This window comes from Streptomyces sp. NPDC003393, assembly GCF_053589015.1.
Genome location: NZ_JBSFRB010000030.1, coordinates 56,466 through 105,277, shown reverse-complemented (window position 1 = coordinate 105,277; position 48,812 = coordinate 56,466). Strand labels below are relative to the sequence as shown.

The window sequence follows — 48,812 nt, the reverse complement described above, 5'->3', positions numbered from 1 at the left end:
TTTTCTGGCGGGGGGACGGGGGCGGGCCCCCCGGGGGGGCCCACCGCCCACCGGGCGGGGCCCCCCCCCCCCGCCCCCCCCGGAACGGGCGCCGGTGGACCCCGCTCGGGTCCACGGCCACCGGCCGGGAGCCGTCCCTCCCGGCCGGAGCTCTTCGGCTGCTCAGCCCTCCGCCGCGAGCCGCGCGAGCCGCCGCGCCTCCGCGCGGGTGGAGCGGGCGATCGCGTCCTCGTCCACGGTGAGCAGGCGGTTGTCCTCGACGATCTGCCGGCCGTTCACGAAGGAGGCGGTGACCGGGGCGGCCGCGCCGAGGACCAGTGCGGTCACCGGGTCGGCGATCGAGGCGTGGGCGAGGGTGTCCAGCTTCCACAGCACCAGGTCGGCGAGCTTGCCGGGCTCCAGGGAGCCGATCTGCTCGGCGCGGCCGAGGACCCGCGCGCCGCCGTAGGTGCCCAGGCGCAGCGCCTGGCGCGCGGTGAGGGCGGCCTCGCGGTGCGGGCCCAGGCGGTTGATGAGCAGCGCGTTGCGCAGTTCGGTGTGGAGTTCGCCGGACTCGTTGGAGGCGGTGCCGTCGACGCCGAGTCCGACCGGTACGCCGGCCTTCAGCATGTCGGGGACCCGGGCGATGCCCGCCGCGAGCCGGGCGTTGGAGGAGGGGCAGTGGGCCACCCCCGTCCTCGTGCGGGCGAAGGCCTCGATGTCGGAGTCGGTCATGTGGACGCAGTGCGCCATCCACACGTCCTCGCCCAGCCAGCCCGTGGACTCGAAGTAGTCGGTCGGGCCCATCCCGAACAGCTCGTGGCAGAACTTCTCCTCCTCCACGGTCTCCGAGCCGTGGGTGTGCAGCCGTACGCCGAGCCTGCGGGCCAGTTCGGCGCCCTCGCGCAGCAGTTCGGTGGAGACGGAGAACGGGGAGCAGGGGGCCACGGCCACCTGGGTCATGGCGTCGAAGGAGGCGTCGTGGTGCTTCCTGACGGTCTCCTCGGTGGCGGCGAGCGCGCCCTGGAGCGTCTCGACGGCGAAGTCCGGCGGCAGGCCGCCGTCCTTCTCACTGCGGTCCATCGAGCCGCGGGCCAAGGTGAACCGGACGCCCATCTCGGAGGCGGCCCTGATGATCGCTCCGGACAGGTCTCCGGAGCCGCGCGGGTAGACGTAGTGGTGGTCCACGGCGGTGGTGACGCCGCCGCGGGCCATCATGCCGAGAGACCCCTGCGCCGCCGAATAGCACATCTGCTCGTCGATGCGCGCCCAGGTCGGGTACAGCGCCACCAGCCAGTCGAACAGGTTGTGGTCGGTGGCCAGGCCCCGGGTGATCCACTGGTAGAAGTGGTGGTGGGTGTTGACCAGACCGGGCGTGGCCAGGTGGCCGCTCGCGTCGATGCGGCGTACGACGTTCTCCAGGCCCTCGGGGGCCCGGCCGGCGCCGACCGACTCGATCCGGTTGCCGGCGATGACGACGTGCCCGGAGGCGTGCTCGGTGCCGTCCGCGTCCACGGTCGCGATCGCGCAGTTCTCGACGACGATGCGCTGGGCTGCCGATGATGCCATGGCGCTTCCTCTTGTCTTTCGGTGACGGCCCGTGGACGGAGGTCCACGGGGAGGGCACGGCAGGACCCTAGGAGGATTTGAGTGCCGGGGCCGTGCGGCTCCGGGTGCCGAGATGGTGGAAGAACAGGTTCAGCAGGACCGCGACGAGTACGCCGGCGCTGATGCCGGAGCCCGAGGACGGTCTGTGCCCAGGCCGGGAACCCGGCGTGGAAGGTCGGTGCCGACAGGGGACTGTCGCCGGCCCCTTTGCAGGCTGTGCCATGGTGTTCCCTCCGGTGTGGCGTGCCCCGGCCCGGTCGTGCGGGTCCGGGGACACGCGTCCCGCGTCAGAGGTTGGTCATGTCGACCGGGATGAGCTGCTCGGCGCCGTCCCGCAGGATGGTGGCCTCGATCAGGCCGTAGGGGCGGTCGGCGGCGAAGTAGACCGCGCCGTCCTTGGCGTCGTTGTCGATCCCGAAGGGCGACAGGTCCGAGCGGAAGTGGTGCTTGTTGGGCATCGAGAAGCGGATCTCGTCGACCTCGTCGCGGGAGTTCAGTACCCGCACCCCCATCTCGAAGAGGGTCTGCTGGAGCGAGTACGAGTAGGTCTCGGCGAACGCCTGGAGCGCGTGCTTGCGCACTCCGCTGTAGGAGCGGTCCCAGTCCGGGGCGTGCGAGTCGACGCCGTCCCAGTTGTGCCGCCACCAGGTGGCGACGGTGGTGGCGAGGATCCGGTCGTGGTCCTCCTGGAGGGTGGTGTACTTGTCCTTCAGAAAGCCCCAGAACTCGGAGTTGGTCGAGTTCAGGACGGTCAGGTCCTTGAAGCCGGAGAGCACCTGGATGCCGTGGCCGTCGTAGGTGATCTGCGCGACGCGGGTCTCCTGGCCCTTGCGGACGAAGGAGTGGGCGATCTCGTCCGCGCCGACGAAGCGGGCGCCGCCCTTGGAGGTCTCGATCCGCTCCCAGGCGTACTCCTCGACGCGGATGCGGGCCCGGTGGATGGGCTCGTTGTCGTCGACGAAATGGCGGGCGAGCTTGACGGCGAAGTCCTCGGCGCTCTGGATGCCGTACTCCTTGGCGAAGGCGTACACCGTGTTCTTGGTGGTGTCGGTCGGCAGGACGTTGGCGTTGGAACCGCTGCGGTGGACCTCCTCCATGTCGCCGGAGAGGGCGACGGAGACGTTCAGGTCCTTGATGTGGTGCGTGTCGCCGTCACGCGTGATCTTGACAACGCGGTTCTCGGACTTTCCGTACTGGTTCTGTCCCAGGACGAAGCGGGTCATGGTGTCGGTCAGCTCCCTCGGTAAACGGAGTAGCCGAACGGGTTGAGCAGCAGCGGAACGTGGTAGTGCTCACCGGGCACCACCGCGAAGGCGATGGTGACCTCGGGGAAGAACACCGGCCGGCCGTTCTCGCTGTCCCGTAGCGCGGGGGCGTCCTGCTGGGCCGCGGCTTGTTTCTTGGCGAAGTACGGCTCGACCTCGAACTGGAGCCGTACGTGGGTGGTCCCCTCCGGCAGGGCCGGCAGGTCCTTGCACCGCCCGTCCGCGTCGGTCGCGGAGCCGCCGAGCGCCTGCCAGTCCGCGTCGTGGCCCGTGCGGGCGAAGAGGTGGACGGCGACGCCCTCGGCGGGGCGGCCCACGCTGGTGTCCAGGATGTGCGTGGACACGGAGGCGGTGGTCTCGGTGCTCATGGTTTCCTCTTCGGGCGTCTTCGAGCCGTGGGGCTCAGGCGTCGTCGAGCAGTCGGGCGAGCCGGATACGGTTGATCTTGCCCAGCTCGGCGCGGACGATCTCACGCTCCTGCCCCGGCGCGTTGCCGATCCGCTCCTTGACCGCGTCCCGCATCTGCTCGCCGGTCCTGCCGGTGGCGCAGATGAGGAAGACATGGCCGAACTTCTCCTGGTAGGCCAGGTTCAGTTCGAGCATCTCGGCCTTGAGGTCCGCGGAGGCACCGGCCATGCCGCTCTGTTCGCGGGCTGAGGTCGGGTCCCCGGACCTGGGGCGGCCGATCGGCGGATGGCCGGCCATCGCCTCCTCCAGATCCGCCGTGGTCAGTTCGGCCATGGCGGCGTCACTGGCGGCGTAGAGGTCCTCGGGACCGGCGCAGGGGCGGGCGGCGAGCAGCCGCTCGGCCCACGCCGTGGAGACACACACCTTGAGAAGCGCGGCGCGCGCCGCGTCCACGGGGAGGGCGTTGAAGCGGGCGAGGCCCGACGGCGTGGAACTCGTAGTCACGGGAGCCTCCGTGGCCGCGAACGGCCTGTGTGCTGAACGGGCTGCGGATAGCTAACGCCCTCCGCAACAACACGTCAACACTTTGTTGAAAATCCGTGGGAAACCCGGCTGCCCAAGGGTGATCCCGCCTCGATGCCTCCGCTCGGCCGCCCGCACACCCCCGCCCACGGCCCGGCCACCCACCTCGCGCTCAGGCCCCTTTCTCCCGGTTGAGGTAGTTGTAGACGGTGAAGCGGCTGACGCCCAGCGCGCTCGCCACGGTCTCCACGCCGTGCCGCACGGAGAAGGCGCCGCGCGCCTCGAGGACCCGCACGACCTCCTGCTTGGCCCTGCGGTCCAGGTCCGCGAGCGGCATGCCCCGGCGGCGCTCCATGGCGGCCAGGATGTGATCGAGGGAGTCGGCGAGCTGCGGCAGGCGCACGGCGACGGCGTCCGTGCCCTCCCAGGCGAGCACGACATCGTCCGGACCGGCCTCGTCGGGTGGGAGCAGCTCGCCGCCGATCGCGTCGACCAGCGGTTTCACGGCCGCGATGAAGGGCTCCTCCCCGGTCACCGCCCGCCCTCCCCGATCACGTTGACCTGGAGCGAGATCCGGGTGGCGCCGGCCTTCAGGCTCTTGCGCAGCAGGGCGTCCACGGCGGTCAGCACGGCGTCGGCGCCCCCCTCCGCGGTGTTGCCGAACGGGCCGACGTCCACGGCGTCCAGCTCGGCGGCCTCGACGACCTCGCGCGCCACCACCGCGTGCGCGGGCGCCTCGTCCAGGTCGAAGGGTTCGGTCGTGAACTCCACTCTCAATCGCACGCGCTCAACCTAACGCGCAGGGCCGGTCTCCGGGCAGCCTCGGCCGGGCCCGGAGACCGCCGGCCACGGCCCCCTCTTGACAAGCCCGGACACCCGACGGCACTCTTCCGTTAAGCAGAAATGAACTTCCGTAATGCGGAATATGAGAACGGAAGGGAGCGCGGCCCTGATGCCGGCTTTTGAATCGAGCACAGCCGCAGACCAGCGCTTCGACGTCAACCTGTCGATCCTCTTCACCGAACTCCCGCTCCTGGAGCGCCCCGCGGCCGCCGCCGCGGCCGGCTTCACCGCGGTCGAGCTGTGGTGGCCTTGGATCGACACCCCCACCCCGGAGCGCTCCGAGCTCGACGCCGTGAAGAAGGCGATCGAGGACGCCGGCGTCCGGCTCACGGGCCTGAACTTCTACGCCGGGCGGCTGCCCGGCCCGGACCGCGGCGCCCTGTCCGTCCCCGGCGAGGAGTCCGAGCGGTTCCGCGCCAACATCGACGTGGCCGCCGACTTCGCCCGGTCCCTGGGCTGCACGGCGCTCAACGCGCTGTACGGCAACCGCGTGGCGGGCGTCGACCCGGCCGAACAGGACGCGCTCGCCCTGGAGAACCTGGCGCTCGCGGCCCGCGCCGCCGACCGGATCGGCGCGATCCTGCTGATCGAGGCGCTGAACCAGCCCGAGTCGCCGCTGTACCCGCTGGTCAGCGCACCGGCCGCGCTCGGCGTCGTGGACTGCGTCAACCAGGCGACCGGGCTCGGGAACGCGAAGTTCCTGATGGACCTGTACCACCTGGCCATGAACGGCGAGGACCTGCCGTCGGTCATCGAGCGGTACGCCGCGAAGACCGGCCACGTGCAGATCGCCGACAACCCCGGCCGCGGCGCCCCCGGGACGGGTTCGCTCCCGCTGGAGGAGCTGCTCGGCCTGCTGCGGAAGGCCGGATACGACGGCTGGGTGGGCCTGGAGTACAAGCCGGGAGACCGTCCGAGCGCGGAGGCCTTCGAGTGGCTGCCGCGCGAAGCGCGCGCGGCGCGCTGAACACCCCTGACTTCGCACGGCAGCTGAGAGAGGCACCCTCACATGAGCAACCTGGCAGATTCCTCCCGCCCGACCCGCCCGGCGATCGCCTGGATCGGCCTCGGCATCATGGGCTCCCCGATGTCCGAGAACCTGATCAAGGCGGGTTATCAGGTCACCGGTCACACCCTGGAGCAGGAGAAGCTGGACCGCCTGAGCGCCGCCGGCGGCACCGCGGCCGGCTCGATCGCCGAGGCCGTCCGGGACGCCGACGTGGTCATCACGATGGTGCCCGCCTCCCCGCAGGTCGAGGCCATCGCCTACGGCTCGGACGGCATCCTGGAGAACGCGCGGTCCGGCGCCCTGCTGATCGACATGTCCTCGATCACCCCGCAGACCTCCGTGGACCTGGCCGAGGCCGCGAAGGACAAGGGCATCCGCGTGCTCGACGCCCCGGTCTCCGGTGGTGAGGCCGGCGCCGTCGAGGCCGTACTGTCGATCATGGTCGGTGGCGAGCAGGCCGACTTCGACGAGGCCAAGCCGATTTTCGAGGCCCTGGGCAGGACCATCGTGCTGTGCGGCCCGCACGGCTCGGGTCAGACCGTGAAGGCCGCCAACCAGCTGATCGTGGCCGTGAACATCCAGGCGTGCGCCGAGGCCGTGGTCTTCCTGGAGAAGTCCGGCGTGGACCTGACGGCCGCGCTCGACGTCCTGGGCGGCGGCCTGGCCGGCTCGACCGTGCTGACCCGCAAGAAGGACAACTTCCTGGGCCGGGACTTCACGCCGGGATTCCGCATCGACCTGCATCACAAGGACATGGGCATCGTCACCGACGCCGCCCGCAACGTCGGCGCGGCCCTGCCGGTCGGCGCGGTGGTCGCCCAGCTGATCGCCTCGCTGCGCGCCCAGGGCGACGGCGGGCTGGACCACTCGGCCCTGCTGCGGGCGGTCGAGCGCCTCTCGGGCGCTCGGCTGTAGAGAGCTCCGGGCCGTGGCGCCGCCGACACCTGTTCTGTCGCGCCCGGGCGGCGCCGCGGCCCGGAACCCACTTCAACAAACTGTTGACGCACCGATCGCCCCCTCCTAGGCTCCGCGAAGCGGAAACACGTTTCCGCTGCCCCTCGTACGGAAGGTCCTCGATGTCGCAGCGCGTGCTCACGACAGAGTCCGGCGCCCCGATCGCCGACAACCAGAATTCCGCCTCCGCCGGCATCGGCGGCCCGCTCCTCCTCCAGGACCAGCACCTGCTGGAGAAGCTGGCACGCTTCAACCGCGAGCGCATCCCGGAGCGTGTGGTGCACGCCCGCGGCTCGGGCGCCTTCGGCCGCTTCGAGGTGACCGACGACGTCACGGGCTACACCCACGCCGACTTCCTCGGCGAGATCGGCAGACGCACCGAGGTGTTCGTGCGCTTCTCCACCGTGGCCGACTCCCTCGGCGGCGCGGACGCGGTGCGCGACCCGCGCGGCTTCGCGGTGAAGTTCTACACCGAGGAGGGCAACTACGACCTCGTCGGCAACAACACCCCGGTGTTCTTCATCAAGGACCCCCTCAAATTCCCCGACTTCATCCACTCGCAGAAGCGCGACCCCTTCACCGGTCGCACCGAGCCGGACAACGTCTGGGACTTCTGGGCGCACTCCCCCGAGGCCACCCACCAGGTGACCTGGCTGATGGGCGACCGCGGCATCCCGGCGTCGTACCGCCACATGAACGGCTACGGCTCGCACACCTACCAGTGGACGAACGGCGAGGGCGAGGCGTTCTTCGTCAAGTACCACTTCAAGACGGACCAGGGCATCCGCTGCCTCACCGGCGAGCAGGCCGCGGAGCTCACCGGCAAGGACCCGAACTCGCACCAGACCGACCTGCTCCAGGCCATCGAGCGAGGTGTCCACCCGTCCTGGACCCTGTACGTCCAGATCATGCCGGTGGCCGAGGCGGCGGACTACCGCTTCAACCCGTTCGACCTGACCAAGATCTGGTCGCACCGGGACCACCCGCTCCAGCGGGTCGGCCGCCTGGTCCTGGACCGCAACCCGGACAACGTGTTCGCCGAGGTCGAGCAGGCCGCGTTCGCCCCGAACAACTTCGTGCCGGGCATCGGCCCGTCGCCGGACAAGATGCTTCAGGGCCGGCTGTTCGCCTACGCCGACGCCCACCGCTACCGTCTGGGCGTCAACCACACCCAGCTCGCGGTGAACACCCCGAAGGCCGTGCCCGGCGGTGCGAACAACTACGGCCGCGACGGTCTCATGGCGTCCAACCCCCAGGGCAGGCACGCCAGGAACTACGAGCCCAACTCCTACGACGGCCCGGTCGAGACCGGCCGCCCGCTCTCCGCCCCGCTGGCCGTCACCGGCCACACGGGCACCCACGAGGCCGTGCGGCACACCAAGGACGACGACTTCTTCCAGGCCGGCGAGCTGTACCGGCTGATGGCCGAGGAGGAGAAGCAGCGGCTCGTCGCGAACATCGCCGGCGGCCTGTCCCAGGTCTCCCGCAACGACGTGATCGAGAAGAACCTCGCGCACTTCCACGCCGCCGACCCCCGAGTACGGCAAGCGGGTGGAGGAGGCGGTACGCGCCCTGCGCGAGGACTGAACCCCCATGAGCCGCGTCCGGCGCCCTGACGGGGAGGTCGGGCCCCGGACGCGTACGCCCCGCGCGGGCGCCGGCCGACCCGGAGGAGGGGTGGCCGGCCGGCGACGCGCGGTCAGGTGGGGACCGCGGCGGCGTGCGAGCCAGTGCGGTGGTGAAGGTCCCGGGACGCCTTCCCGGCCAGAGGGAAGGCGTCCACGGCACCGTCGCACCCGCCGCGGTCCCGGCCGAACCGCCTCGCGCGGCGAGGCTCCTCTCCCCCGGCTCCGTCCGGCGGCGCGAACGTCCTGTCGCGCCCAGCCTCGCGCCGTCGGACGGTCACCACCGCATGCCCCACCGGGCCGAGGGCGCCGGACGCGGACGGTCCCCGCGTCCGGCGCCCTTCGGCGCGCCACCGCGACGCGTCCCGCCCCCGGGTGCGGAGCGGCCCCCCGCGCAGGACGCTGAAGGCATGGACCACCTCACGCAGCATCCGCACATCGTGGTGCATCCGCCGGCCCTGGACGGCTCCCGGCGGGTCACCGAGGGCGACGTGACCCTCGGGCTCGCGTCCCACCTGGACGACGTCATCGAGATTCTCCGGCTGGCCGACCTGGACCGTATCGAGGTCGAGGAGAGCGACCTCATCGACTGGCAGGGCGGCGGCCCCGACGACTGGCCGGGCCTGTCGGAGCACGAGGACCTCTGAGTCCGCACGGCCCGTCCCGGTCGCGTACGGCAGGGGACGTAGGCCCACTACGGCATGCTCAAATCAACCTCTGAAACCGGCTCGGAAGGTATCGGGCGGCCCCGCGTGCGGGCAGATTTCCTCACACGGGGCCCGCCGGCACGGGGGCGGCGGGCCCCGTCCTACGGCGGGGGCTCGCTCATGGACAATGCCGACAGCGCCGCGACGGACCGGCCGGCGCCGCATGAGATCGCCTTTCTGCGCGGAGGCCGCCGCGCCGCCCTCACCGTCGCCGTCACCACCCTGCAACTGAGCGGCAGCGTCCGCCCCGGACGCGGGGGCACGCTGCGCGTCAGGAGACCGCTCGACGACACGGAGGCTGATCTCCCCGCCCTGACCCGGGCGGTGCACGCCTGCCTTCTGCACCGTCCCGCGAATCTGCGGGAGTTGCTGGTCCAGGAGGCCGTCGCCCTCGCGCTCGTCGATCTGCGGTACGACCTCGCGGCCGCCGGACTGGCGCCCGTCCTCCTGCCCGGCAGCACCCGGGCCGGCCGGCGGCTCCTGAGGACCTTGCGGGCCCGGCACCCGCTGCCCGCGAGCCGCGCGGGCCTGTCGCCCGAGGACCGGCTGCTCGCCGTCGCCCTGTACGGCGACCGGGCGCTGACCATGCTCATGCCCCGCTTCGCACAGGAGGGCGGGTTCGCCCGGCGGCGCGCGAAGGCCGCCGAGCGCAAGCGGGAGTACGGGCAGTCCTGGGGCAGCGGCGGGGGCTTCGGCTGCGGCGCCGTGTGAAGGCCCCGCGGACCGTCGAAGCGGGGTGGCGGCGCGACGAGAGGCGACACGGCAAGGGGTGGGCCGTCGGAGGGACGGCCCACCCCTTGCCGGTGTTCCGGTGCGTCAGGCCTTCAGCGTCCTGATCGCCGTCGGCGCGTGGCCGGGCTCGGTGGCGAGCTCCTCGAACTCGACGACGTCGCGGATGTCGTTGGTGCCCGACATGGAGATGTTGGTGACCCGCTCCAGGATCGCCTCCACGACCACCGGCACCCGGAACTCGGCGGCGAGCTTCTTGGCCTCCTCGAAGGCGGCGCCCAGTTCGTTCGGGTCGGTCACCCGGATCGCCTTGCAGCCCAGGCCCTCGGCGACCTTGACGTGGTCGACGCCGTAGATGCCGAGCTCCGGCGAGTTGATGTTCTCGAACTCCAGCTTGACCTGGAAGTCGATGTCGAACGCCCGCTGCGCCTGACGGATCAGGCCCAGGTAGGAGTTGTTGACGAGGACGTGGACGTAGGGGATGTTGTGCTGCGCGCCGACGGCCAGCTCCTCCAGCATGAACTGGAAGTCGTAGTCGCCGGAGAGCGCGACCACCGGGGACTCCGGGTCGGCCTTGGCGACGCCCAGGGCGGCCGGGACGGTCCAGCCGAGCGGGCCGGCCTGACCGCAGTTGATCCAGTGCCGCGGCCGGTAGACGTGCAGCATCTGGGCGCCGGCGATCTGCGAGAGACCGATGGTGGAGACATAGCGGGTCTCGGGGCCGAAGGCCTTGTTCATCTCCTCGTAGACACGCTGCGGCTTGATCGGGATGTCGTCGAAGTGCGTACGGCGCAGAAGGGTGGCCTTCCTCTCCTGCGCGGCGGCGGCCCAGGCGGAGCGGTCGGGCAGCCGGCCCGCCGCCTTCAGCTCCCTGGCCACCTCGACGAACAGCGCCAGCGCGGCCCCGGCGTCGGAGGCGAGGCCGTAGTCGGGGGCGAAGATCCTGCCGATCTGGGTGGGTTCGATGTCGACGTGGACGAACGTCCGGCCGGCGGTGTAGACGTCGAGCCTGCCGGTGTGGCGGTTGGCCCAGCGGTTGCCGATGCCGAGGACGAAGTCGGACTCCAGGAAGGTCGCGTTGCCGTAGCGGTGCGAGGTCTGCAGGCCCACCATGCCGGCGTTCAGCTCGTGGTCGTCGGGCAGGACGCCCCAGCCCATCAGGGTCGGCACGACCGGGGTGCCGGTCAGCTCGGCGAACTCCACGAGAAGGTCGGCGGCGTCGGCGTTGATGACGCCGCCGCCGGCCACGATCAGCGGCCGCTCGGAGGCGTTGAGCAGGGCGACGGCCTTCTCGATCTGGACGCGGGTCGCGGCCGGCCGGTAGACGGGCAGCGGCTCGTAGGTCTCGGGGTCGAACTCGATCTCCGTCGTCTGGACGTCGATCGGCAGGTCGATCAGGACCGGGCCGGGGCGGCCGGAGCGCATCAGGTGGAAGGCCTGCTGGAAGACGCCGGGGACCTGCGCGGCCTCCAGGACGGTGACCGCCATCTTGGTCACCGGCTTGGCGATGGAGGCGATGTCGACCGCCTGGAAGTCCTCCTTGTGGATCACGGCGGTCGGGGCCTGGCCGGTGATGCACAGGATCGGGACGGAGTCACCGATGGCCGAGTACAGACCCGTGATCATGTCGGTGCCGGCCGGGCCGGAGGTACCGATGCAGACACCGATGTTTCCGGGGTGCGTACGGGTGTAGCCCTCGGCCATGTGCGAGGCGCCCTCGACGTGGCGGGCGAGGGTGTGGGTGATGCCGCCGGAGGCCTTGAGCGCCGCGTAGAAGGGGTTGATCGCCGCGCCCGGCACACCGAACGCGTCGGTGACGCCCTCGCGCTTGAGGATCTCAACTGCCGCTCGGGCAGCGGTCATACGAGCCATCGAGTACTCCTGCTTCGGCTGTCTTGTGCTGTCTCGGCTGCCGGATTCGCACTCCCGTCGCGCCCTGCGGTGAGCTCTTCCGTACTTCCGTATAGCGGAAAGTAGTTTCTACGATCTGGAAGCAATGTAGGGGGGTGCGTGAAACGCGTCAAGAGAGAGCAAGAAGGAGCCCGCCACAGTGCGAACCGCCGGACAGCCGGGGGCCGGCCGGAGCACCATGGGACGGCTTCCTCGACGGCCGGCCTCGGGGCGGACTCGCGGACGGCCTCGAACGCGACCTCGATGCGACGCCTTGGAGTTGGGTCATGCCCGAGAGCGTGCCGGTGCGCTGCCCGGCCTGCCGGCGCGAACACGTCCGCCGCGGCCACGACCGGTGGCCCCCGCCCGAACTGGCCTGCCCCTGTGGCACGACCCTGCGCATCCCGCCGGGCGGAGCCGGTACGGAAGGGACCGGGGACCGAGCGGGGATGGGGAGCGGGGCGCGCTCCGGGGACCAGGCCGCCCCGGGTCACGGCGAGCGCGCGCGGCAGCGAGGAGAGCGGGCGGAGCGCGGCGACAGCGCCACGCGCGAGCCCGGGACGGCGCACCGCTCCGGCGCCGGACGCCGCGACACGGCCGGGCGGCGCCCTGCCACCGGGAGGCGCGGGGTGTTCCGGCCCGTGAGGATCCGTACCGCGCGGGACGCGGTGACCGATGCCGCGCTGTATCTGCGGTGGCTGGGCTACGAGGGCGTCCGGCGTGCGGACCAGCGGCCCCCGTCCGGGGTCGGGCTGGCCGCCCGGGGGCTGGTGGCCCATGTGGACCCCGCTGTGCGGCCGGCCTCGCTGCGGGATGTGGAGTGCCTGTGGCTGACGGCCATGACGGAGTCCGCCGGCGGCGTGTACTTCTCGCTCACCGGCTACAGCGAGCAGGCCCGCGCCCGCGCGGACGAGCTGGGCGTCGCGTTGTTCGTCCTGGCGCGGGACGGCGTCCCACGGCCGCTGAACGACCCGGCCGACGCGCTCGGCGGCGGTCCCGGTGCCTGAGGCCTGTCCGGGTGGCCGCCGCCCGCACGCGGGTTCACGTCCCGTCAGGCGCCGTAGGCGTCCCGCAGTTCCACCTTGCGGACCTTCCCGGACACCGTCATCGGGAAGGAGTCCAGGATCTGCAGCCGGCTCGGGATCTTGTAGTGGGCCAGCCGGCCCGCGCAGAAGGCCCGCAGCTCCTGGAGTGTCGGCGGTTCCTCCGCGTCGAGCGGGATGACGCAGGCGAGCACCTCCTCGCCGTACGTCTCGTGCGGTACGCCGACGACCTGGACGTCGCGGATCTTCGGGTGGCCGTAGAGGAACTCCTCTATCTCGCGGGGATAGATGTTCTCGCCCCCGCGGATGATCATGTCCTTGATGCGGCCGACGATCTCGACGTACCCGTCCTCGCGCATCGTCGCGAGGTCCCCGGTGTGCATCCAGCGGCCCGGGTCGATGGCCTCGGCGGTCTTCGCGGGCTCCTCCCAGTAGCCGAGCATCACGCTGTAGCCACGGGTGCACAACTCGCCCGCCGTGCCGCGGGGCTGGGTCGTCCCGGTGGCCGGGTCGACCACCTTGACCTCGATGTGCGGCAGTACCCGGCCGACGGTGCCGGTGCGGTGTTCGAGGTCGTCGTCCATGCGGGTCTGGAGGGAGACCGGGGAGGTCTCGGTCATGCCGTAGCAGATGGAGACCTGCTCCATGTGCATCTCGGCGACCACCCGCTTCATCACCTCCACCGGGCAGGGCGAGCCCGCCATGATGCCGGTGCGCAGGCTGGACAGGTCGTAGGCCGCGAAGTCGGGGAGGCCCAGCTCGGCGATGAACATCGTCGGGACGCCGTACAGCGACGTGCACCGCTCCTGCTGGACGGCGTCCAGGGTGGCCTTCGCGTCGAAGGACGGCGCCGGGATGACCATGCACGCGCCGTGCGAGGTGGCCGCCAGGTTGCCCATCACCATGCCGAAGCAGTGGTAGAAGGGCACCGGGATGCAGATCCGGTCCTGCTCGGTGTAGGCGATCGCCTCACCCACGAAATAGCCGTTGTTGAGAATGTTGTGGTGGGAGAGGGTGGCCCCTTTCGGGAAGCCCGTCGTGCCCGAGGTGTACTGGATGTTGATGGGGTCGTCGCAGGACAGGGCCTCGTGGGAGACGTCCGTGGTGGCGCGGGAGAGGAGTGCCTGCCAGCTCGGGTCGCCGATGTACACGACCTCGCGCAGCGCGGGGCACCTCCCGCGGACCTCGTCGACCATCGCCCGGTAGTCGCTCGTCCTGTGGCTGACGGAGGCGAAGAGGAGCGAGATGCCGGACTGGTTGAGGACGTACTCGACCTCATGGGTGCGGTAGGCCGGGTTGATGTTGACCATGATCGCGCCGATGCGGGCGGTGGCGTACTGGACCAGCACCCACTCCGGGCAGTTGACCGCCCAGATGCCGACCCGGTCCCCCTTGCGAACGCCGCTCGCGGCCAGCGCCCGCGCCAGTTCCTCGACGTCCGCCCCGAACCGTGCGTACGTCCAGCGTCTGCCGGACGCCACGTCGACCAGCGCCTCACGGTCCGGCCAGGTCGCGACGGCCCGGTCGAGGTTGGCGCCGATGGTGTCCCCGAGCAGGACGGTCTCGCTCGTTCCGTGGGTGTACGACAGCTCGGCGCTCACCGGAAGTCCTCCTCGCGGTACTCGTTGTCCGAACCCTTGGCGGTGGCCTCGCGCAACTCGATGCGGCGGATCTTGCCGGAGACGGTCTTCGGAAGGTCGCCGAACTCCAGGCGGCGGAGGCGCTTGTAGGGGGCCAGGACCTGCCGGGAGTGCTCGAAGAGCACCTTCGCGGTGTCGGGGCCGGGCTGCCAGCCCTCCGCCAGCACGATGTAGGCCTTGGGCACGGCCAGACGCAGCGCGTCGGGCGCGGGCACGACCGCGGCCTCGGCGACCGCCTCGTGCTCCAGCAGCGCGCTCTCCAGCTCGAACGGGCTGATCTTGTAGTCGGAGGCCTTGAAGACGTCGTCGGAGCGTCCGATGTACGTCAGATACCCGTCCTCGTCCCGCGAGGCGACGTCTCCGGTGCGGTAGTAGCCGCCCGCCATCGCCTCGGCCGTGCGGTCGGCGTCGCCGTGGTAGCCGGCCATCAGGCCGACGGGCCGTACGGACAGATCGAGCGCGATCTCGCCCTCCGTCGCCCCCGGGGCGCCGGTCACCGGGTCGAGCAGTTCCACCCGGAAGCCGGGGCTGGGCCGTCCCATGGAGCCCGTCTTGAGCGGCTGGCCGGGGCTGTTGGAGACCTGTACGGCCGTCTCGGTCTGCCCGAAGCCGTCCCGGATGGTCACCCCCCAGGCCCGGCGGACCTGCTCGATGACCTCCGGGTTGAGCGGCTCGCCGGCGGCCACCGCCTCGCGCGGCGGGGTGGCGAGCCGGCTCAGGTCGGACTGGATGAGCATGCGCCACACCGTCGGCGGGGCGCAGAAGGTGGTGACGCCGGCGCGGTCCATCTCGGCCATCAGCCGGGTCGCGTCGAAGCGGGTGTAGTTGTGGATGAAGACGGTCGCCTCCCCGTTCCACGGGGCGAACAGGTTGGACCAGGCGTGCTTGGCCCAGCCCGGCGAGGAGATGTTCAGGTGCACGTCGCCCGGCTTCAGGCCGACCCAGTACATGGTCGCCAGGTGCCCGACCGGGTACGAGGTGTGGGTGTGCTCGACCAGTTTGGGGCGGGCGGTGGTGCCCGACGTGAAGTAGAGCATCAGCGGGTCGTCGGCGAGGGTGGGGCCGTCGGGCACGAACGCGGCCGGGGCGGCGTAGGCGTCCTCGTACGGCTCCCAGCCCGGCCGGGGCGTGCCGCCGACCGAGATCCGGGTGTAGGAGCCGGGCACGTCCGCGAACTTGGCGGTGTCCTCGGCGCGTACGATCACGTGCCCGACCCGGCCGCGCTCGACGCGGTCGCGCAGGTCGGCGGGGCCGAGCAGCGGGGTGGCGGGGATGACGACGGCCCGCAGCTTCATCGCGGCGAGGGCGGTCTCCCACAGCTCCGCCTGGTTGCCGAGCATGACGAGGATGCGGTCCTCGGCGGCGACGCCGCGTGCGCGCAACCAGTTCGCGGCCCGGTCGGAGCGCTCGGACATCTCGGCGAAGGAGAGCCGGGTCTCGGTGCCGTCCTCCTCGACGATGTGCAGGGCGGTGCGGTCGTTCCCGTCGGCGACGACGTCGAACCAGTCCAGCGCCCAGTTGAAGTGCTCCGGGCGGGGCCACTCGAAGCCGGCGCAGGCGGTGGCGTAGTCCTCGCGGTGTTCCAGCAGGAAGTCCCGGGCCCTGCGGAAGGTCTCCGTCGCCGTCGTCATCTGTCCTCCATGGGTGGTCCCGGGTTGGCTCCGGACCATTGCGGGGCGGCTCTGTCACATCGTGTAATCCGTGATGCGGGTCTCACCACCCCCGAACGGGGGTGTGGTGGGCACAGGTCCGTGACGAAAGGGCGAGCAGGTGACGGCGAACGCGTCCGGGGCGGCGGAGATACGGGGTGCGCTGGTGCGGCTGCGGCGCACGACGGGCCTTCCGGTCGCCTTCGGCGGCCTGGTCGAGCCGGGCCGGCCGCGGATACGGATCAGCGAGCTGACCGGCACGGCGACGCTCGCGCTCAGCGCGCTGGCGGTGACCTCCGGCAACGGGCTCGGCGGCAAGGCGGTCGCGCTGGCCCGGCCGTGCGCGGTGACGGACTACTCGCTGTCCCGGCAGATCAGTCACGAGTACGACGCGGCGGTGGCGACGGAGGGGCTGCGCTCGGTGCTGGCGGTGCCGGTGGTGGTACGGCGCCGGGTGCGCGGTGTGCTGTACGGCGCCCTGCGCACGGCTCAGCCGCTCGGCGACCGGACGCTCGGCGCGGCGGTGGCGGTGGCGCGGGACGTGGAGCAGGCGCTGGTGGTGCGGGAGGAGGCGCGGGACCTGCTGGCGGCGGTGCGCCCGGATCCGGCGGACGGGGATGCGGCGGGCGGCGCGGCCTGGGAGCAGGTCCGCGAGGCCCACGCGGCGCTGCGCGCCCTGGCCCCGAGGATCACGGACCCGGCGCTGCGCGCGGAGCTCCTCGACGCCTGCGGCCTGCTCACCTCCGCCGCGGCGCCGGCTTCGGCCCGGGCTCCCGTCCCACCGGAGGGCGTGATGCTGGCCCCTCGGGAACTGGACGTTCTGACGTGCGTGGCCGCGGGCGCCACGAACGCCACGGCCGCCGCCCGCCTGGGACTCGGCCCGGAGACGGTGAAGAGCTACCTGCGCTCGGCCATGCGCAAGCTCGGCGCCCACACCCGCGGCGAGGCCGTGGCCAGGGCGCGCCGGGCGGGCGTGCTGCCGTAGGGCCCGGGCCGTGCGGCGTGCCGCCGTCGTGCCCGGGGCCGTCTGCCGCGCCGGGCGGCTTCCGTGACCGGCCGGCGGGAGAGGTCCGGCGGGAGACCTCCCGAGCGCCGTGAGCGCGGTACCTTCGAGGGGGCGCGCCCACGGGTCGGGTATTCAATCGAGTGCGGTTTGAATTCGGTTCTGCCAGGAGTGCTGTTATTTCCCTCACCATGCCGGGACTCCGAAATTCAACGGTGGGTTGCCTAGTATTTGGCCCGGACACGACACGAGGGGAGCGGTGACCGTGCGACGGGACTTCAAGGGCCCTGCGGGCTGCCGCTCAGAGCTGGTCATCGGCCAGGAGGAGCCGTCCGCGGCGGCGCGCGAGCAGCTCGGGCGCGGTGGCAGTGTGCTGCTGCACGGGCCGGCCGGAATAGGAAAGTCGACCGTGCTGCGGGCATTGGCCACCGAATATGCCCCGCCGGCCCGCACCGTGTTGCGCTGCTCCGCCACCGAGTCCGAATCGCACCTGCCGTTCCTGGCGCTGGCCGACCTCTTCGGACTGGTCCTGGACGAGGTGGCCGGCAGCATGCCCGCCGCGCAGCGCACCGCGCTGGAGTCGGCGCTCACCGGCCGCGGCGAGTCCACCCTCCAGCGCGACGGACTCGCCCTGCGTTTGGCGGTGCTGTCCGTGCTGCGCGCGCTCGCCGCGAAGGGCCCCGTCCTGATCGTCGCCGACGACCTCCAGTGGCTGGACTCGGCCAGCTCGGAGCTGCTCGGCTTCGCCGCCCGCCGGCTGGGCGAGGCCCCGGTGCAGATGCTGTGCGCGGTGCGCACCGAGGACGAGGAGTACGACCGCCACCTGCGCACCTGCCCACCGGACACCCTCTCGGTGCGCCTCGGCCCGCTCTCGCGCGGGCAGGTCTCCGCCCTGCTCGACCAGCGCGGCTACACCGGCCTGCCGCGTTCCACGGTCCGTGAGATCCACCGCACCAGCGGCGGCAACCCCCTGTTCGCCCAGGAACTGGGCCGTGCCCTGGCCGAGAACCCCACGCCGCCCCGGCCGGGCGAGCCGCTGCCGGTGCCCACCTCGCTGCGCGCCCTGGTGCTCAGCCGCCTGGAGATGCTCTCCGCCGACGCCCGCCGCACCCTCCTCGTGGCCAGCGCCGGCGCGCGTCCCACCCCGGCGCTGCTGCACGCGGCCGGCCGGGAGAACGCCGAGGCCGAGTGCGCCCAGGCCGCCGAACTGGGGCTGCTGGCCACCGAGCCGGAGGGCCCGGCCGTACGCTTCGCGCACCCGCTGATATCGGCCGCGCTGTACGCGGAGGCGCCTGCACAGGAACGCCGCGCCGCGCACGCCGCCCTGTCCACCGCCGCCTCCGACCCCATCGAGCGCGCCCGCCATCTGGCCCTGGCCACCACGGGCACCGACCCGGACGTGGCCGCCCGGCTCGCCGGGGCCGCCGTGCTGGCCCGGGACCGCGGTGCCCCGTCGGTGGCGGCCTCGCTGGGGCTGCTGGCCGCCCGGCACACCCCTGCCGACGGCACCCCGGGTCCGGACGAGCGCCGACTCAGGGCGGCCGAGGACGCCATCACGGCCGGCGAGGTGGACCTCGCCCGGGACACCGCCCGCGAGGTGCTGGCCCGGGCCACCGTGCCCGCCCAGCGGGTGCGGGCCTGGATGGTCGTGATCGAGTCGGCCGGGCAGGCACTCGGCGACGTGGACGCCGCCTTCCCGCAGGCGCTGGCCGATGCCGGGGACGACCCGGGGCTGCTCGCCCTGGTCCGCTACCAGTTGGCCTGGCGCGCCCTGGTCGTGGAGGGCGACTTCGCGGAGGCTCGCCAGGAGGCCGCGCACGCCGCCGAACTGGCCTCGCGCGGCCGGGACCGGCGCACCGAACTGATGGCACTGGCCTTCCAGGCCTCCACCGAGACCCTGATGGGGCACCCGGACGCCCCGGCCACCATCGGGCGCGCGCTGAAGGAGCCTCAGGACCCTTACGTCGCCTGCCACCACAACGGCGTCGGCGCCGCCCGGTTCCGCTGGCTGCTGATGAGTGACCAGCTGGCCGAGGCGCGGGCGACCATCAGCGCCCTGCTGCGCGAGGTGCGGCGGCGCGGCATGGTCGAGAGCGAGGTGCACTTCCTGCGTCTGCTCGCCGAGACCGAACTGCGCGCCGGGCACTGCGGCCGGGCCCTGGACCTGGCCCGGGAGAGCCTGCGGCTGGCCCGGGACACCGGCATCGGCGAGGGCCCCACCGCGATGCTGGCCTGCTTCGCCGAGGCCTCCGGCGGCGACACGGGCCGGGCCCTGGCACTGGCCCGGGAGGCGGTCCGGCACGCCGAGGAGGACGGCGACCAGATGTACCTCTCGCGCGCCCTGGCCGCCCTGGGCCACGCCCAGTTCGTCGCCGGGGACCCCCAGGCCGCCGTGGCGTCGCTGAGCCGGGTGCGGGAGCTGGAGCAAGGGCTCGGCGTCACCGACCCAGCGCGCGGCCGCTGGCACGGCGACCTCGCCGAGGCACTGGTGCTGGTCGGCCGTCCGGACGAGGCGCAGCAGGTCGTCGACGTCGCGCGCAAGCAGGCGCGGCGGCTGGGCCGGGAGAGCGTGCTGGCCGTCCTGGACCGGTCCGAGGCGCTGGTGCGCGCGGCCCGGGGCGAGACCGAGGCCGCCGCCACCCAGCTGACGTCCGCGCAGGACCGGCTGGCGAAGCTGGGCACCGGCCTGGAGGAGGCGCGGGCCGCCTTCGCGCTGGCCCGGCTGCGCACCCGGCGGCCGGACCCGACGTCGTACGAGGAGGCGGCGCGGCTGTTCCGGCGCTGCCGCGCGCTGCCCTGGCTGCGCCGGGTGGAGGACGCCGCCACCCGTCCGGCGCAGCCGGACGCCACCCCCGCGGAACCGGACGGGCCGGCCGTGCTGGACGGTCTGGCCGCGATGGAGCGTCAGGTCGCCGCGCTCGTCATGGAGGGCGCGACCAACCGGGAGATCGCCGGACGGCTGTTCGTCAGTGTGAAGACGGTCGAGGCCACCCTGACCCGGGTCTACCGCAAACTGGGGATCCGTTCCCGGGTCGACATCGTCCGATTGGCGGCGGGCCGGCGCGCGAAGTGAGCGCGGCCCGGGTTGACTGACCGCACGGATCCGGTGAGGGCCCCGGGCCGGGGCGACCGAGGGTTTTCCCTGCCCAACTCCCCCTAGGGGGTTCCCTCATTGGAGGCGGGTGCGCCCGACCCTAGCGTGAGGGACGTGCCGCTCGCCCGGGCACACGGGAGTCCGCACACCGGATCGTCGGACGTCCGTGCTCCACCCCACCCGTGCGAACCCCCACCGGCCTGCCCCAAGAGGAGACGCATGTTCGGCCCCACCCGCGCCAGACGGGCGCGCGGCAGACGGACCGCCGCCCCGTTCGCGGCCTGCGCCGCCGGCGCCGCGACCGTGCTGCTCGCCGCTCCCGGCGCCGAGGCGGCCGCCCGCCCCGCGCACGACGTCCCCCAGCCGATCGTCGGCGGCACGCCCACCACGACGACCGCGTACCCGTTCGTCATGCAGGTCACGGACGCGTCCGGCAGGCAGTTCTGCGGCGGCACCCTGGTGGCGGCCCGGAAGGTCGTCACTGCGGCCCACTGCATGGCCGGCGAATCCACCGGCGGTGTACGGGTGGTCGGCGGGCGCACCTACCGCGACGGCACCGACGGCACGGTGAGCGAGGTCAGCGACATCTGGATCGACCCGGACTTCACCGACTCCGCGAGCGGCGACGACGTGGCCGTCCTGACGCTGACGGAGGCGATGCCGTACGCCACCGCGGCGTACGTCTCCCCCACCGACACGGACGTGTACGCGGCCGGCACCACCGCCCGCATCCTCGGCTGGGGCACCACCTCGGAGAGCGGCGCCGTCTCCGACCAGCTGCGGACCGCGACCGTGCCGGTCGTGTCCGACACCGACTGCACGAGCGCCTACGGCTCCGACTTCGTCGCGAGCGAGATGGTTTGCGCCGGACACTCCTCCGGCGGCACAGACACCTGCCAGGGCGACAGCGGCGGTCCCCTGCTAGTCGGGGGCGTCCTGGCAGGGATCACTTCCTGGGGCAACGGCTGTGCCAAGGCGGGCCATCCGGGTGTCTACACCCGGCTGACCGCCTTCTCCACGCTGGTCACGGCACAGATCGGCTCCTGAAGGCCCCCGAGGACCCCTCGGGTGAATGCCAGGGGGCGTTGCGAGCCACCACGAGCGGCCCGCAACGCCCCCTCTCCACAGCGGTGTTCGGCGCTCAGCGGCCGGCGTCCGGCTTCCCGGTCCCGGACGGGGCCGGTGCTCGCCCCACGACGGAGCCGAACCGGACGTCGTACGGCGCACCCGGATGCATGACGGACAGCATCCGCCGTCCCTCCTCGGTCACGTCCCGGCGCTGGTGCGCGGTCAGCTCGCCGAACGCCTCGACGACCAGGGCGTCGTCCGTCAGCCGCCACACCCCGGCCAGGAAGCCGTCGACGAGGAGGGCGCGGTGGGCCTGGTTGCCCGTCATGGCGCGGCCCTTGTACCGCGGGGGGACGACGCGGGCGCGATCGGCGTGGGACAGGAGCAGGTTGTCGTACTCGGGCAGGAAACGGGGCGGGGCCGGGGTGTCCGGACCGGGGCGGGGAGCGTCGGGGAGGTCGAAGAGTTCGGCGCCGTTCTCGTCGCGGAACGTGACCAGCCTCGGGCGGAGGCGTGCGAAGGCGTCGCGCAGCCGGGTCAGGCCCGCCCAGGTCTGCATGTCCTTCACCGAGGCCGGGCCGAACGCGCCGAGATAGCGCAGGACGGCCTCCTCGATGGCGGGCGTCTCCCCGGCGGGCCGGCCGAACCAGCGTTCGGCGGTGGTCAGGGACACCTGGCCGCTGCGGCCCCACAGTCCGCGCGGGGTCACCTGGACGAGCGGCAGCAGACAGCGGGCGGCGATGCCGAGGGCCTGCGGGTCGGCGTCCGGCCAGGTCGCCGACAGCGCCTCGCGCAGTTGCCCCATCGTGCGCGGCTCGGTCTCGACCAGGTCGCGGGCGAGCGCCGCGAGCCGCTTCAGGTCGACGCCCGCGAGCCCCCGGCGGAACAGGGCGAGTTCGCGCTCGCGGGCGGGCTGGACGAGGAGGCGCAGGGAGTGGCAGTCGTCAGCGGTGTGGGTGTGGATGGTCGAGCGCACGGTGACGATGCGGCCGACCTGGCGGCCCGCCATCAGCCGGGACAGCTCCTCGGGTGCGAAGCCGTCGAGCCGGGCGGCCAGGGCGTAGTACGGCGGTCGGACGTTCTGCGCCTGGAGGCCGACGAGATGCCGCACGGCGGCCCCGGCGTCCAGCGTGGAGCGGGCCAGCAGCAACTGCCGGGCCAGGGTGGCCCGGTTGAGCGCGCGGACCCCCAGCACGGGGGCCGTCGGCGCATTCTTCGTACGGCGCGTCGTGGCGGTCGTCGGCCTCTTGGTCATGCCAGCACGGTAACGCCGATCGAGGACAGGTTCTGTCCTCTTGCCGGAACGTCCACCAGGGCTTCGGGGCACCGGCGACAGGATTGCGGATCCGCCGGCCGGTCCGCCGCGCCGTCAGTCAGCCTTCCGGATGTCCGCCAAGGTCGACTCCGGTTCCTCCGTGGCCGCGAGGTCACCGAGGCTCACCATGCCGACGGGGCAGCCGCCGTGCTCGACGACGGGCAGCCGGCGCACGGCGTACTGGCGCATCAGCTCCGCCGCGTGATCGGTGGTGTCGTCGGGCGACAGGGTGACGACGGGGGGCCTGGTGCAGACCGCCCCGGCGGTGGTGGTGTGCGGGTCGCTGCCGTAGGCCACGGCCCGGGTCACGATGTCGCGGTCGGTGAGGACGCCGAACAGGTCGCAGTCGTACGACACCAGGACATCGCCCACGTTCTGTTCGCGCATCACGCGAGCGGCTTTCTCCAGCGTGGTCATGGGCTCGACGGCCACCGCGCCGGGAGACATCACATCGCGCACTCGGTGAGTCATGGGGTACCTCCCGCAACGGGTCCACGGACGGCCTGCTGCCCGCCGCGTAGCCAGAAAGGGCGGTCCCAAACCGGCCACCCGGGCCGTCCACCACCCGGGCAGGCCCCCTGAGCCTGCCCGCGGGCCCCTCGCCGGCCGCTCATCCCGCCGGCTCCGGCTCCGGCGCGGGGCCCGCCAGCCAGCCGGTCCAGTGGTGGACGGCGACCTCGATCACCGGTCCGTCCGGCGGGGCCTGCCGGTACTGCGGGTACTTGCGGCGCAGCCCGGCGAGGGCGGCCTCGTACCGCTCCCGGGCCCCGGTGTCCGGCGTGTCCGGGGGCACGATCCGGGCGTCGCCGTCGGCGCGGGCCCACCACAGGCGGTCCCAGTCCTCGTCGAAACCGTCGGCGAGCAGGCAGACGGCCGGGTCGGCCTCGATGTTGCGCAGCCTCTTGAGGCGCCTCGTGCGCTTCGGCTTGCGGTCGACGGCCGTCACGATGCGGTCGGCGCCGTCGGTGGCGAACACCACCGGCACCAGGTGCGGGCGCCCGGCCCCGTCCACCGTGGCCAGCCGGGCCACCCGGGCGGCCGCGAAGCGCCGCCGCGCCTGGTCGGGGTCCATCCGTGGCACGGGCCTCCCTCCCCTCCTCGTTGCCGTGTCGGTGTCCGTGACCGGGTCGGTGTCACCGAACCGTGACCGTGTCCGCCCGCCGCGCCGGGTACCCGTTCCGGAGCCGACCGGCCACACAATGGGCGGCAGGGGCCGGTGGGGCACCCGACGAAGGGAGAGGCATGCCGTGGCTTGCGGTTCCGCTGTGGGACGTGGGCAACGGGCAGGGCCTGCGCCAACTGGCCGAGCTCGGGCTCGCACTCCTGCTGTCGAGCCTGATCGGCTGGGAGCGGGAGGCCCAGCAGAAGAGCGCGGGTCTGCGCACCCACACCCTGGTCGGGGTCGCCAGCGCGCTGATGATGGAGGTGTCGCAGCACGGCTTCACCAGTGTGCTCGGCCTGCCGGACGTGTCCTTCGACCCGTCCCGGGTGGCCTCCCAGATCGTCTCCGGCATCGGCTTCATCGGCGCCGGTCTGATCTTCGTCCGGCGCAGCGCGGTGCGGGGGCTGACCACCGCCGCCACCATCTGGCTGACCTGCGCGGTCGGCATGGCCTGCGGGGGCTCACTGCCGATCCTCGCCCTGGCCACCACCGCGCTGCACTTCCTCGTCGCGCGCGGCTATCCGCACATCGCGGCGCGGTTCACCGGCGGCGGGGTGCCCGGCACGGTCGAGGTGCGGCTGACGTATCTGACCGGCCGGGCGCTGCTGCCACGGCTGCTGGAGGCCTGCACCCAGCGCGGCTTTCGCATCCTGGAGGTCAGGGCCGACCGGCTGCCCGGCCGCACGGAGGCCGCCGCGCGGGTGCTGCTGCGCCTGGAGGGCACCGCCGACGCGGCACAACTGGCCTCCGAACTCTTCCACGACGAGGGGGTCATCGACGTGCGGCTCGGGCTGGGCGAGGAGGAGGACGACAGCTGAGGGCTGCCCCCGTCCAGCGGCTCGCGCCCGGGCGGTCGTATGTGGTGCATGGCATCGGGGCGGCCGGGCACCCGGGTCGCACTGTGCACCGGCGACAGGACGAGCCGCGGACTCTGCTGACGGGGTGGTTCAGCTTCCCGGACGGGGAGGCGACCGCCGGGGACGTTCTGGCGCTGCACCGGGTGGAGGACGTGCTGCGGCGGACCGGACCGGCGTACGACGTCGCCTGGAGCCCCGGGTTCCGGCCCGGCGGGCTGCATCTGGAGGACGTGCGGCCCGAGCGGTACGGGCGGCTGGTGTTCGTGTGCGGGCCGCTGCACGGACCGCAGATCGAGCGGTTGCACCGCAGGTTCGCGCACTGCGTGCGGGTCGCCGTGGGCGTCTCGGTGATCGACCCGGGCAGCCCGGCCGTCACCGGCTTCCATCGCGTGCTCGCCCGCGACACCCCGGCGGCGGACCCCGCCCTGGACCTGGCGGCGGGCGCCCCCGCCCTGCCGGCGCGGCCGGTGGTCGGCGTGGTCCTCACCCACGGGCAGCACGAGTACGGGCCGGCCCGCCGCCACGACAAAGTCGCCCGGGAGGTGACCGCCTGGCTGCACGGCCGGGACTGCGCGCGACTGGAGCTGGAGACCCGGCTCGACACCCGCGACTGGCGGCTGTGCGCCACCCCCGCCCAGCTCCAGTCGGTCCTGGTCCGCCTGGATCTGGTGGTCACCGACCGGCTGCACGGGATGGTGCTCGCGCTGCGGGCCGGCACGCCCGCGCTGGCCGTGGACCCCGTCGCCGGCGGCGCGAAGGTGACCGCCCAGGCACGTGCCTGCGGCTGGCCCGCGCTGGTGCCTGCGGAACGGCTGGCCACCACCGAGCTGGACCGCTGGTGGGACTGGTGCCTGACGTCCGGCCGGGCGGCGGCGCGGCGGCTGTGCGAGGCGTTCGCGGCGGACGCCGGGCGGGACGGCGCGGAGGGTCTGCCGGCGGCACTGCGGCCGCCGCGCTCCGGTTAGCACGGGGACGCGCGGGCACTCGGAGCGGGACGCGGCAGGTAGCCCGGTCCCTGTAGGAGCAACAGTGTCGACAAGCCGACTCCCCGATCACGAACAGCGGATACTGGACGAGATTGAGCGCGCCCTGAGCCGTGACCGCCGACTGGTCCGGCGGCTGCGCGCCTCGCGCCGCCGGGGCCCGGACCTGGCCCAAGTGGCCTTCCGGGTGGCGCGGTACGCGCCCCGGCGGTGGACGGTGGTGGCCCTGCTGGCCGTCTCCGTCGCCCTGATGACGGCGGGCATCGTCACCTCGGACCCCGGGGTGATCTGGGCGTTCGCCGTGGTGTACCCGGTGGCGTTGTACGCCGTCTTCCGGCTGCTGTGCCGGCGATCACGAACGTCCTGAGCGAGATCCTCCCGGACGTGGTCCGCACCGGGACGGGACGCCCTCCCGTTCCGGTGCCTCCCGTCCCGGTGCGACGTCAGCCTGTGTAACGGCGGGCCCTCGACCGGCGCTGGCTGTCCTCCAGGAGCCGCAGCCGCCCCTCCACCTCCGGCGGCAGCACGCGCCGCTCGCGCAGCACCCAGGGCAGCGCGGCCGCCGCCGCGGCGAAGGCGCGCAGGGACGCCCTGTCGCGGGGCACGGTGCGGGCCAGGTGCAGGGTGCGGCGCAGCGCGGGCCCCGCCGGCCGGCGCAGCCAGGTGAACCACAGGGTGTTGCGGATGCCGTCCCGTCGGCGACGGGTGGAGTCCCGCACGGCGCTCGGACGGTGATGGATCGTCAGCTGTTCGGCGTAGGTCAGCCACCAGCCGTCGGCGGCCAGGTCCGCGGCCAGCAGTTCCTCCTCTCCGCCGAGCCACAGCCGTGGGTGGAAGCCGCCCGCCCGCCGGAAGGCGTCGGTGCGCAGCACGGTCGCCGCGGCGAGGAACGAGCCGAGCGCCGGTCCGGGCAGCCAACACGGCCCGAGGATCGGAGAGTTGCGCAGCTCCTCGACGATCGGGTCCTCGGTGCCGTCGGGTTCGACGAGGATACGGGCGGTGACGCAGCCGAGCGCGGCGTGCCGGTCCAGGAGGTCGGCGGCGCCCGACAGCGCGCCGGGCGCCCACCAGGAGTCGTCGTCGCAGAAGGCCACGTACGGGGTCCGGACCTGACGTACGGCCAGGTTGCGGCCGACCGCGCCGAGGTTGCGGCCGGGGCGCAGCAGCCGTACCCGCGGGTGGTGGTGGGCCACCGCGGCGGAGGTGCCGTCGGTGGAGCCGTTGTCGGTGACGATCACCTCGGGCTGTTCGGGGAGCCTGGCGAGGCGGTCGAGGGTGCGCAGGAGTTCGGGGCGCCGGTTGTGGGTGATGACCACGACGGTGGTGCGCGGATCGGTCATCGGGGGCCTCCGCGGTCCGCGTCGAGCAGGTGGGCGGCGCGCTCGAGGTACGGAGGCAGGGCGCGGCGGGCGCGGAGGGCGGCGGGCAGGCGGGTGAGCGTCTCGTGCAGGGCACGCCGGGCCTGCGGGTCGTGGCGGGCGTCGGCGGCCAGGGCGCGGGTACGGGCGAGGGCGTGCGGCAGGGGCCGGCGCAGCCAGGCCGTGAGGAGTTCGTTGCGGCGCATGACCGCGGGGCGGTCGGCGCGCGGGCCGGGTGCCGGATGGTGGTGGGCGACGAGGTCGGGGCAGTGGGTGACGCCCCAGCCGCGCGCGGCGAGGTCGTAGGCGAGCAGGGTCTCCTCGGCGCCGAAGAAGAGCAGCGGGTGGAAGCCGCCGGCGTCGAGGTAGGCGGTGCGGCGGACGACCGAGGCGCAGGCGAGGAAGCCGAGGACCTGGGTGCCGGGCAGATCGGTGGCCTCGCCGAGCGGGGAGTCGGCGAGCACCTTGTTCAGCGGGTCGGGTTCCTGCTCGGGGCCGACGAGGGTGCGGGCGGCGATCAGGCCGAGCCGGGGGTGGTCGTCGAAGAGGCGGGCGGCCCGAGCCAGGGCGCCGGGAGCCCACCAGGAGTCGTCGTCGCTGAAGGCCACGCAGGGGGTGCGCAGGGCGCGTACGCCGTGCGTGCGGGCGAGGGCACCGCGGTTGAACGGCAGCGGCAGGACCCTCACCTGTGGGAAGTCGCGGGCGAGCAGCGCGCGGGTGTCGTCCGTGGAAGCGTTGTCCGCGACGACGATCTCCGGGTGTTCGGGAAGGACGAGCAGGTGGCGGAGGGTGGCGGCGAGGCCTGCGGAGCGATCGCGGGTGGCGATGACCACGCCGACGGGTGCGTGTTCCATGGGGCTGGTCCACCTAGGTCAGTTCGTCGGCTCGGGAAGCGCGTCGAAGGCGTCCAGGACCTCTTCGACACCGATCCCGAGCAACGCGGGGTCGGGGCGGCGGCCGTGCGGGTCGCCCTCCGGGCCGTGCCACAGGGCGCGGTGGCGGGGGTCGTCGGGGGGCGGCCCCCAGCGGCCGGGCCGGACCGGGCCGCACAGCGTGAGCGACGGGGTGGCGTGGGCGACGGCGAGGTGCGCGATGCCGGTGTCGCCGCTGACGACGGCACGGGCGTGGGCGACCAGTGCGGAGAACCGTGCGAGGGGCAGGCCGCCGAAGACGTCGGTGTCGGCGAGCCGGGCCCTCTTGGCGAGGCCGGCGACGAGGTCGCCCTCGTCCGCTCCCCCGGTGACGACGACCCGGTGCCCGCGGGCGCGCAGGGCCTCGGCGACGGCCGCGAACCGGTGGACCGGCCAGCGACGGGCCGGCGATCCGGCGCCGGGGTGCAGCACGACCGTGCCGGGGGCCGGGGAGCGGGTGCTGGACGGCGGCAGCCGCAGGTCGGTGGGGTCGGCGCGGACGCCGTACCACCGCAGCAGCCGGCACCAGCGGTCCCGTTCGTGCTCGTCGGCGTACCAGGCCGGGCCCTCGACGCCGGGTGTCTCCGGATGCGCGAAGGCGAGCAGCCGCCCGGGGCCCAGACCGGCGAGGAGCCGGTGGCTGGGCGGCCCGTTGCCGTGCAGGTCGACGGCCACCTCGGGGGGCGGGCCGGTCCAGTCGAGGGCGCTCGGTACGGCCCGTCCGGGCGCGGAGGCGGGCAGCAGCCGGTCCACGGCCCCCGTCGCCGCCGCGAGCGGCCCGAGCCCGGCGGGCGCGGCCAGCACGATCTCATGTCCGGGAAACCCCCGCCGCAGCCCCCGCAACGCCGGAATCCCGGCCAGCAGATCCCCGAGACCGAGCGCCCGAAGCACCAGCAGCCGCCGGCTTCCGACGGTGCGGGTCCCGGCCGCCGCACCGGGCTCGTTCTCCTCGGACCCTCCCGCGGGTTCGCCGCCGGCCGCCGGCCCACCGGCGCCGCTCCCACCCGCCGGCCCGCACGCGCCGGACCCGCGCGCAGGCTCACGACCGGCCACCGGCCCGCTCGCGCCGCCCGCGCCCGCCGGTGCCGGGCGCCGCGGGACGTCCCCGCGCCCGGTCCGGACCGCCTCGGGTCGCGCCTCCGGCGTCTTCTCGGGCGTGGGCCGCGCGGCGCCGCGCAGGTCCCCGTGCGGCCCGGTCGGCGGGTGTGCCGCCGCGGGCGGCTCACAAGGGGCTCCGGTCATCGCGCGCCCTCCGCCGCCCTGGCCATCAGGGCCGTCGAGGAGCGGCCGTCGAGGTAGGGGAGCAGGACGGCCTGGCCGCCCCACGCGTCCAGGAGCGCCGCTTCGGGAAGTTCGGCGCCGGTGTAGTCGCCGCCCTTGACCCAGACGTCGGGGCGGAGTTCGGCGAGGAGGCGTTCGGGCGTGCCCTCGTCGAAGACGGCGACGGCGTCGACACAGGCCAGGGCGCGCAGCACCCGGACACGGTCGGCGAGCGGGTTGACCGGCCGGCCCTCGCCCTTGCGGCGGCGTACGGAGGTGTCGGAGTTGACGCAGACGACCAGGCAGTCGCCGATCCGCCGGGCGGCCTGGAGCAGGCCGACGTGTCCGGCGTGCAGCAGGTCGAAGCAGCCCCCCGTGGCGACGACGGTGCCGCCGGCCGCCCGGACCTCGGCGACCAGTCCGGCCGGGTCGTCCGGGGCGCCCGCCAGGGGCACGGTGTCGGCGGCGCGCGGGGGGCCGAGCAGACCGGCGGCCCCGCCGGCGCCCACGAAGGCGGTGGCTGCGGTGACGGCGCCCTCCACGGCCTCCCCGACGAGCGCGCCGTCCGCGAGTTGCCCGGCCGCGGTGGCGGCGAAGCGGTCGCCGGCGCCGCACGGGTCGCCGTGGTGGGCGGCGGGCACCGGCACCAGAAGGGGGTGTTCGCCGTACGACAGCAGAGCGCCGCGTGCGCCGAGGGTCACCGTGACCGCGGCGACGCGCCAGTGCCGCACGAGCGCGCACGCCTCGTGGGCGACGTCGTGCAGTTCGCTCCGGGGCGCGTCACCGCCGCCGTCGTTCCGGTCCGCGCTCAGCGTGGCCGTGAAACCGTGGGCCTCCGCGCGGGCCGGGGTGACCAGGCGGGTGCCCGCCACGGGCGGGCCTCCGCGCGGGTGCGGGTCCCAGACCTCCGGGGGGCGCCGGCACAGCTCGGACCGCAGGGTGTCCGCCGTGCCCCGGCCGTAGTCGGAGACGAGGACGGCGGAGGCGGCGGCGAGCACGGCGCGGGCCTCGTCGGTGGCCTCACGGGCGCGGCCGACGCCGTGGTCGAGGCGGACGACCGGCCGGCCCTGGGCCAGGACGCGGGTCTTCTGCGGCACCTCGCCGTTCATCGGGAGCGGAACGACCGTCACCAAGGGGTCGAGGAGCCGGCGCAGCTCCCGGCCGGCCGCGCCGTCGTCCAGAGCGGTGATCAGGGTGACGTCGCGGCCGTCGCGGGCGGCCAGGTACGCGGCGAGGGCGGCGCCGCCCGGCCGTACCCGTTGCGCGCAGTCGGCGACGACCGGGACGGGCGCGTCGGGCGCCAGCCGGTCGGCGTGCCCGGTCAGGTCGCGGTCCAGCAGGGCGTCGCCGACCACCACCAGGGGGGCCTTGTCCGTCATGTCACCTCCCGCCCCGTGCGAGTGCGGCGTCGAACGCCGCGCAGACCATGTGCACCGCGACCAGGTGGAGTTCCTGCACGGTGGCCGTGGAGGCCCCGGCCGCGCAGAGCGCCTCGTCGCTGCCCGCGCTGAGCGGGTTGGGCGCCGGCCCGGTCAGCGCCCACACACGCAGGCCGGCGGCGCGGCCCGCGTCGGCGGCGGACAGCAGGTTGGCGCTGGCGCCGCTGGTCGACAGCAGCATCAGGACGTCGCCGGGGCGGCCGTGGGCGCGCACCTGGCGGGCGAACACCTCGTCCACGCCGTAGTCGTTGGCGATGGCGGTGGTGCTGGAGGTGTCGGCGTGCAGGGCGATCGCGGAGAACGGCGGTCGGTCGTCGCGGTAGCGGCCGACGAGTTCGGCGGTGAGGTGCTGGGCCTGGGCGGCGCTGCCGCCGTTGCCCGCGGCCAGCAGCCGTCCCCCGCCGCCGAGGACGGCGGCAAGCCGTTCGCCCCAGCGCTCGGTGATGTGCGCGCAGCGCCGGAACCGTCCGAGGGCGGTGAGGAGTTCGTCGCAGTGCCCGGCGACGGCCGGTGTGTCGACGCTCATGACGTCACCTCCGGGAAGTCGGTGGCCATCACGCCACCTCCGAGTCCAGTGCGCCCTCGGCGGCGCCCGTGGCCCGCCGGTAGACCTGTTCCGCGCCGTCGGCGACGCGCCGCCAGGTGAAGCGGGCCAGGACGCGTTCCCGGCCGGCCGTTCCGTAGCGCAGGCGCAGCCGGTCGCCGCCGAGCAGTTCACGGGCCGCGGCGGCGACGGCGACGGGATCGCCCGCCCTGACCAGCCGGCCGGTGCGCCCGTCGGCCACCGAGTCGCGGTGGCCGCCGACGTCCGTGGCGAGAACGGGCACCGCGCACGCCATCGCCTCCAGCGGCACGATCCCGAACGGCTCGTACACCGGTGTGCACAGCACCAGGTCGGCGCCGCGCATCAGCGCGGGCATGGCGGCCGGGTCGACGGCGCCGAGCAGCCGTACCCGGTCGGCGACGCCCTCGGCCACGGCGAGTTTCAGCAGCCGTTCGGCCTCCGGTTCGGTGTGCAGCAGTTCGGCCGGCGGGCCGCCGGCGACGAGGAGTTCGGTGTGCGGGATCCGGGTGAGGGCGCGGATCGCCAGGTCGTAGCCCTTGCGGGGGACCAGCCGGCCGCAGGCGAGCAGCCGGTGGCGCTGGGCGCGGACGGGCGCGGGGGCGGTGGCGGGATCGGCGCCGGGGTGGAAGTGGGCGGCGTCGACACCGCAGGGCACGACGGACACCCGGCGCGGGGATATGCCCATGTCGGCGAGTTCGTGGACCTCGTCGGTGCAGGTGGCCAGGACGCGTTCGCAGGCGCGGCCGATCTGCCGCTCGACGCCGACGCGTTCGGCCGGGCTGGTGTCGGCGCGGCCCTGGTGGCGGCGCTTGACGGTGCCGAGGGCGTGGAAGGTCTGCACGACGGGGACGCCGTGCGGGCCGGCGCCGAGCAGGGAGGCCATGCCGGACATCCAGAAGTGGGCGTGCACCACGTCGGGCCGCCGTCGGCGCCAGACGCGCGCGAGGTACGCGCCGAAGGACGGCATGTGCTCGAACAGGGCGTCCTTGGGCAGGGACGCGGGTGGTCCGGCCGGTACGTGCTCGACCACGGCGCCGCCGGGCAGCGGCACCCGGTCGGGCAGGCCGGGGTCGTCGCGCCGGGTGTAGACCGTGACGTCGTGTCCGCGGCGCGCCAGTTCCTCGGTGAGCCGGGCGACGTACACGTTCTGGCCGCCGGCGTCGACCCCGCCGAGCTCGGCGAGCGGGCTCGCGTGCTCGGACACCATGGCGATCCTCATCGGGTCACCTCCTTCAGCAGCCGCTCCCAGTCGTCCAGGAAGCGGGTCAGCCCGTAGCGGGCGAGCGCGGCGGTCCGCGCCCGTTCGCCGACCGCGCGGGCGTGCGCCGGGTCGGCGACGAACTCCCGTACGGTGTCGATCAGTACGTCGATCCGGTTGGAGACCACGCCGGCGCCCGGCGGCACCGCCTCGGTGACCTCGGTGGTGGCCAGGGCGACCACCGGCATCCCGAGGTGCATCGCCTCCAGCAGGGACAGCCCGAGAGAGGTCCAGCGGACCGGGTGGAGGTACAGGCGGCGCCGGGCCATGGCCAGGTGGAGCTCGCGCTGGACCAGCTCGTGCGAACGGCAGCGCCCCGGCGGCAGGCCGAGCCGGCCGGCGAGCCCGTCGGTGCCCATGCCGAAGACGTCCAGCGGGGCAGCCCGCGCGAAGGCGGGCAGCAGGTCGGTGCCGGTCGTACGGCCGCGCCGGACGGGCTCGTTGACGACGACCGCCGCGTGCGGCAGCTCCCCGGTCCACAGCGGGCCGGGGTCGACGATGCCGTGCTCGATGACGGCGGTCTCGGCGCCCGCGGCGTCCCACATCAGCCGGTTGAAGTGGGTGACGTGCACGAGCGGCACGTCACGGGGCAGCTCGGCGACGGGATGCCGGGTGTCGGGGACGTCCCCGTGGGGGGCGTTGTGCTCCAGGTACACCATCGGCGGGCGGCGCCCCAGCCAGCGCCGTACCAGGTCGTACTCGTGCGGGCGTTGCAGGACGACGAGGTCGACGTCGGCGTCCCGCAGTCGCTCCGGCGGGAGCTCGATCACCGACTCGGGCCAGTCGAAGGTGCGGGCGCGGCCCAGGCCGTCGGGTCCCCGGCCGGGAGTGACGGGCACGAGGTAGGTGTGCGGGCCCTGGACGAACGCGGTGGTCCAGGAGCCGTGCACGTGCCAGATGAGGATCCTCATGTCGTCATCACCTTCTCCACGGCGACGAGCACGTCGTGCGCGGTCACCGACTCCAGGCAGGGGTGTCCGGGCACCGGGCAGGTCCGGGCGCGGCTGCCGGCGCAGGGCGCGTCCTGGTTGCCGAGCAGCACGTACGGCACTCCGTGGGGCCGCCAGCGCTCGGCGGGCACGACCGGCGCGAACAGGGAGACGACGGGGGTGCCGACGGCGGCGGCCAGGTGCGCGGGGCCGGTGTTGCCGGTGACGACCGCGTCCGCGCCCGCCAGGACGCCGGAGAGTTCGGCGGCTCCGGTGCGGCCGCCGAGGTCGAGCCCGTGCCCGCCGGCCACCTGCGAGGTCAGGTCCTTCTCCCCCGGGCCGCCGGTGACCACCACCCGGTGTCCGGCCGTGGCCAGTTCGCGCACGGCCTGCGCGCAGCGCTCCGGGCTCCAGGCGCGTGCGGGCACGCTGGCGCCCGGGTGCAGTACGACGTACGGCTCGGGGCCGGTCAGCCCCGTGGTGTCCGGCGGGGGCAGCACCCGGAGCCGTCCTTCGTCGGCGCGCGGGAAGCCTGCGGCGCCCGCGAGGTCGAGCGCGGCCTCGGCCTCATGGGCGTGCGGGGCGCGCCGGTGGCGTACGTCGAGCAGGGAGCCGGGGTAGTCCACGCTGTCCGCGGCGATGTGCGGTACGCCGGCCAGGCGCAGCAGCAGCGCGGTGGGCAGCGGGGACTGGTGATGGGACGTCAGCACGAGGGCGGTGTCTGCGTCGAGGGAGGCGAGGGTGTCGAGCACCTTGTCGGTCTCGGCGCGGTCGACGGGCGGCGGCTCGAAGGAGGCCCAGGGCGCGTCCCAGACGAGGATCTCGTCGACGCCGGGCAGCAGCCGGGCGGCGGGTTCGCCGCGCGGCCCGCACAGGAGGGTGACCTGTTCGGCGCGGGCGGCCACGGCGCGGACGGCGGGCCCGGCGAGCAGCACGTCGCCGAAGCTGTCGAGTCGGGTGACCAGAGCCTTCATCGTGGCCTCCGGGTCCTCATCGCGGCCTCCGTCCGGCTCGTCGGGACGCAGGGCGTCCGGGGCCGGTGGCGGCGTGGGCGGCCTCGGCGGGGCGTTGGCCGGCCAGGTCGCGGCCCCACGGCGGACCGGTGAGCACGGCGTGCACCGCCGTCAGCAGGTCCGGGGCCACATGGTCGGCGGCGGCCGTCTCCTGGGGGCGGGTGACCGGGGTGGGGACGAGGATGCCGTGGGCGCCCGCGCGGCGGGCGGCCTCCATGTCGGCGCCGATGTCGCCGATCACGGCGACGGTGCCGGGCGGGGTGCCCATCCGCCCGGCCGCCCGGAGGATCAGGCCCGGCCGCGGCTTGCGGCAGGGGCAGCCGTCGTCGGGGCCGTGCGGGCAGACGGCCCACGTGTCGAAGGGGCCGAGGAGTTCGTCTACGCGCTGGTCGACGCGGCGGACGTCCGCGGTGGCGATCAGCCCACGGGCCACGCCGGACTGGTTGGTGACGACACCGGTTCCGATGCCGTTGACGCGCAGCAGCTCCACCGCCTCGCGGGCGCCCTCGACCGGGCGGACCCGTTCCGGGTCGCCGTTGTAGGGGACGTCCTCGACGAGGGTGCCGTCGCGGTCGAACAGCACGGCCCTGACCGCGTGCACGGCTCTGTCCGGCTGCCCGGACCTGACCGCGTCCACCGGCCTGACCGGGTGCACCGGCCTGATCGGGTCCGCCCACCTGATCGGGTTCACGGGGCAACCCCCTGCCAGGCGCGGGCCGCCCGGTGGCGCCACATCCCGCTCAGCCAGTGCCAGCTCGCGGCGGGCGGGATGAGAACACTGGTGACGGCCATGGTGGTCACCTCGTACCGGGTGCGCGGGCCGGGCGCGATCCGCGCCCAGGCGAACTCCGCGGTGCCCGCCGCCCAGCCGAGCGCGGCGACGGCGGCGGCCCGTCGCCGCCCGGACGCGGCCAGCGCGCAGGCGGCCACGCCCGCCGCGGTGACGGCGAGGTGGGAGCGGATGCGTCCGCGCGGGGCGACCGCCTTGTGCCACCAGTCGGGGCCGTGCAGACGCAGCATCAGCGCGTCGTCGGCGTTGCCGCGTTGGGCGCGCAGCGACACCCAGCGGTCGGCGGGACGGACGGGGTGGCGGGTGGTGCGGCGGCCCTGGCGGATGCGCCAGCCCGCGTCGAGGACGCGCAGCGCCAGGTCGGCGTCCTCGCGGAAGGCGCGCCGGAAGCGTTCGTCGAAGCCGGCGACCTGCTTGAGGGCGTCCGTGCGGTAGGCCATGTCGGCGGTGATCCAGCGGGCCCGCGCGAGAGCGGCGGTGCCCCGTTCCCAGTCGGTGGGCCGGCGCTCCCCGGGCAGGGGGACGGCGATCACGCCCTGGACGGCCGCGGTGTCCGGATTCGCCTCGGCCAGGTCCTGGACCAGTTGGTCGCACCAGTGTGGGCCGACCTGCACGTCGTCGTCGAGGAAGGCCACCCAGGGCGTGGTGACCGCGCGCAGCCCGGTGTTGCGGGCCGCCGCGGGTCCCCGGCCGCCGCTGGTGAGCACGGTGGTCCGGGCGCTCAGGTCGCCGAGTACGCTCAACGGGTGCTCCAGGGCCCCGGGTTCGGCATTTGGCCGGTCGTCGACCAGCACGATCTCGTCCGGCTGGGGGCCGTGCGCGGCGGCCAGCGCGGCCAGGCAGTCGGCCAGGGTCTCTCGCGCCAGGGTGGGGACCACCACGGCGTAGGCGGGTCCGGTGGCGCGGGGACCGGCCGTGGCGTCGCGGCGGCTCACGCGTACGCCCTTGCCCTGCGCACCGCGTACGGGCCGATCGCCAGCAGGTCGACGGGCGCGGAGCCGAAGCACTCCAGCGCGTCGCGCGGGTCGTCGACCATGGGCCGGCCGGCGGTGTTGAGGCTGGTGTTGACGACGACGGGCAGTCCGGTGCGCCGCTCGAAGCCGCGCAGCATCCGGGCGACCAGCGGTTCCTGCCGCTCGTCGACGGTCTGGATGCGGGCGGTGCCGTCGACGTGCACCACGGCGGGGACGCGGTCGCGCCAGTCGCGGTGGACGTCGTGCACGAAGAGCATGTACGGGCTCGGCAGCGGCCCTCGGAAGAGTTCGTGGGCGCGTTCGGCGAGCACCATGGGCGCGACGGGCCGGAACTCCTCGCGGCCCTTGACCCGGTTGAGCCGCTCCAGGTTCTCCGGGCGGCCCGGGTGGGCGAGCAGGGAGCGGTGGCCGAGGGCGCGCGGGCCGTACTCGCTGCGCCCCTGGAACCAGGCGACGATGCCGTCGCGGGCCAGTTCCTCGGCGACCGTCTCGGCGATGTCTCCGGGCCGCTCGTAGGGCACCCCGGCCTGCTCCAGCCATCCGCGCAGCTCCTCGTCGCTCCAGCTCCGTCCGAGGTCGGCGCCGGGCATGGGGGCGAGGACCTCGCCTTCGCTCGCGGCCAGGTAGAGGGCGCCGCCGAGCGCGGTGCCGGCGTCCCCGGCGGCCGGCTGGACCCACAGGTGCCGGTAGGGGCCCCGTGCGGCGATCACCGCGTTGGCCACGCAGTTGAGGGCGACCCCGCCGGCCATGGTGAGCGCGTCGCCGCCCGCCTCGCCGTACAGCCAGTGCACGAGTTCGAGGAGCACCTCCTCCAGGACCGCCTGGCCGCTGGCGGCGAGGTCGGCGTGTTCCTGGGTCCAGGGCTCGTGCGGGGCGCGCGGCGGGGCGAGGGCGGCCCAGTCGACGCCGTGGGCGCGGAAGCCGCCGTCGCCGTCGGCGTGGACGTGCGGGCGCAGCCGGGGCAGGAAGCGGGGCTTGCCGTAGGAGGCCAGCGCCATGACCTTGTACTCGTCGCTGCTGCGCAGGAAGCCGAGGTGGGCGGTGAGCTCCTCGTAGACCAGGCCCAGGGAGTCGGGCAGGGCCTGCGCGGCGAGCGTGTCGAGCTTGCCGTCCTGGAAGCGGCCGACGAGGTGGGAGGCGGCCTCGCCGCGGCCGTCGAGGACGAGGACGGCACTGTCGGGGTGCGGGGAGGCGGGCCCGGCGGAGGCGGCGTGCGCGATGTGGTGCGGGACGAAGACCACCTTGGCGGGGTCGAGCCCGGGCAGTGCCTCGGCGAGGAACTCGGGGGCCCGGCGCGCGTACTCCAGGCGCAGCGGGTCCCAGGGGTCGAACAAACCCATGTCGGCGGCCGGGCGGGCCAGGGCGGGGTCGAAGGAGTAGGTGACGGCGTCCAGTTCGCCGGGCCGGACGCCCGACTGCTCCAGGCACCAGCGGGCGGAGAGTTCCGGCAGTTCCCACGCGGAGAACGGCACCGGGCGTTTGCCGTGCTTGCGTCGGCTGAAGCGCTCCTCCTCGGCGGCCGCGACCGTGCGGCCGTCGACGACGAGGGCGGCGGCCGGGTCGTGGAACAGGGCGTTGACACCAAGGATGCGCATGGGGTGGGCTCCGTCCCGTTCGGCGATGTTTCAGCGGGTGGGACCGCTCGGTGGCGCCGTGCACTTCGGGGTTCTGGGTGCCGCGACCCAGCTGTCTCAAACACATGAAGTCAACTGATGCCGGGAAAAGCCGGATTTTCGCGATATGCAATCCTTCGCGTGCACAGCGTGACGACGGCGGGCCGGGACGGCGCGGTACGGTTCGGGACACCGCGGTCTACCGGTGACGCGGCGGTTCAGGCGGCGGCCGCCCGCGCGAACCAGCCGATGGTGCGTTCCAGCCCCGCGCTCCAGGGCACGCGCGGCTGCCAGCCGAGCCGCTCCCGGGCGAGCCGGGTGTCGGGCCGGCGCCGGCCGGGGTCGTCGACGGGCCGGTCGACGAACCGGATGCGGGAGGCGGAGCCGGTGAGCTCCACGATCCGCCGGGCCAGTTCCAGCACGGTGATCTCGTCGCCGCCACCGATGTTCACCGGGCCGGTCTCCGCGGCGGCGGCGAGCGCGAGGATGCCGTCCACCGTGTCGTCGATGTAGCACAGCGACCGGGTCTGGCTGCCGTCCCCGGCGACGGTGAGGGGCGCGCCGTCCAGCGCCTGGGTGATGAAGGTGGGTACGGCACGGCCGTCGCCGGTGCGCATCCGAGGGCCGTAGGTGTTGAAGATGCGGACGATGGCGGCGTCGGTGCCGCGGGCCGCCCGGTGCGCGGTGACCAGCGCCTCGGCGAAGCGCTTGGACTCGTCGTAGACGCTGCGCGGGCCGACCGGGTTGACGTTGCCCCAGTAGCTCTCGCGCTGCGGGTGCTCCAGCGGGTCGCCGTAGACCTCGGAGGTGGAGGCGAGCAGGAAGCGGGCGCCGTCGGCGCGGGCGCGCTCCAGGGCGTTGCGGGTGCCGATGCTGCCGGCGTCGAGGGTCTGCAACGGCAGCCGCAGATAGTCGGCGGGCGAGGCCGGGCAGGCGAAGTGCAGCACCAGGTCGAAGCGGCCGGGCAGGCCGCGCAGGGCGCCGGGGTCGGTGGCGTCCGCGCGGACGAAGCGGAAGCCGCGCCGCCGCTCCAGCTCGGCGATGTTCGCGTGGGCGCCGGTGGACAGGTCGTCCAGGCACAGCACACCGGTGCCGGCGTCCAGCAGCCGCGCACACAGATGGGATCCCACGAAGCCGGCTCCCCCGGTCACCAGCGCCCGGCGCCAGTCGCGTCCGCTCACGGGGCTCTCCTCCCTCTCGCCATCACTCGCGTGTCGGCTGAGTAACCCCGTGGCCCTACGGACACACATCGGCCCCCACCGGCCGACGGACGCACATCGACTACTTGTTCGACTCCACCGCGTCCCGCGTCCGCTCGGTGGTGAGGTCGCGCCGGTAGCCCATCCCCGGCAGCCCGCCGGGCACGGTCGTCCCTCCCACGGGAACGAACCCGTTGCGGGTGAGCACGGTCATGGAGGCCCGGTTGCCGAGGCTGGTGACCGCGGTGAGCGTGTGCAGCCCGTACGTCCCGGCGGCCAGGCGGCACACCTCCCGCACGGCGGCCGTCGCGACGCCACGGCCGGCCGCGTGCTCACCGATCCGGTAGCCGAGCTCGGCCGACCCGTCGGCGACGTCGACGAGATTGACGCGGCCCAGCAGCACGCCCCGTTCGTCCACGGCGACGTGGAAGTGGCAGACACCGGCGTCCTGTTCGGCGAGCCGGGCCCGCAGGTAGGCGGCGAAGTCCGCGAAGTACGCGTCGCCGCGGTCGGGGACGAAACGGGCGAAGTACCTCCGGTTCTCCCGTTCGAAGGCCAGCAGGGCATCCGCGTGGTCGGGCCGCAGCCGCTGGAGGATCAGCATGGCCGCGAGCATACGGCCGGCCGAGTGGACCGCCGCACGAACCTGCCGGTGCGGGGCTCCGGTTGCCTACGATCATCGCGTGGTCGACTTCTTCCTCGAACGTACGGCACCGCTCCCCCTCGACGAGGCCTGGCGGCGGCTCACGCGATGGCACCGCCACGGCGACGGGGTCCCGCTGACCCGCGTCACCGTGGTCACCCCCGGACCGACCCGTGAGGGCACGCGGCTCGTGGCCCGTTCGGGGTTCGGTCCGCTCGGTTTCGACGACCGCATGGAGGTGACGGTGTGGCAGCCGCCGGCCGGTGCCGAGCCCGGCCGGTGCCGGCTGGAGAAGCGGGGCCGGCTGATCCGGGGCTGGGCGGAGCTCGAGGTCCGTCCGGGACCCGGCGGCCGTGCCCGGGTGCTGTGGCGGGAGGAGCTGCGGGTGCGCTTCCTCCCGTCCGTCTTCGATCCGCTCCTGGAACGGTCGGCGCGCACGGTCTTCGGACGTACGGTGAACAAGCTGCTGCGGCAGACGTGACAGCCGTGGCGGCCCGTGCACCCGGGTGGTCCGTCAGAGCGGCGGCCCGTGCACCCGAGTCGCCCGTCGCAGCGGCGGCCCGTGCACCCGAGTCGCCCGTCGCCGCGGCGGTCCGTGCACCGGGGGGTGCGGAGCGTCTCAGGCCACGGAGCCGATCCGGTCCGCCGGGGACGCTGTCCGGTCGTGGTGGATCGGGGTGCGGGCGCCGGTGAGCGGGACGCCGCTGCCGCCGCGCCGGGCGGCGACGATCTCCGCCGCGATGGACAGGGCCGTCTCCTCGGGGGTGCGGGCGCCGAGGTCCAGGCCGATCGGGGACCTGAGCCGGGCCAGCTCCAGCTCGGTGACGCCGGCCTCCCGCAGGCGTTCGTTGCGGTCGAGGTGGGTGCGGCGGGAGCCCATCGCGCCGACGTACGCCACCGGCAGCCGCAACGCCAGTTCGAGCAGGGGAACGTCGAACTTCGCGTCGTGGGTCAGGACGCAGAGGACCGTACGGCCGTCCACGTCCGTGTGCTTCAGGTACCGGTGCGGCCACTCGACGACGATCTCGTCGGCCTCCGGGAAGCGCGCCCGGGTGGCGAAGACGGGCCGGGCGTCGCACACCGTGACGTGGTAGCCGAGGAACTTGCCGGTGCGCACCAGTGCCGAGGCGAAGTCGATCGCACCGAAGACGATCATCCGGGGCGGCGGCACCGAGGACTCGACGAGCACGGTGAGCGGTGCACCGCAGCGGGAACCCTGCTCGCCGATCTCCAGGGTGCCGGTGCGGCCGGCGTCCAGGAACGCGGACGTCTCCGCGGCCACGGTGCGGTCGAGTTCCGGATGGGCGCCGAAGCCGCCCTCGTGGGAGCCGTCGGGGCCCACCAGCAGGGCGCGGCCCATGAGTTCGGGCGGTCCGGACACGATCCGCGCCACGGCCGCCGCCTCCCCCCGGGCGGCGGCGGCCAGTGCGGCCGCGAGCACCGGCCGGGCCGGAGAGCCCGCCCGTACCGGCGCGACCAGGATGTCGATGACGCCGCCGCAGGTCAGGCCGACGGCGAAGGCGTCCTCGTCGCTGTACCCGAAGCTCTCCAGGACGGACTCGCCGTCCTCCAGCGCCCGTTGGCACAGCTCGTAGACCGCTCCCTCCACACAGCCGCCGGAGACCGAGCCGGCCGCCGTTCCCTCGCTGTCGACGGCGAGGGCCGCGCCCGGTTGCCGGGGCGCGCTGCCGCCGACCGCGACCACCGTGGCCACGGCGAAGTCACGGCCCTGCTCGACCCACCGGTTCAGCTCCTCGGCGATGTCCAGCATCTGTCGGTCTCCTTGAGCAGCGTCGGTACGAAGGGAGTTGCAGGGCGGGTCAGTGCACGCCCAGCCAGCTCTCGACGGGGTTCAGGGCGAAGTAGACGAGGAAGATCACCGACAGCCCCCACATGAAGGCGCCGATCTCCCGGGCCTTGCCCTGAGCGATCTCGATGATCGTGTACGAGACCACGCCGGCGGCGACACCGGGCGTGATGGAGTACGTGAACGGCATGATCACCACGGTCAGGAAGACGGGGACGGCCGTGGCGCGGTCGCCCCAGTCGACGTGCCGGGCGTTCATCATCATCATCGCGCCGATCACGACGAGGGCCGCGGAGGCGACCTCGGACGGGACGATCGCGGTGATCGGGGTGAAGAACAGACAGGCCGCGAAGAACAGGCCCGTGACGACGGAGGAGAAGCCCGTGCGGGCGCCTTCCCCGACGCCCGTCGCGGACTCGACGAAGACGGACTGACCGGAGCCGCCGACCACACCGCCGACGACACCGCCGGCGCCGTCGATGAACAGGGCCTTGGACAGGCCCGGCATACGGCCCTGGTCGTCGGCGAGGTTCGCCTCGGTGCCGACACCGATGATGGTGGCCATGGCGTCGAAGAACCCGGCGAGGACCAGGGTGAAGACGATCACCGTGATCGTCATGACGCCCACGTCGCCCCAGCCGCTGAACGACACATGGCCCAGGAGCGAGAAGTCGGGCATCGACACGGGGCTGCCGTGCAGTTCGGGGGCGCCGTTCACCCACTGCTCGGCGTCGATGACACCGGCGGCGTTCAGGATCGCCGCGACGACGGTGCCGCCCACGATGCCGATGAGGATGGCGCCGGGGACGTCGCGGGCCTGGAGGGCGAAGATCAGCAGGAGGGTACCGGCGAAGAGGAGGACCGGCCAGCCGGACAGCTCCCCGCCGGGGCCGAGGATGACGGGCCCGCCGCCGGGGGACGGATTGCGGCCGACGAAGCCGGACTTGACCAGCCCGATGAAGGCGATGAACAGGCCGATGCCCATGGTGATGCCGTGCTTGAGCGGCAGCGGGATCGCGTTCATGATCATCTCGCGGAGGCCGGTGACGACCAGCAGCATGATCACGGCACCGTAGGCCACGCACATGCCCATGGCCTGGGGCCACGTCATCTGGGGTGCGACCTGGGTGGCGATGACACCCGACACGGACAGGCCGGCGGCCAGGGCGAGCGGCACCTTGCCGGCGATCCCCATGAGCAGGGTGGTGAACGCCGCGCCGAGCGCGGTCGCGGTGATCAGGGCCTTCTGGCCCAGGGTGTCCCCCGCCACGTCCTTGCCGGACAGGATGACGGGGTTGAGCAGCAGGATGTACGCCATCGCCATGAAGGTGGTGACGCCACCGCGCACTTCACGCGCGACGGTGGATCCCCGCTGGGATATGTGGAAGTACCGGTCGAGCCAGGACCGTCCCGCCGGGACGCGGCTGCCCGCGCCCGCGTCTTCGGCGGTGGTCCTCGGCTCCACTGACTGCTGGGTCATGGGGCCATCTCCCAAGGTTCATAGGGACACCCGTGTGGAAACCCTCCGGTCACGGGATTGGGGAATGGACGACCCGGGGGACGGCCCGAGACGAACCTCACTGCTGGTACTTCAAGACCGCGAGCGGAGCGGAGCTCGAAGAGTGGGGAGTGCTCCGGGCGGCGGGCGGAGTGTGATGTTCCGTGCGCCGCCCGGAGGGTTTCGCGGTTCCTCGCTCACACCGTGCCGGTGAGGTGCTCCGGCCGGACGGGTGTGCGCGGGAGTTCCAGCCCGGTCGCGTCCCGGATCGCCGCGAGGACGGCCGGCGTGGACGACAGGGTGGGGGCCTCGCCGATGCCGCGCAGCCCGTACGGGGCGTGCTCGTCGGCGAGTTCGAGCACGTCGACCGGGATGGTCGGCGTGTCGAGGATGGTGGGGAGCAGGTAGTCCGTGAAGGAGGGGTTGCGGACCTTCGCCGTCCGCGGGTCGACGATGATCTCCTCCATGACGGCGATGCCCAGGCCCTGGGTGGTGCCGCCCTGGATCTGCCCGACGACGGAGAGCGGGTTCAGCGCCTTGCCGACGTCCTGGGCGCAGGCCAGTTCGACCACCTTCACCAGGCCGAGTTCGGTGTCCACCTCGACGACGGCGCGGTGCGCGGCGAAGGAGTACTGCACGTGGCCGTCGCCCTGGCCGGTGCGCAGGTCGAACGGCTCGGTCGGCCGGTGCCGCCACTCCTCCTCGACCTCCACGGCCTCGCCCTCCAGGACGTCCACCAGGCCGGCGAGGACCTCGCCGCCGTCGGTGACGACCTTGCCGCCCTCCAGGAGCAGTTCGGCGGTGGCCCAGGCGGGGTGGTAGGAGCCGAACTTGCGGCGGCCGATCTCCAGCACCCGCTCGCGGACGAGTTCGCAGGCGTTCTTCACGGCGCCGCCGGTGACGTACGTCTGGCGGGAGGCGGAGGTCGAACCGGCCGATCCCACCTGGGTGTCGGCGGGGTGGATGGTCACCTGCGCGACGCCCAGTTCGGTGCGGGCGATCTGCGCGTGGACGGTGACACCGCCCTGGCCGACCTCGGCCATGGCCGTGTGCACGGTGGCGACGGGCTCGCCGCCGACGACCTCCATGCGCACCCGGGCGGTGGAGTAGTCGTCGAAGCCCTCGGAGAAACCGACGTTCTTGATGCCGACCGCGTAGCCGACGCCCCGTACGACGCTCTCGCCGTGCGTGGTGTTGGACAGACCGCCCGGCAGCTGCCGCACGTCGGGGCCCTCGGAGCTCTCCCACTGGCGCTCGGGCGGCATGGGCATCGCCTTGACGCGGCGCAGGAGTTCGGCGACCGGGGCCGGGGAGTCGACGACCTGCCCGGTCGGCATGACCGTGCCCTGGCTCATGGCGTTGAGCTGCCGGAACTCCACCCGGTCCATGCCGACGGCGTCGGCGAGCTTGTCCATCTGCGCCTCGTAGGCGAAGCACGCCTGGACCGCACCGAAGCCGCGCATGGCGCCGCAGGGCGGGTTGTTGCTGTAGAGCGCGAGCGCCTCGATCTCGACGTCGTCGACCTCGTAGGGGCCGATGGACAGCGACGCGGCGTTGCCGACCACCGCCGGGGAGGCGGAGGCGTACGCGCCGCCGTCCAGCACGATGCGGCACTTGACGTGGGTGAGCCTGCCGTCCTGGGTGGCGCCGTGCTCGTAGTGCAGCCGGGCCGGGTGGCGGTGGACGTGTCCGAAGAAGGATTCGAACCGGTTGTAGACGATCTTGACGGGCTTGCCGGTGCGCAGCGCCAGCAGACAGGCGTGGATCTGCATGGACAGATCCTCGCGGCCGCCGAATGCGCCGCCGACGCCGGCCAGGGTCATCCGCACCTTGTCCTCGGGCAGGCCGAGCACGGGCGCGATCTGGCGCAGGTCGGAGTGGAGCCACTGGGTGGCGATGTAGAGGTGGACGCCGCCGTCCTCCTCCGGCACCGCCAGGCCCGACTCCGGGCCGAGGAAGGCCTGGTCCTGCATCCCGAAGACGTAGTCGCCCGTGACGACGAAGTCGGCGCGCCTCGCGGCCTCGTCGGCGTTGCCGCGGACGATCGGCTGGCGGTGCACGATGTTGGGGTGCGGGACATGGCCGGCGTGGTGGTCGGTGCGGTTCTGGTGGACGAGGACGGCGCCGGGGGCCGTCGCGGAGGCCTCGTCGGTGATGACGCGCAGTTCCCGGTACTCCACCTTGATCTTGGCGGCGGCGCGGCGCGCGGTCTCCGGGTGGTCGGCGGCGACGATCGCGACCGGCTCGCCGTGGTGACGGACCTTGCCGTGCGCCAGGACCGGGGTGTCCCGGATCTCCAGGCCGTAGTGCGTGACCTCGGCCGGCAGGTCGTCGTACGTCATGACGGCGTGGACGCCGGCCAGGGCGAGCGCCTCGGAGGTGTCGATCGAGACGATCTCGGCGTGGGCGACGGTGGAGCGCAGGATCTGGCCCCACAGCATGTCCTCGTGCCACATGTCGGACGAGTACGCGAACTCGCCGGTGACCTTGAGGGTGCCGTCCGGGCGGAGCGTGGACTCGCCGATGCCGCCCTTGGTCCGCGAACCTTGTGTGATCTTCGTAGGTGCGCCGTTGGCCGGCATGTCAGACCCCCTCGGACTGCCGGGCGGCCGCCAGACGGACCGCGTCCATGATCTTCTCGTAGCCCGTGCAGCGGCACAGGTTGCCCGACAGCGCCTCGCGGATGTCCTCGTCGGTCGGGTTCGGGTTGCGCTCCAGCATCTCGTCGGCGGCGACCAGCAGACCGGGGGTGCAGAAGCCGCACTGGACGGCGCCGGCGTCGATGAACGCCTGCTGCACGGGGGAGAGTTCGGCGCCCTCGCCGGTCTGCGAGTCGGTGCCCTCGGCCTTCCATCGCCTGGCCTCGTCGAGCGAGGCGCTCTTCGTGCCGCAGGCGTCCGCGCCGCACGCGCGCTGCTTGGCGTACTCCGCCAGGCCCTCGACGGTGACGACCTCGCGGCCCTCGACCTGGCCGGCCGCGACCAGGCAGGAGCAGACCGGCACGCCGTCCAGGCGGACCGTGCACGAGCCGCACTCGCCCTGCTCGCAGGCGTTCTTGGAGCCGGGCAGCCCCAGACGCTCGCGCAGGACGTACAGCAGGGACTCGCCCTCCCAGACGTCGTCGGCCTCCTGCGGGCGTCCGTTGACGGTGAAGTTGACGCGCATCACGCAGCTCCCTAAGATGCGTCGCGGGTGCCGCGGTACGACTCCCAGGTCCAGGTGAGCGTCCGGCGGGCCATGACGCCGACCGCGTGGCGGCGGTAGCTCGCGGTGCCCCGGACGTCGTCGATCGGGTTGCAGGCCGCGGAGCACAGCTCGGCGAACTGGCTGGCGACCGACGGGGTGATGATCTTTTTGTCGTCCCAGAATCCGCCCTCTTCCAGGGCCGCGTTCAGGAACTCCTCGGCGGCGCGGGCGCGCACGGGGGTGGGGGCGGCCGAGCCGATGCCGGTGCGGACCGTGCGGGTCCCGGGGTGCAGGGCGAGACCGAAGGCGCACACCGCGATCACCATGGCGTTGCGGGTGCCGACCTTGGAGTACTGCTGCGGGCCGTCGGCCTTCTTGATGTGCAGGGCGCGGATCAGCTCGTCGGGCTCCAGCGCGTTGCGCTTCACACCGGTGTAGAAGTCGTCGATGGGGATCCGGCGGGAACCGCGCGCCGCCGACTCGACCTCGACCTCGGCGCCCGCCGCCAGCAGGGCGGGGTGGGCGTCGCCGGCCGGAGAGGCCGTGCCGAGGTTGCCGCCGACACCGCCGCGGTTGCGGATCTGCGGGGAGGCGACCGTGTGCGAGGCGAGCGCGAGTCCGGGCAGCTCGGCACGGAGGTCTTCCATGATCCTGGTGTAGGGCACCGAGGCGCCCAGCCGCACGTTCTCCTCGCCGACCTCCCACTCGTAGAGGTCGCCGACGCGGTTCAGGTCGAGGAGGTACTCGGGCCGTCGGTGGTCGAAGTTGATCTCGACCATCACGTCGGTGCCACCCGCAATCGGCACAGCGGTGGGGTGCTCGGCCTTCGCGGCGAGCGCCTCCTCCCAACTGGCGGGGCGAAGGAAGTCCATGACCGGCTCTCTTCTTCGTCTCGTGGGTCGTACAGATCGAGCCAATCCGTGTGCGGCGGGCCAGGCTCGTTCCTCTGTGTTCACGTGGAGTGCGGTCAGTACACCGTCGACTGCTCCGCCGGAGTCAGTCACCGAAAACATGAAGGGTTTGGCTGGCCAGCGCGGACATCTTGTAGATTCGTATGAACGGAGGCCATCGGCAACCTCTTGGTTTCCCCTGGAAACAGAGGCCACGGTCCCGCCCGCGGCGGAGCTGCCGTCCGGCCGCACACCGGGTCGGCGCCACCCGCCGTCCGGCCGCACCGGCCGGGCCCTCGCCCACAGGATTCATCGTAGTTTTCGAGACAAGGAACGGCGGCGACGAGAATGCGGCTGCGCGCACTACTGGACACCGATGCGCTGGGCCTGAAGCTGCTCGGCGGCGAGGAGGAGCTCGACCGCACCGTCCGGGGCGTGATGACCACCGATCTGCGCGACCCCAGCCGCTATCTGTCCGGCGGTGAGCTGGTGCTGACCGGCCTGGCCTGGCGGCGCGGCCCGGCCGACTCGGAGCCGTTCGTACGGATCCTGGTGCAGGCCGGCGTCGCCGCGCTGGCCGCCGGCGAGGCCGAGCTGGGCGATGTGCCCGACGACCTGGTGCTGGCCTGCGCCCAGCACCGGCTGCCGCTGTTCGCGGTGAACGAGTCGGTCGCGTTCGCGACGATCACCGAGCACGTCGTACGACAGGTCTCCGGCGAGCGGGCCGGGGACCTCGCGGCCGTGGTGGACCGGCACCGCCGGATGATGACCTCCGGGCCGGCCGGCGGCGGCCCGGACGTGGTCCTGGACCTGCTGGGCTCGGATCTGGATCTGCGGGCGTGGCTGCTCTCCCCCGCCGGCCGGCTGATCGCCGGCCCCAAGGCGGCCGGTCCCGCCCTGTCCGCGGGCGTGTGCGCCAAGCTCGCCGCCGAGCACCTGGCGGCCGGCCGTACCGGCCGGCGCGGCCCGCACCGCGTCACGCTCGACGGGACGACGTACTCCCTGTTCCCCATCCGCAGCTGGGGGCACCGCCCGGCGGAAGCCAAGGACGGCCGCTCCCCGCAGGCCGCGCGCGACGTGCGCGAGACGGTGCTGTCGGAGTGGCTGCTGGCGGTGGAGGCGGACGCGGGCGACTGGCCGGAGGAGCGGCTCGACCTGCTGCATGGCGTCACCCAGCTGATCGCGGTCGAACGGGACCGCAGGGACGCGGCCCGCACGGTGCGCCGCCGGCTCGCCCAGGAGGTCCTGGAGCTGGTCCAGACGGGCGCGCCGCCCGCCGAGATCGCCGCCCGGCTCCGGGTCGCGGCGCCCGTGCTGCTGCCCGGCCTCGGCGCGGCCCCGCAGTGGCAGGTCGTGGTGGCCCGCGTCGAGTGGGACGACGCGCCGGGCGTGCCGGACGGCCCCGCCGGGGTCTCGGCCGACGGGTCCGGCGGGCGCGGCACGGGCGGCACCGTCGACTCCGGTCCGGTGGCCCAGTCGCTGCTGGAGGAGATCCTGGTGGACCCGCACAGCACCGGACCCGAGCCGTCCGACCGGATAGCTGTCGCCCACACCGGCGGCGAGGCCATCGCCCTGGTGCCGCTCCCCGCCGTCTCCGGTGAGCACGACGGCTCGGAGTCCGGGATTCTCGCCGACGCGCTCCTGGAGGCCGTACGGGACCCGCTGTCGGCCGGTCTCGACGGCGACGGGCGGCTCACCCTGGGCGTCAGCGCGGCCGTGCACTCGGCCGAGGGGCTGCGCGGGGCGTTGGAGGAGGCCCGGCACGCCCGCCGGGTCGCGGCGGCCCGCCCGGGACGCGTCTGCGCGGCCGGCCACCAGGAACTGGCCTCCCACGTCCTGCTGCTGCCCTTCGTCCCCGACGACGTGCGCCGCGCCTTCACCGCCCGTCTCCTGGACCCGCTGAGGGACTACGACCGCCGGCACCGCGCCGAGCTGATCCCGACCCTGGAGGCGTTCCTCGACTGCGACGGCTCCTGGACCCGCTGCGCGACCCGTCTCCACCTGCACGTCAACACGCTGCGTTACCGGGTCGGGCGGATCGAGCAGTTGACGGGACGTGACCTTTCGCGCCTGGAGGACAAGCTCGACTTCTTCCTCGCCCTGCGCATGAGCTGAGGTCAGAGCGG

43 protein-coding genes and 2 pseudogenes are annotated in these 48,812 nt (G+C 73.7%); 14 read left to right on the top strand and 31 right to left on the bottom strand.

Annotated features, from left to right (window positions below):
- Nucleotides 1-162: 162 nt before the first annotated feature.
- The 7 genes and pseudogenes from ACWDUZ_RS26070 to ACWDUZ_RS26040 all read right to left on the bottom strand — a co-directional run bounded on the left by ACWDUZ_RS26070 (nucleotide 163) and on the right by ACWDUZ_RS26040 (nucleotide 4,565).
- Nucleotides 163-1,548: an 8-oxoguanine deaminase gene (locus ACWDUZ_RS26070; RefSeq protein ID WP_451634235.1), complete on the bottom strand. Its 1,386-nt coding sequence runs from the start codon at nucleotides 1,546-1,548 to the stop codon at nucleotides 163-165.
- Nucleotides 1,549-1,615: 67 nt separating this feature from the next.
- A pseudogene (locus ACWDUZ_RS26065) lies at nucleotides 1,616-1,793 on the bottom strand (purine permease); the annotation flags it as partial.
- A gap of 81 nt (nucleotides 1,794-1,874) precedes the next feature.
- Nucleotides 1,875-2,810, bottom strand: coding sequence for a factor-independent urate hydroxylase (pucL, locus tag ACWDUZ_RS26060; protein ID WP_451634234.1), 936 nt, complete (start codon nucleotides 2,808-2,810; stop codon nucleotides 1,875-1,877).
- Nucleotides 2,811-2,818: 8 nt separating this feature from the next.
- Nucleotides 2,819-3,220 (bottom strand): hydroxyisourate hydrolase, encoded by a 402-nt coding sequence (gene uraH, locus ACWDUZ_RS26055; protein ID WP_451634233.1) that lies wholly within the window; start codon nucleotides 3,218-3,220, stop codon nucleotides 2,819-2,821.
- A 34-nt stretch (nucleotides 3,221-3,254) separates the two neighbouring features.
- A complete protein-coding gene (gene uraD, locus ACWDUZ_RS26050) occupies nucleotides 3,255-3,764 on the bottom strand; it encodes a 2-oxo-4-hydroxy-4-carboxy-5-ureidoimidazoline decarboxylase (RefSeq protein WP_451634232.1) in 510 nt (169 codons plus the stop codon).
- 190 nt (nucleotides 3,765-3,954) lie between these two features.
- Nucleotides 3,955-4,317 (bottom strand): helix-turn-helix domain-containing protein, encoded by a 363-nt coding sequence (locus ACWDUZ_RS26045; RefSeq protein WP_451634231.1) that lies wholly within the window; start codon nucleotides 4,315-4,317, stop codon nucleotides 3,955-3,957.
- A complete protein-coding gene (locus tag ACWDUZ_RS26040; protein ID WP_451634230.1) occupies nucleotides 4,314-4,565 on the bottom strand; it encodes a hypothetical protein in 252 nt (83 codons plus the stop codon). The genes ACWDUZ_RS26045 and ACWDUZ_RS26040 overlap by 4 nt, the downstream gene beginning before the upstream one ends.
- Nucleotides 4,566-4,734: 169 nt before the next feature.
- Here ACWDUZ_RS26040 and ACWDUZ_RS26035 point away from each other — a divergent pair, with 169 nt between their 5' ends.
- The 5 genes and pseudogenes from ACWDUZ_RS26035 to ACWDUZ_RS26015 all read left to right on the top strand — a co-directional run bounded on the left by ACWDUZ_RS26035 (nucleotide 4,735) and on the right by ACWDUZ_RS26015 (nucleotide 9,631).
- Nucleotides 4,735-5,592 carry a TIM barrel protein gene (locus tag ACWDUZ_RS26035; protein ID WP_451634229.1) on the top strand — a complete coding sequence of 286 codons (858 nt, stop codon included), beginning with the start codon at nucleotides 4,735-4,737 and terminating at the stop codon, nucleotides 5,590-5,592.
- Nucleotides 5,593-5,634: 42 nt separating this feature from the next.
- Nucleotides 5,635-6,549, top strand: coding sequence for a 2-hydroxy-3-oxopropionate reductase (locus tag ACWDUZ_RS26030; protein WP_451634228.1), 915 nt, complete (start codon nucleotides 5,635-5,637; stop codon nucleotides 6,547-6,549).
- 161 nt (nucleotides 6,550-6,710) lie between these two features.
- A pseudogene (locus tag ACWDUZ_RS26025) lies at nucleotides 6,711-8,175 on the top strand (catalase).
- Nucleotides 8,176-8,623: 448 nt separating this feature from the next.
- Complete coding sequence (locus ACWDUZ_RS26020; protein ID WP_451634227.1) at nucleotides 8,624-8,860, top strand: hypothetical protein; 237 nt, start codon at nucleotides 8,624-8,626, stop codon at nucleotides 8,858-8,860.
- Nucleotides 8,861-9,040: 180 nt separating this feature from the next.
- Nucleotides 9,041-9,631: a TIGR04222 domain-containing membrane protein gene (locus ACWDUZ_RS26015; RefSeq protein WP_451634226.1), complete on the top strand. Its 591-nt coding sequence runs from the start codon at nucleotides 9,041-9,043 to the stop codon at nucleotides 9,629-9,631.
- Nucleotides 9,632-9,736: 105 nt separating this feature from the next.
- Here ACWDUZ_RS26015 and gcl read toward each other — a convergent pair whose 3' ends face one another.
- Nucleotides 9,737-11,521, bottom strand: coding sequence for a glyoxylate carboligase (gene gcl, locus ACWDUZ_RS26010; RefSeq protein ID WP_451634225.1), 1,785 nt, complete (start codon nucleotides 11,519-11,521; stop codon nucleotides 9,737-9,739).
- Nucleotides 11,522-11,826: 305 nt separating this feature from the next.
- Between gcl and ACWDUZ_RS26005 the strand changes: the two genes are divergently transcribed.
- Nucleotides 11,827-12,546 (top strand): hypothetical protein, encoded by a 720-nt coding sequence (locus ACWDUZ_RS26005; RefSeq protein ID WP_451634224.1) that lies wholly within the window; start codon nucleotides 11,827-11,829, stop codon nucleotides 12,544-12,546.
- Nucleotides 12,547-12,590: 44 nt separating this feature from the next.
- Here the strand turns inward: ACWDUZ_RS26005 and ACWDUZ_RS26000 are convergent, their stop codons facing one another.
- Together ACWDUZ_RS26000 and ACWDUZ_RS25995 are read right to left on the bottom strand one after the other, a co-directional pair.
- Complete coding sequence (locus ACWDUZ_RS26000) at nucleotides 12,591-14,183, bottom strand: AMP-binding protein (RefSeq protein ID WP_451634223.1); 1,593 nt, start codon at nucleotides 14,181-14,183, stop codon at nucleotides 12,591-12,593.
- Nucleotides 14,180-15,853: an AMP-binding protein gene (locus tag ACWDUZ_RS25995; RefSeq protein ID WP_451634222.1), complete on the bottom strand. Its 1,674-nt coding sequence runs from the start codon at nucleotides 15,851-15,853 to the stop codon at nucleotides 14,180-14,182. Before ACWDUZ_RS25995 ends, ACWDUZ_RS26000 begins: the two co-directional genes overlap by 4 nt.
- 139 nt (nucleotides 15,854-15,992) lie before the next feature.
- Here ACWDUZ_RS25995 and ACWDUZ_RS25990 point away from each other — a divergent pair, with 139 nt between their 5' ends.
- The 3 genes from ACWDUZ_RS25990 (at nucleotide 15,993) to ACWDUZ_RS25980 (ending at nucleotide 21,015) form a co-directional block, all read left to right on the top strand.
- Entirely contained in the window at nucleotides 15,993-16,856 is an 864-nt protein-coding gene (locus ACWDUZ_RS25990; protein WP_451634221.1) for a response regulator transcription factor, read from the top strand.
- Between the two features lie 277 nt (nucleotides 16,857-17,133).
- Nucleotides 17,134-19,947 carry an ATP-binding protein gene (locus ACWDUZ_RS25985; protein ID WP_451634220.1) on the top strand — a complete coding sequence of 938 codons (2,814 nt, stop codon included), beginning with the start codon at nucleotides 17,134-17,136 and terminating at the stop codon, nucleotides 19,945-19,947.
- Between the two features lie 240 nt (nucleotides 19,948-20,187).
- Nucleotides 20,188-21,015 carry a S1 family peptidase gene (locus tag ACWDUZ_RS25980; protein WP_451634219.1) on the top strand — a complete coding sequence of 276 codons (828 nt, stop codon included), beginning with the start codon at nucleotides 20,188-20,190 and terminating at the stop codon, nucleotides 21,013-21,015.
- A gap of 94 nt (nucleotides 21,016-21,109) precedes the next feature.
- Here ACWDUZ_RS25980 and ACWDUZ_RS25975 read toward each other — a convergent pair whose 3' ends face one another.
- The 3 genes from ACWDUZ_RS25975 to ACWDUZ_RS25965 form a co-directional block, all read right to left on the bottom strand.
- Complete coding sequence (locus ACWDUZ_RS25975; RefSeq protein ID WP_451634218.1) at nucleotides 21,110-22,291, bottom strand: winged helix DNA-binding domain-containing protein; 1,182 nt, start codon at nucleotides 22,289-22,291, stop codon at nucleotides 21,110-21,112.
- Nucleotides 22,292-22,405: 114 nt separating this feature from the next.
- Nucleotides 22,406-22,822 carry a CBS domain-containing protein gene (locus ACWDUZ_RS25970; RefSeq protein WP_451634217.1) on the bottom strand — a complete coding sequence of 139 codons (417 nt, stop codon included), beginning with the start codon at nucleotides 22,820-22,822 and terminating at the stop codon, nucleotides 22,406-22,408.
- Nucleotides 22,823-22,961: 139 nt separating this feature from the next.
- The gene (locus ACWDUZ_RS25965) at nucleotides 22,962-23,432 is read right to left on the bottom strand and encodes a TIGR03668 family PPOX class F420-dependent oxidoreductase (RefSeq protein WP_451634216.1); all 471 of its coding nucleotides are present in this window, start codon (nucleotides 23,430-23,432) and stop codon (nucleotides 22,962-22,964) included.
- Nucleotides 23,433-23,593: 161 nt separating this feature from the next.
- On the opposite strand from ACWDUZ_RS25965, the gene ACWDUZ_RS25960 reads away from it, so the two are divergent.
- The 3 genes from ACWDUZ_RS25960 (at nucleotide 23,594) to ACWDUZ_RS25950 (ending at nucleotide 25,720) form a co-directional block, all read left to right on the top strand.
- Nucleotides 23,594-24,331: an MgtC/SapB family protein gene (locus ACWDUZ_RS25960; RefSeq protein WP_451634215.1), complete on the top strand. Its 738-nt coding sequence runs from the start codon at nucleotides 23,594-23,596 to the stop codon at nucleotides 24,329-24,331.
- A gap of 83 nt (nucleotides 24,332-24,414) precedes the next feature.
- Nucleotides 24,415-25,335, top strand: coding sequence for a polysaccharide pyruvyl transferase family protein (locus ACWDUZ_RS25955; protein ID WP_451634214.1), 921 nt, complete (start codon nucleotides 24,415-24,417; stop codon nucleotides 25,333-25,335).
- Nucleotides 25,336-25,399: 64 nt separating this feature from the next.
- Nucleotides 25,400-25,720 carry a DUF3040 domain-containing protein gene (locus ACWDUZ_RS25950; protein ID WP_451634213.1) on the top strand — a complete coding sequence of 107 codons (321 nt, stop codon included), beginning with the start codon at nucleotides 25,400-25,402 and terminating at the stop codon, nucleotides 25,718-25,720.
- Nucleotides 25,721-25,796: 76 nt separating this feature from the next.
- Here ACWDUZ_RS25950 and ACWDUZ_RS25945 read toward each other — a convergent pair whose 3' ends face one another.
- The 13 genes from ACWDUZ_RS25945 to ACWDUZ_RS25885 form a co-directional block, all read right to left on the bottom strand.
- Nucleotides 25,797-26,693, bottom strand: coding sequence for a glycosyltransferase family 2 protein (locus ACWDUZ_RS25945; protein WP_451634212.1), 897 nt, complete (start codon nucleotides 26,691-26,693; stop codon nucleotides 25,797-25,799).
- Entirely contained in the window at nucleotides 26,690-27,565 is an 876-nt protein-coding gene (locus ACWDUZ_RS25940) for a glycosyltransferase family 2 protein (RefSeq protein ID WP_451634211.1), read from the bottom strand. The genes ACWDUZ_RS25945 and ACWDUZ_RS25940 overlap by 4 nt, the downstream gene beginning before the upstream one ends.
- Before the next feature lie 18 nt (nucleotides 27,566-27,583).
- Complete coding sequence (locus ACWDUZ_RS25935) at nucleotides 27,584-28,864, bottom strand: glycosyltransferase family 9 protein (RefSeq protein ID WP_451634210.1); 1,281 nt, start codon at nucleotides 28,862-28,864, stop codon at nucleotides 27,584-27,586.
- On the bottom strand, nucleotides 28,861-30,261 hold the full coding sequence (gene rfaE2, locus ACWDUZ_RS25930) for a D-glycero-beta-D-manno-heptose 1-phosphate adenylyltransferase (RefSeq protein WP_451634209.1): 1,401 nt from the start codon (nucleotides 30,259-30,261) through the stop codon (nucleotides 28,861-28,863). The genes ACWDUZ_RS25935 and rfaE2 overlap by 4 nt, the downstream gene beginning before the upstream one ends.
- 1 nt (nucleotide 30,262) lies before the next feature.
- On the bottom strand, nucleotides 30,263-30,847 hold the full coding sequence (locus tag ACWDUZ_RS25925) for a D-sedoheptulose-7-phosphate isomerase (RefSeq protein ID WP_451634208.1): 585 nt from the start codon (nucleotides 30,845-30,847) through the stop codon (nucleotides 30,263-30,265).
- Between the two features lie 28 nt (nucleotides 30,848-30,875).
- Nucleotides 30,876-32,105 carry a glycosyltransferase gene (locus ACWDUZ_RS25920; RefSeq protein WP_451634207.1) on the bottom strand — a complete coding sequence of 410 codons (1,230 nt, stop codon included), beginning with the start codon at nucleotides 32,103-32,105 and terminating at the stop codon, nucleotides 30,876-30,878.
- A complete protein-coding gene (locus tag ACWDUZ_RS25915) occupies nucleotides 32,102-33,055 on the bottom strand; it encodes a glycosyltransferase (RefSeq protein ID WP_451634206.1) in 954 nt (317 codons plus the stop codon). The genes ACWDUZ_RS25920 and ACWDUZ_RS25915 overlap by 4 nt, the downstream gene beginning before the upstream one ends.
- On the bottom strand, nucleotides 33,052-34,047 hold the full coding sequence (locus ACWDUZ_RS25910; RefSeq protein ID WP_451634205.1) for a glycosyltransferase family 9 protein: 996 nt from the start codon (nucleotides 34,045-34,047) through the stop codon (nucleotides 33,052-33,054). The genes ACWDUZ_RS25915 and ACWDUZ_RS25910 overlap by 4 nt, the downstream gene beginning before the upstream one ends.
- Nucleotides 34,048-34,063: 16 nt before the next feature.
- Nucleotides 34,064-34,687 carry a D-glycero-alpha-D-manno-heptose-1,7-bisphosphate 7-phosphatase gene (locus tag ACWDUZ_RS25905; RefSeq protein ID WP_451634237.1) on the bottom strand — a complete coding sequence of 208 codons (624 nt, stop codon included), beginning with the start codon at nucleotides 34,685-34,687 and terminating at the stop codon, nucleotides 34,064-34,066.
- Between the two features lie 86 nt (nucleotides 34,688-34,773).
- The gene (locus ACWDUZ_RS25900) at nucleotides 34,774-35,811 is read right to left on the bottom strand and encodes a glycosyltransferase (RefSeq protein WP_451634204.1); all 1,038 of its coding nucleotides are present in this window, start codon (nucleotides 35,809-35,811) and stop codon (nucleotides 34,774-34,776) included.
- Nucleotides 35,808-37,445: a carbamoyltransferase family protein gene (locus ACWDUZ_RS25895; RefSeq protein ID WP_451634203.1), complete on the bottom strand. Its 1,638-nt coding sequence runs from the start codon at nucleotides 37,443-37,445 to the stop codon at nucleotides 35,808-35,810. Before ACWDUZ_RS25895 ends, ACWDUZ_RS25900 begins: the two co-directional genes overlap by 4 nt.
- 236 nt (nucleotides 37,446-37,681) lie before the next feature.
- Entirely contained in the window at nucleotides 37,682-38,644 is a 963-nt protein-coding gene (locus ACWDUZ_RS25890) for an NAD-dependent epimerase/dehydratase family protein (protein ID WP_451634202.1), read from the bottom strand.
- 100 nt (nucleotides 38,645-38,744) lie between these two features.
- Nucleotides 38,745-39,266 carry a GNAT family N-acetyltransferase gene (locus ACWDUZ_RS25885; RefSeq protein WP_451634201.1) on the bottom strand — a complete coding sequence of 174 codons (522 nt, stop codon included), beginning with the start codon at nucleotides 39,264-39,266 and terminating at the stop codon, nucleotides 38,745-38,747.
- Between the two features lie 79 nt (nucleotides 39,267-39,345).
- On the opposite strand from ACWDUZ_RS25885, the gene ACWDUZ_RS25880 reads away from it, so the two are divergent.
- Nucleotides 39,346-39,786 (top strand): SRPBCC family protein, encoded by a 441-nt coding sequence (locus ACWDUZ_RS25880; protein WP_451634200.1) that lies wholly within the window; start codon nucleotides 39,346-39,348, stop codon nucleotides 39,784-39,786.
- A 138-nt stretch (nucleotides 39,787-39,924) separates the two neighbouring features.
- On the opposite strand, the gene ACWDUZ_RS25875 is transcribed toward ACWDUZ_RS25880, so the two are convergent.
- The 5 genes from ACWDUZ_RS25875 to ACWDUZ_RS25855 form a co-directional block, all read right to left on the bottom strand.
- The gene (locus ACWDUZ_RS25875) at nucleotides 39,925-41,076 is read right to left on the bottom strand and encodes an XdhC family protein (protein WP_451634199.1); all 1,152 of its coding nucleotides are present in this window, start codon (nucleotides 41,074-41,076) and stop codon (nucleotides 39,925-39,927) included.
- A 49-nt stretch (nucleotides 41,077-41,125) separates the two neighbouring features.
- A complete protein-coding gene (locus ACWDUZ_RS25870; RefSeq protein ID WP_451634198.1) occupies nucleotides 41,126-42,592 on the bottom strand; it encodes an NCS2 family permease in 1,467 nt (488 codons plus the stop codon).
- Nucleotides 42,593-42,807: 215 nt separating this feature from the next.
- Nucleotides 42,808-45,192 (bottom strand): xanthine dehydrogenase family protein molybdopterin-binding subunit, encoded by a 2,385-nt coding sequence (locus ACWDUZ_RS25865; protein WP_451634197.1) that lies wholly within the window; start codon nucleotides 45,190-45,192, stop codon nucleotides 42,808-42,810.
- Between the two features lies 1 nt (nucleotide 45,193).
- Nucleotides 45,194-45,775, bottom strand: coding sequence for a (2Fe-2S)-binding protein (locus tag ACWDUZ_RS25860; RefSeq protein ID WP_451634196.1), 582 nt, complete (start codon nucleotides 45,773-45,775; stop codon nucleotides 45,194-45,196).
- 11 nt (nucleotides 45,776-45,786) lie between these two features.
- Nucleotides 45,787-46,668, bottom strand: a complete 882-nt coding sequence (locus ACWDUZ_RS25855) for an FAD binding domain-containing protein (protein WP_451634195.1) — start codon at nucleotides 46,666-46,668, stop codon at nucleotides 45,787-45,789.
- Between the two features lie 366 nt (nucleotides 46,669-47,034).
- Between ACWDUZ_RS25855 and ACWDUZ_RS25850 the strand changes: the two genes are divergently transcribed.
- On the top strand, nucleotides 47,035-48,801 hold the full coding sequence (locus ACWDUZ_RS25850; protein WP_451634194.1) for a PucR family transcriptional regulator: 1,767 nt from the start codon (nucleotides 47,035-47,037) through the stop codon (nucleotides 48,799-48,801).
- Nucleotides 48,802-48,812 lie beyond the last annotated feature (11 nt).

Coding starts and splice junctions, on each gene's coding strand:
- ACWDUZ_RS26070 (WP_451634235.1), bottom strand. CDS start 1,548: ATGGCATCATCGGCAGCCCAGCGCATCGTCGTCGAGAACTGCGCGATC.
- pucL (WP_451634234.1), bottom strand. CDS start 2,810: ATGACCCGCTTCGTCCTGGGACAGAACCAGTACGGAAAGTCCGAGAAC.
- uraH (WP_451634233.1), bottom strand. CDS start 3,220: ATGAGCACCGAGACCACCGCCTCCGTGTCCACGCACATCCTGGACACC.
- ACWDUZ_RS26035 (WP_451634229.1), top strand. CDS start 4,735: ATGCCGGCTTTTGAATCGAGCACAGCCGCAGACCAGCGCTTCGACGTC.
- ACWDUZ_RS26030 (WP_451634228.1), top strand. CDS start 5,635: ATGAGCAACCTGGCAGATTCCTCCCGCCCGACCCGCCCGGCGATCGCC.
- ACWDUZ_RS26020 (WP_451634227.1), top strand. CDS start 8,624: ATGGACCACCTCACGCAGCATCCGCACATCGTGGTGCATCCGCCGGCC.
- ACWDUZ_RS26015 (WP_451634226.1), top strand. CDS start 9,041: ATGGACAATGCCGACAGCGCCGCGACGGACCGGCCGGCGCCGCATGAG.
- gcl (WP_451634225.1), bottom strand. CDS start 11,521: ATGGCTCGTATGACCGCTGCCCGAGCGGCAGTTGAGATCCTCAAGCGC.
- ACWDUZ_RS26005 (WP_451634224.1), top strand. CDS start 11,827: ATGCCCGAGAGCGTGCCGGTGCGCTGCCCGGCCTGCCGGCGCGAACAC.
- ACWDUZ_RS25995 (WP_451634222.1), bottom strand. CDS start 15,853: ATGACGACGGCGACGGAGACCTTCCGCAGGGCCCGGGACTTCCTGCTG.
- ACWDUZ_RS25980 (WP_451634219.1), top strand. CDS start 20,188: ATGTTCGGCCCCACCCGCGCCAGACGGGCGCGCGGCAGACGGACCGCC.
- ACWDUZ_RS25975 (WP_451634218.1), bottom strand. CDS start 22,291: ATGACCAAGAGGCCGACGACCGCCACGACGCGCCGTACGAAGAATGCG.
- ACWDUZ_RS25970 (WP_451634217.1), bottom strand. CDS start 22,822: ATGACTCACCGAGTGCGCGATGTGATGTCTCCCGGCGCGGTGGCCGTC.
- ACWDUZ_RS25960 (WP_451634215.1), top strand. CDS start 23,594: ATGCCGTGGCTTGCGGTTCCGCTGTGGGACGTGGGCAACGGGCAGGGC.
- ACWDUZ_RS25945 (WP_451634212.1), bottom strand. CDS start 26,693: ATGACCGATCCGCGCACCACCGTCGTGGTCATCACCCACAACCGGCGC.
- ACWDUZ_RS25940 (WP_451634211.1), bottom strand. CDS start 27,565: ATGGAACACGCACCCGTCGGCGTGGTCATCGCCACCCGCGATCGCTCC.
- ACWDUZ_RS25935 (WP_451634210.1), bottom strand. CDS start 28,864: ATGACCGGAGCCCCTTGTGAGCCGCCCGCGGCGGCACACCCGCCGACC.
- rfaE2 (WP_451634209.1), bottom strand. CDS start 30,261: ATGACGGACAAGGCCCCCCTGGTGGTGGTCGGCGACGCCCTGCTGGAC.
- ACWDUZ_RS25925 (WP_451634208.1), bottom strand. CDS start 30,847: ATGAGCGTCGACACACCGGCCGTCGCCGGGCACTGCGACGAACTCCTC.
- ACWDUZ_RS25920 (WP_451634207.1), bottom strand. CDS start 32,105: ATGAGGATCGCCATGGTGTCCGAGCACGCGAGCCCGCTCGCCGAGCTC.
- ACWDUZ_RS25915 (WP_451634206.1), bottom strand. CDS start 33,055: ATGAGGATCCTCATCTGGCACGTGCACGGCTCCTGGACCACCGCGTTC.
- ACWDUZ_RS25910 (WP_451634205.1), bottom strand. CDS start 34,047: ATGAAGGCTCTGGTCACCCGACTCGACAGCTTCGGCGACGTGCTGCTC.
- ACWDUZ_RS25895 (WP_451634203.1), bottom strand. CDS start 37,445: ATGCGCATCCTTGGTGTCAACGCCCTGTTCCACGACCCGGCCGCCGCC.
- ACWDUZ_RS25885 (WP_451634201.1), bottom strand. CDS start 39,266: ATGCTGATCCTCCAGCGGCTGCGGCCCGACCACGCGGATGCCCTGCTG.
- ACWDUZ_RS25875 (WP_451634199.1), bottom strand. CDS start 41,076: ATGCTGGACATCGCCGAGGAGCTGAACCGGTGGGTCGAGCAGGGCCGT.
- ACWDUZ_RS25870 (WP_451634198.1), bottom strand. CDS start 42,592: ATGACCCAGCAGTCAGTGGAGCCGAGGACCACCGCCGAAGACGCGGGC.
- ACWDUZ_RS25865 (WP_451634197.1), bottom strand. CDS start 45,192: ATGCCGGCCAACGGCGCACCTACGAAGATCACACAAGGTTCGCGGACC.
- ACWDUZ_RS25860 (WP_451634196.1), bottom strand. CDS start 45,775: ATGCGCGTCAACTTCACCGTCAACGGACGCCCGCAGGAGGCCGACGAC.
- ACWDUZ_RS25855 (WP_451634195.1), bottom strand. CDS start 46,668: ATGGACTTCCTTCGCCCCGCCAGTTGGGAGGAGGCGCTCGCCGCGAAG.
- ACWDUZ_RS25850 (WP_451634194.1), top strand. CDS start 47,035: ATGCGGCTGCGCGCACTACTGGACACCGATGCGCTGGGCCTGAAGCTG.